Raw genomic sequence first — 56,024 nt, forward strand, 5'->3', positions numbered from 1 at the left:
AATGTCGTTCCGCAGGCCTGGCTCACCCAGACACTCGAGCGCATAGCCAATGGTTGGCCCAGCAGCGATCTCGATGCACTCATGCCGTGGAATTACACGCGCTGAACGGTCTCAGCTTGCCGCTTACTGTTCACAACGAGACGGGCCTGACCTTCGGCCGCTGGCGACAGCAATTGCAGGTGATTGTCGCAATTCGAAGCCTTGCAGCGGGGGCGACGGTGCAGCAGGTTTCGGGGGATCTTGGATATCAATCCGTGTCTGCGTTCATAACCATGTTCAAGAAAGCGCTTGGCACATCGCCTGCCCGATATCTGGGAAATTTCGACCGCTGGACGTCAGAAAATACAGCGACACCTGAGAGGAGATAAAGCATGTTCACCCACGTCATGATCGGCAGCAACGACCTGGAGCGGGCCAGAAAATTCTACGATGCCGTCTTCACCGCTCTGGGCGGCAAGCCCGGCGCGATAGACGCGAGAGGCCGACTGATCTACGCCCATGAGGGTGGGCGGCTCATGATAACGAAACCGATCGACGGCAAGCCGGCGACTGCTGCCAACGGCGGAACGATCGGTATTGCGGCCGCAACCCCCGATCATGTTTTGGCCTGGCATGCCGCCGGCGTCGCGCATGGCGGCGTGGCAATCGAGAGCCCACCGACGGCGCGGCCGAACGGGGCGTTCGTCGCATATCTTCGCGATCCTGATGGAAATAAACTGACCGCGCGGACGCCTCCGACGACATGAGGCAGGCAGCCTCGCGCTCGGTTGGTTTCATGAAATGAAGCAAATCGGCGGTGGGTCCGGATGGGAACTTAATGGGCCATTTGCTCGCGCAGGCGGGGCGTGATCCAGTCCAGAAAGCGTCGCACTTTCATCGATAAGGGGTCGGCCGGCCCATGAATGACATTAACGGGCAGCGGTTCAGGTGCGAACTCGGTCAGAATTTCCTGCAGGGCGCCGGAACGTAGCTGATCGGCAACCTGGTAGGAGAGCACCCGGATGATGCCAATGCCAGACACAGCTGCCTGAATTGCGGCCTCTGTCGTGTTGACCGCAAGCCTGGGGCGGGGTTCGACGTTGAAGGTGGCCCCGTCGCGGCGGTAACGCACTTCGGGCGCAGTCGCGAAGCCCTGGAAACTTATACCGTCGTGCCGGGTGAGGTCGTCCGGGTCAAGCGGAACTCCTCGCCGGGTGATATAGTCCGGGCTGGCGCAGACGACCCGGCGGACTGTACCAACACGTGTTGCGATCAGCGCGCTGTCGGCCAGATGACCGATGCGCAGCGCGACGTCAACGGGTTCGTCCGCCAGACTTATCTGGCGGTCCGTCAGCGTCAGTCGCATGTCGATTTCGGGTTGCTCCTTCAGGAATTCCAGCACTATAGGCAGAACGTGGCGCTCCCCGAAAGCAATCGGCGCGGTCATATGGAGCCCTCCGCGCAGCGCGCCGTAATCGCCGCTGGCCTGCCGCTCTGCCGCGTCCAGTTCCCCCAGGATACGCCGTGACGCGGCGACGTAATTTCGTCCTTCATCCGTCAAGGTCAGGCCGCGGCGGGTACGCAGCACCAGACGTGCGCCAAGGTGTTTTTCGAGGTCGGCGACCTTGCGGCTGACCGTGGCGAGCGGCGCCTGCAATCGCCGTGCACCAGCCGAGAGGCTGCCGGCATCGACCACCGCAAGCAGTACTGACATCGCTTCGAACCGGTCCATTCTATCCTTCCATAAATTGAGAGGTAATCTCCTGAAATCGGAGGATACCGTATCGGTTTTGGATATCCTAGCTTTCATGATGTCGGGGACCTTCCCTCGTTGCCACATTAAGGAGAAAGACATCATGCCCAATCTTTCGCGTCGTGCCTTTGCCAGCGCGCTTCCTTTTGGTCTCCTCGGGGGAGGACTGATCCATAGCGCGCAGGCCGTCGCCGCAACACCGGAACCGGTCGCGACGCTGGCCAGCGTAACGCCGCTGGCGCAAATCCGCATCGGCCGCTTTACGGTGACGGCGCTGACGGATGGTTATGCGGATATGCCCTACAACTTTTTTCCCGGGCGTGACCCGGCCCAGGTAGAACAGGCGGCTGCCGCCCAGTTCATCGCCAGGCCAAGCGGAGTGCGGTTTCTGTTTAATCAGTATCTTGTCGATGATGGCCAACGCCGCATCCTGATTGATGCCGGTGCAGCGGGCTCGATCGGGCAAACCGGCAACCTGCCGCAAGCCCTCGCCAGGCTTGGTCTGCGGCTTGATCAGATTGATGCGGTGATCGTGACCCACATGCACCAGGACCACATGGGCGGGCTGATCGCCGGCGGCAGGAACAACTACCCGAACGCGGAGGTTTATATCGACCGGCGTGACGTCAAGCATTGGACCGACCCGGCCAAGCGTAGCGGCGCGCCTGATTATCTCCAGACCAGCTTTCAGATGGCAGAAGAGGTCGTGCGTCTCTACCCCGGACTCCAGGCGATCGACGGAGAGCGCGAAATTATGCGTGGCGTCTCGATTGTCGACCTGACCGGCCACACACCCGGTCACATCGGCGTTCGGGTGGAAGATGAGGGAAAGAGCCTCGTCATGGTTTCAGACATGATCTTCCCGGTCGTACATCCGGGAGCGACCGACGTGTTCTTTCTGTTCGAACAGGACCGGGCAGCGGCCAAGGCGATGCGCGATCGCTTCTTTCCTCGCGCCGCTTCGGAAGGCACGCTCATAGCCGCGACGCACATGCCGTTCCCGGGATTGGGTCACGTCGTTGTCGATCGGGGACAAATCCGCTGGCAGGTCGCGGACTGGGCTTTGCAAGACTGAGGCCGGTTTCGGCCGTCTGGAAAGGCAGATGGAAAATGAGCAAATATCTCGATATTGCCGCGACTCCTTCCGTCGCGGCCGCACAGGATAAGTATGGAAGTGCGGAGCAATGGGCGCGGATTGCCGCGCGTAGTGGCGCCGATGAAACGACCCGGAGCCAGCGCCTCGGTCCCGCAGAAACAGCCTTCATTCAAGAGCGTGAGGGTTTTTATCTCGCCAGCGTTTCGGAAACGGGCTGGCCTTACGTCCAGTATCGGGGCGGGCCGGCCGGTTTCCTCACCGTTCTCGACCCGACGCTGCTGGGTTTTGCGGATTTTCGCGGTAACCGGCAATACATCACGACAGGCAATGTAACAGCGAGTGACCGCGTCTCACTGTTCCTGATGGACTACGCGCACCGGCAACGCCTGAAAATCTTTGCCCGCATGCGGATCATCGACGCAGGAGATGATCCGTTGCTGGCAGAGAGGCTGACCCTGCCCGACTATCCCGCTCGTGTGGAACGTCTTGTGCTCATCGCCGTGGAGGCATTCGACTGGAACTGCCCCCAGCATATAACGCCGCGCTTTACACTTGCCGAGCTGAAGCGTTGGCGAATGGAGTGAACAGGGTTGCTACCCCGTTTTCAGGGCTTCGGGACTTTATCGAGCCGAAGGGGCGCTGGACATAACCTGCATCGTCCATCCCGCCGTGCGAAGGGGCGATCTGGTCAGGATCGGACTCATTGGGTATCCCGAGTTTATGCTACAGCCTTTGATCCGAACCGGAATTCTGTGCCCTTGCCTGGACATCCAGGGGGCACATTGGTGCCTCGTGCGACATTGAAGATCGGTCATGCGTGTCTCGGCCGGAGGCGTTTTTAAGTGAATGTCTAAATACTGAGATTAATGTTGACGATTGAGACAGTGGTGTGGTCTATTCTTCTTTTCGTCGTTAGGTCAAAAAGGGGAACAAAATGACCATGGACACCGCGTATCGTGAGGAAGTGACCTCATCGAGCCCGAGTGAAGTAGATGGAAAGGCAAAGAAGGCGATGCTGGGCGCCGCCATCGGTTATGCGATGGACGGGTTCGATCTGCTGATCCTCGGTTTTATGTTGAAAGCAATTTCGAGCGACCTCTCCCTGAGCCAGGGGCAGGCGGCATCGCTCGTCACCGCGACGCTTATCGGTGCCGTTATCGGGGGCGTTCTGTTCGGCATGCTGTCCGACAGACTGGGGCGCGTTAAGGTTCTGACCTGGACGATCGTGCTTTTTGCCGTTTTCACCGGACTTTGTGCCCTTGCACAGGGCTATTGGGACCTTCTTTTCTACCGTACGATGGCCGGCCTCGGCCTTGGCGGTGAGTTCGGCATCGGGATGGCTCTGGTGGCCGAGGCCTGGCCAGCAAACAAGCGCGCCAGGGCGTCATCCTATGTTGGCCTGGGGTGGCAACTCGGTGTCCTGGCAGCGGCGATTGTGACACCAATGCTCTTGCCTGTGATCGGGTGGCGAGGAATGTTCGCGATCGGGATTTTCCCGGCTGTCGTCGCCTACTTCATCCGGAACTCCCTGCACGAGCCCGAGGTTTTTGTCGCAAACAAAGCCAGAAAATCTACGAAATCCTCGCTGCGACTCCTGGTGGAAGACTGGGACACTACAAAACTCAGTATCGGGATGGCTATTCTCTGCTCGGTTCAGAATTTCGGCTATTACGGCGTGATGATCTGGCTCCCGAACTACCTTGCTACTCGGTTTGGCTTTGCGCTGACACAATCGGCGATCTGGACGACCGTAACGATTGCGGGGATGGCATTGGGCATTTTCATGTTTGGTCACATTGCAGACCGGATCGGTCGTCGTCCTGCCTTCTTCGGGTACATGTTCATGGCCGCGGTTATGGTCGTGATCTACTCGCAACTGACGGACCCATATGAATTGCTGGTGGCAGGCGCAGTTATGGGATTCTTCGTCAACGGAATGCTTGGCGGTTACGGTGCCCTTATCAGCGAGCTTTTTCCGACCCCGGCCCGCGCTACCGCACAAAACGTCCTCTTTAATGTCGGACGCGGCGTTGGTGGATTTGGCCCCGTCGTGGTTGGCACTATTGCGTCGTTCTACGGGTTTGAACTGGCGATTGCGCTGTTGGCGACGCTATACATTCTCGACATGGTAGCCATGTGGTTCCTGATCCCGGAACGGCGCGGACGTGAGCTTTCCTGACGATTGAGCGGGCAGCAACCCATGTAAATTCGAGGCCCTGCCGCAGAATGCGGCAGGGTGAACGTGACTGACGCCGCCCATGCGGCGTTGTCAGGAAGATATTGATTTTTCGCGGCGTAATTCCCGCCTGCCCATAACTGACAGGCTCCACGGTCGTCGCATCGGATGATCGCTTCACGGTATTTTGCCCGGGGGTCTAGAAGTTTAGATTTGTATAAATACCGTGCAGGCATTGTGGCATGTTGCTCCGATCCTTCTGGTATGCGAACGGTATCGCTCATGTATTAGTCTTTGAAAGTTGGCGGCGGCATCAGGATGACTGACGAAACTGCATATGACGATGTAATTCGGATCGACGAGATTGGTGCGCGATTGCAGGCCTATCGTATCGGTCACGGTCTTTCCCCGGAGGAAATGGCGAAACGTCTTGGCATTTCTCGTGCCGCCCTTTATCGCGCGGAAAAAGGGGAGATTCTCAAGATCGAGCTCCTCATCAGCATTACCAAGGTTCTGGGTGTTTCTATCCAGAGCCTCCTTGGCGTTGACATTGAATACATTGACACCGCTGGCTCCTTCTTTGAACGCATGCGTCAGCTCGAGGAGAAAAGCGAGCAGATCATTGGTTTCTTTGGTCCGATCTCTTATCTCCTGACATCCGAAGTGTACGACGAGATGCTTCAGGAGGTCTTTCTCGATACAGCTCCCATGGATGACGCAACCGAAGATGCGATCCGCCGGTTGATCGATACGTTAAAGGGACGGAAGAAAAACTACCGATTGCGCCGGCCCTTGCTCGTAAGCCTGATTGCCTCTTCAGATCTCGAGCGTTTTCTCCTCCATGGTCTGGTTGGTCGCCAGGATTTGCCGGAAGACGTTCAGAGGCGTCGCCGTGTCATGGCATGCCGGGAAGTACGCCACATAAGCAGCCTGTTTCGAAAGCAACCACTGGGTGTCCAACTGGGTATCCTTCCGCAATCGGTCCCTTCCACAAGCTTCCAGATTTTTCGTCAGGCCGATCACTCGGTGCTGGCCATCAGTCCGTTCCGTTTGGGAGAGCAGCCAAATATTCGCGTCGGCGTCGGTCTGATAACCAGCTCCCAGGATGGAGTACGACTGCATGAGGATATCTCACGTCAGATGTGGGAGCAGGCACTGAAAGCGACCGAAGCTGCGGACTTCATTGATAGTCTGATAGCGAAATACGGTGTGGATGACGACCAGTAGGGTCGAGTAAAACGTTGGGGTTTTCGATGACGTCAGAACCGCGCAGTTTCCTGCGTCTTGCAACACGGGAATTTGTTGAAGAAGATATATAGGAGTGCTTCTCCGACGGCTGATGGTCTGTGGAGCAGGTTCCGCAACTGCTGGGGTGCCCAGTCAAGGGAGAGGCCGTCCACAAATTGAGACGGCCCCCGGGGTCAGTTCAGCACAGCCGCGGCTGCCTGGACGGGATCCTCGGCGTTATAAATCGCGCGCCCGACGATGGAATAGGTGCCTCCGGCTTGCATAACCTCGTTGTGCTTGCCGCCCTGGGCTCCGACGCCGCAGCAAACGATGACCGCGTCAGGACCGATAATGTCTCTGATTTCTGCGATCCTGTTGGGTCTGTTGCCAGGTGCCTGGGTGCCGTAAACCCCCATGTCAGCAGCAAGACGGGCCATGTCGTTGGCAATTGGAGCAGTAAATAGTTTCCCACCCGGATTCGTCAGTTCCAGCTGGACAATGATACCCACCTTATCGCCGGCGGCCTCCATGCATTCCGAAATCCCGTCAGGGCCGACAAAGCCATGCACCATTACGGCTGAACCGCCATTGTCCGCCACGATTTTTACAATCTGCGCACTCGTATGCGGAACGTCAGCGACCTTGAGGTCAGCAAAGACGGGCTTCCCGTAACGGTCCGCCAGTTTGCCGATCGTTGCAGCGCCCTCACGCATTACCAGAGGGTTACAGACCTTGATAACGTCGACATATTCACTGATGACGTCGAGTACGCGGGCATTCTCGTCAAAAGAGGGCAGATCCGCCGCAAATATAAGACCGGTGCGTTTTACGCCAAGAAACTTGCTCATTATTGCAACTCCATTCTCGTGATCAGATCGTGAAAAAAAGCAAGGCCGGATTGCGCGTCGATCAGCCGGGATAGGGAGAATTCGCATTCCGCGTTCAGCGTCAGCAGTTCTCCGTCCGGGCCGTGCGCAACCAGCGCGGCGGGCTGCCTCAGTCGCAAGGTTCGCCAGCGATCTTCAAGCAGGAGGGCGGCGATCTCGTCGAGTGTCGTCGACCTTAGATGGCCTACGAGGTGGATACGGTCGGGCTCCTCCGCGCAGGGGCGTGGCTCTTCGATGACAAGGCGATCGGATCGATATAGCGTCATGGCCGAATCGTCTCCCCTGCGACAAAGTCTGCAAATACCTGGACGGCCTCTACAGCGCTACGGATCTCGTCTTCACGAGTGAACCGGCTGATGCTGAAGCGCAGGGTGCCGATGTTTCCCAATCCTAGTTCTTCGTGAATTGTCGGGGCACAGTGGAGCCCTCCCCTGGCGATTATGTCCTGGCTGCGCAGAAAGGGGATCCAGTCAGCTTCCGGTGAACCCGGCAGCTTGCAGGCGACGACGCCTGAACGCCTCTGATAGGGCCGCCGTCCAAGAGGCTCGATCCCGGGAACCGACAGAAGTCCACTCCACAGCATCTCGGTGAGGTTTTCGATCCGGCGACGAATGTCGTGAGCCCCCTCATTCTGCTCTTCAAGTGCTGCGCCCAGTGCAAGTATCGCCGGTAAATTCGGTGTGCCCACCTCCAAGAAATTCCCGCCAGTATCGCCGAGCGCGAGTTCAGCGGAGTTGCTGCCGGTACCGCCAAGAATAAACGGAACAAGCCTGCGGCGTGCTACAAGCACGGCCGCACCAGGCATTGAATGCAGATGCTTGTGAGCCGGAAATACGATGAAGTCCGCGTCATCCAGATCGTCAATGGGGCAAAAGCCGACCGATTGTGACGCATCCACCAGCACCGCCGCTTTCGGAAATCGCGAACGGATGCGTTTGATGAGCGTCGTCACATCATAGACAGAACCGGTGACATTACTGGTGTGGGTCAGGCAGACCAGTTTTGGCTCGTCAATGACGTCGAGGAAGAAAAAGTCGGGTTCCTCGTGAAGATCATGAATCCGGGCAACCTGCCAACTGAGACCCGGCATTCCGTTGAGTGTCCTCAGAACCGCATTGTGCGACCGGTTGTCGGTGACACAATGGTCTCCCGGACCGACATATCCCCGGATCACAGCATTAAGCGCCAGCGTCGCATCCGAGAGGAAAAAAAGATGCGTATGGTCCACACCTAACAGCGAGGCGATGCGCGCCCGTACCAGCTCGATTTGCGGCTCAGCGCTGTGACGCACGTCCGACGGTATCGATTGCAGTGCCGCGGAATAGGCCTGTACCGCAGAGATGGCTTTTGGATATCCTGTGGTGGCGTTGTTAAGGTAAACTGACATGATACACCGGCTGCGGAAAGGTGAAGGAGGGAACAGCTGACTGTGAAAAACGCTCCTGGAGATCACGCTCACAGTTGCGGCAGTTGACGCACAGCGCCGGATATTCCCTCCATATGTGCGGCATAGGGATGCGATCCAGCGCCCAGGCGGTGACACACACGGATGAATGGAAAAGCGGCACGAGGCCCTGTGCCTTTACGGCGGCGACAAAGGTATTGAAATCGTCGTCCAGCGGGCGCGCGGTGAGACTGGCGTGCACAGGATGAGTATAGGCGGAATCCTGCTGCTGCGTCGTTGTGTAGAGCATCCCGACACAGATCGCATCGGGTCGTTCGGCTTCCAGAATCCGGAGGACATGATCCAGATCCTTCAGCGTGGCAGGCAGGAATGGCTTCAGATACATGCACACGAACACACCGTGTTTGCGCGCCAGGGCGAAATTGCGAATTCGATCGGTGACAGGCGCAGCTCTTGGCTCGATTTTGTCGGCCTTGGCGAGTGACGAGAAAGAGGTGAAGAGCACGACCTGATTAGGGTAGGCATGGGTGCTGATCACCTCCAGCGCGGCCTCCGGAACCATTTCCTTCGTCGGGATCTGTACCGGATTGCCAAGCGAGAGCACAGCGCGCAGTACACAAAGGACCTTCTCTGTCGATCGTTCGTTCTTGAACGGTTCGGAATCCGGGCAGAGCGAGACGATCGTACCATTGCGGCCTGGCCGGAAGTAAGGGGACTGAAGCAAGGCTTCGGCGCTGTCTGAAAGTGCAGCATCTTCGATGAACACCTGGGATCCCGCTGGCGAGATGATGTAGCAATAGGAACAACCGCTACCGCAGCCGCGTGTCGTGATATTGATGAACACCCGGTCGCCCGGCTCATCGCCCTGATTGAGAAAATGGATGTGGTCTGGCAAAGGCATTCGCAACTCCTACGAGGCAGATGACCGACTGGCGGTCTGCAAGCAGTTCATGGATCAGGCGAATAGTGGCAAAGACGCCCTCAGAGCCCGCTCGATACGTGCGGACAGGTCGGACCAGTCAATCTCCGCGTGAGAAAGACAGAAGAAGGATGGGTGCCCCTGAAGGAGCAATATGCCGTGATCGGCAAAGATGCGTGGTATCTTCGCCCGCAGGCCGAGATTGTTTTCTACGCCTTCGCTGAAGCGTAATTCAAAGAGCGATCCCCCGAGTATCAGTTCGATATTGATCTGATCGCCAAGGCCAACGTCTGCCGCAGCGCTGGAGAATACATCGACGAAGCGCTCGGAAATTTCTTTAAACGTCGAATACCCGTGCAGCGTGCTCATGAGTTGATGCGTCGCCGAGGCGGCGAAGACGCCCAGAAGCTCCTTGCAATAGGTACCGCTGATCTTGGCTTCGAGGTAATCGATGGACATGGATGGCGGGCCGACGAGCAAGGAGATCGGTGCACCGTTTCCGATTGCCTTGCCAAGCACGACGTAATCCGCGTCAAGACCCACTGCGGCGAGCGCTCCCATGGGTGAGACCCGTCCTGCGGTTTTTGTTTCGTCCGCCACGACTTGAACGCCACGTTCGCGGCAGAGGGCAATCGCCTCGGAGAGATGTGCCGGCGACATCAATGACAACTGGTAGGCGTCAAATAACAGCGCAGCATAGGTATCGGGCGTATCGTCAAGAATCTGCCGCAGGCTGTCAATCTGCAGGTCAATCCAGTTGACCACGGGTTCGCTCTCGCTCATCCCGCGAGTGAAAGAATTGGGGCGGATTTCACTTCGGTGGGGTGATGAAAGCCGCTCGTGCCATCGTGGACTGTTGCCGATCTGTGCGTCGTGCCAGCCTATATAGCCGCAGCGGATCAGACCTTTACGGCCGGTCTGCTTGCACGCCAGCCTCGCGGCTGCGGTCATGGCGTCAGAGGAGTGCTTGAAATAGCCGACGCTGTGGTTTTGATAGGCGTCAGGCAGAAAGGTTTCAAGAAAATCGACGTGTTGCTCGGCATAACCCGGGAAGTGTATTGCGCCAGCGACCTTCTGCTGGAGAACACTTGTAAAATCAGCTCGCGCATGGCCCAGCACTACCGGCCCAAAACCCAGGATAAAGTCGTAATAATTGCGGCCCTTGGTGTCTGTGACAAGCGCACCACTACCCTCCCTAAAGAGGATCTCCTCCCCGTTTGACAGAAAAAATTGACAAACACCCGATGTTGCAAGCCTTACCATGTCACTCCCTCAATGTGAGTAGATCTCCTGTTGCGTCATCAGGCGAAGCTTGCCTGGTGGACGCGCGGTAAATGTCCAGCGAAAATCTTGCCGAAGGCGCGAGATCCGCGGCGCTGAATGCGCGCGGATCAACCAGATGGAAGCCGCTATTCTTTGTCGGTTCGGTAACTGTCAGGAGCCCGGAGCGCCACCGGCAGATATAGGAGACGACAATCCAGTTCGCGGCAGTTCCCGGCGCTCCTTCCCGTTCATGCTGGAGGCGCACGTGAGAAAATCGATCGATTTCAATTACGGCCGCTGTTCCAACTTCTTCCTCGATTTCCCGATGCAACGCGTCGCGAAATCGCTCTGCGTTGTTGCATTGCCCCCCAATCCCTTCGAGGAGGCCAATATTGTCGCGGCACATCGGTCCCCTCTTGATAAGAACCGCTTGCCCTTCGTCGTTCAGAACAAGTCCTTCAACTGCAAAATTGGTTATACTCATGTCGCGCCGTGAGCAGGCCACAACGAGTTCGGCAATGTCCGCGGGTTCCGGGAAGGATAAAAGTGTGGGCATCAGCGCCCCTGCTCCTGCAGGAAGCGAGCTGAACGGGCGAAGTCGGCGATTGTCTCGCGAAGTCGATCCCGGTCGGGCCCTGCTGAAAGAATTGACCGGGACACCGTAGGAATTACCCGTGATGCACTCGACCCGAACATTTTATGTGCGTCCTGCATCGTTGCTCCCTGGGCACCAATACCCGGGGACAGGAAAAGGGATCGGGGCAGCGCATCCAGAAGTGTCGCAGTTTCGGCTCCGCCCGTGGCGCCGACGACTGCGCCAACTGGCCCGATAGTGGCCTCATTTTCCAGTGCGTCGTTCCAGGCCGTGACCGACGTCGCGACGTCATGAGCAACACTGCGCCCCTGCGTCAAGGCGGCTTGAATGGATGTACCTTCTGGATTGGACGAACGGACCACCACAAACACGGCCGTCTTCGTCGAAGCCGCCTGCCGGTATAGCGGCGATAGCGCCGAGGTTCCCAGATACGGGCTGGCGGTGACCGCGTCGGCACCGAAGGCGCTTTCGGGCCCAAGCCAGGCTCTCGCATAGGCTTCCATGCTCGAACCGATGTCTCCGCGCTTCGCATCAGCGATAACCAGCAGGTCCCGCGACTTCGCGTCGCGTATGAAACGAGAAAGCACTTGCATGCCTTCGGGGCCAAAGGATTCGAAGAACGCGACCTGGGGCTTCACGATACCAGCCAACCCGTCAAGTGCATCAAGAAGGACGCGACAGAGCTGCGCTGCGCCTTTTGCGTCGGGCGTAAGCCCCCAGGATTGAAGGACCGTGGTTGACGGGTCGAAGCCGACGCAGAGTGGCGACACATTTTTGGCGGTCTGCATAAAGCGCGCGGAAAAGCTGGTGGATGACATGAATACCCTTTGTCGTCATTTCGTCTTAATAATGAGATTATTTTCATATCAAACTCAAGCTAAAAATTGTCGTTTTTAATTTCTCGCCCGGTGTTTCCCTAGCGAATTATCCACCTAAGTGAATGTTAAATATATATATTATTGAAACTTTTATTTTTCGATTACCCTTGTTTTTGGTGCTGTTCGCGTGGAATTTAGTATCTTGCGCGTCTCAATAAATGTACTAATGTCATAAAATTCACGATCAGGGTTCGCCGTTGTGCGACGGCGTGGAGGAAACGTGGCTCTTTCGCCATTCCTGTTCCGTGGATTCGGGAGACCTGAGAGCAGCCACTTTGAAGCGGCGTTCAAAAGCAATTGGATCGGTGTTTGAGCAGAGAACAGGAGCGGGAATTGGCCAAAATTGTAATACTCAACCGGGTTGATCCGGAGCGCATCCGGTACGATCAGGTAATCGACCATGATATCCATGAGGTGACCTACATCGGTCAGTTCCTCGACGGGCCGATGCATGCGCGAGCAAAAATCATCGCCGCCAAACTATCCGACCTTCATCCGGATTCTCTGCCGTCGCCGGTTGAGGAGGCATGCGCGAGTTGCGACTGCCTGATTGCCCGGGGCGAGCGCGACCTCATTCTTGCCGCCCAAATCCGTGAACGGTTCAATATTGCCGGTGACACGGTTGCAAAAGTGCTCCCGATCCGCGACAAACTGACAATGCGAATGTCAGTCTGCGGGTCGACCATCAGGCAGCCCGCGTTCTGGTCGCTTGCGAAATACAAGCGCATGAGTGGACAGATACCGCTCGATCAGAAGCTGGTACTCAAACCGCGACTTGACGCAGCCAGCAACGGTATCTGGATCGGCTCACGAAAAGAACTTGATGCCCGCGTTCAGCCCCTTCGTGAGGCGGACTGGCTCGTCGAGGAATATATCCCGGGCGACATCCTTCATCTCGATGGGCTTTTGCAAGGAGGAGAGCTGGATATCCTGCAAACGTCTAAATACGTCAACACGTGTTTTTCCTACGCGGCTGGCTCAGCTCTTGGCTCAACGCAAGTCGAAAATCCTGAATGGGCGAGCACGGCTGTAATAGAGCTGTCCCGTCTGCTCAACTATTCCGACGGAGGATTTCACCTTGAAATGATTGTCGACGGCAATGGTCAGCCACATTTTCTGGAATTCGCAGGGCGCATTGGTGGCGCCTATATCGCCGAAGCCTTCGAGTTGAAGACCGGAGTCAATCTTCACCATGCGGATCTGCGTTGCGCGCTTGGTGAAACTGCAAACATTATTCGCGGCAGGGGCGTCGAAGACATGTTTGGGTGGTTTCTGTTCCCTTATGGCGCAAACCTCCAGTGCGGCTCGGTCAGGCAGACCTTTGGTGACCAATTCGTCCGGTGTCTGATCAATACGCGCCCCTCCAGACCGGATGTTCCTTCCTATAGTGAAGTCCATTCGCCGTTTTGCGGGATCGTGCGCAAGCAGTCGTCCTGCGAGGACGTCATTCATGCAGTTGTCCGTCACGTGACCGCAGTACCCGTGGCCAGCGCATCCTGAACCGGGAGAAATTCATGACGAACGAAAAATCGATGTCCCGTCACACTCAACCCTGGGAAAAGCGGTTTGCGGGCAGAGCCAGGAACATGCATGCGTCGGAGATCCGGGATCTGTTTGCCTTGCTGGGAAAACCTGATGTCATCTCCTTCGCGGGTGGATTTCCCGACGCTGATCTTTTTGCCTCTTCCCGGTTTCTTGACGGCTATCAGAAATACCTTCGGGACTGCCCGGAGGTCTCCCTCCAATATTGCGCAAGTGAAGGTTATCTGCCGCTGCGACGCTGGATCGCCGGCTTCATGCACCGACAGGGCGTCATCTGCAGTTCAGACAACATCCTGATTACATCCGGCGCCCAGCAGGCCATCGAGTTTCTTTCCCGTCTCTTTCTCGAAAAAGGCAGCTCCGTTGCGATCTCAAAGCCGAGCTACCTCGGTGCACTGCAAATCTTCGACGCTTACGAACCCCACTATCGCTTTTTCGAAGCGAAAGGGGAATCTGCAGGGTCCCCTGGCCCATGCGTCTATGACGCCAGCTCCTTGAAGCTCATCTACGCCAATCCTGACTTCTCGAACCCGACCGGTGAAACGATGGAAACATGTGCGCGGCGGCGGCTGCTTGCCCTTGCACGCGATAATGACATTCCGCTGATCGAGGATGCAGCCTACAGCGCATTGCGATACGAAGGAAGCGCGCTTCCTTCAATGATGCAGCTCGATATCGAGGAATGTGGCTCGATCGAAAACTCTCTTGTCGTCTATTGCGGCAGTTTCTCAAAGACAATGACACCCGGCATGCGGATCGGCTGGATCTGTGCTGCGAGCCCCCTCATCCAGAAGCTGGTGTTGTTGAAGCAGTCAAGCGACCTCAACAGTTCGACCATCAACCAGATGGTAATGCACCGCGTTGCCGCTGAAATGTTTGACGAGTGTGTGCTTGCCTCGCGGAATGCCTACCGGCTAAGGCGCGACAATCTGATCAGTGCGCTCGAGCAATACATGCCTGAAAATGTCAACTGGCAGAAACCTGAAGGCGGCATGTTCGTCTGGCTGACGCTTCCGGACGGTCTCGATGCCAATGCTCTGCTTGCAAAGGCGATTACCCTCGAAGGCGTTGCTTTTGTTCCTGGGCGTCCCTTCCATCCCGATGGTTCGGGCCGAAATACGCTTCGCCTTTGCTTCACCTCCTGCCCACGGGAGCGTGCGCGGGAAGGCATCAAAAGACTGGGCCGCCTGATCACCCACGAAATGGCAAGCCCCGATTCAATCATGCCGCCGGAAGTGATACCCGTTTCCGGTCTCTGAGAAGAGCTTTTAAGGCTTGCGGTGCAGGCGAGGCATTCACGGCCTGGCAATTGTCGGGATTTTTGATGATTGAGAGTTGTACTGTCCCGGGTTCAGACGACGACGGGACAGAAACCCGGGCCGGCAAGGAGCGACCGGGATGCGAAGGCCTGGAGGTCACACCTTGTCGGCTTTCTGCCGTTTCTCCAGATGAGGTCGCTGCTCGTCCGATACCGTCGGTTCAGGAGAAACCGGGGCCGGACGCCTCGGTTCTGGCAGGCGAGCGCGGGAATGAAGATGCCGTTTTACGGGAAGCGCTTCAAAGGCGCGGTCCGGCAGCTTCGGCAGGCATCTTTCGTCTTGTCGTCAGGCCGGAAGCGGGTGCCGCCAGCTGCCATACCTGACGAAACACCTCTTCCCTTTCTGCTTGTGCCGCCACGATGTTCAGCTCAGGTGCCAGGCTCCTGAAGTTTTCCATAACCCGGTTGATGGTTTCGATTGAGTTTTCTTCGAGCTTCAGCTTTTCGCCATCTCGGGCCAGCAGCCGTTCCCTTACAATCTCCGCCTTGACGTCGAGATAGATCGCACAATCCGGCCGGGGAATCCCCTGATTGATCGCAAGAATGAACCCGGGGTCGATCCCCCTGCTCCAAAAGAAGGCGACAGAAGAGAATACATAGCGGTCGCTTATGACGGTCTGCCCACGGGCAAGTGCAGGCAATATGACGTTGCTGCAGTGCTGAATCCTGTCGGCTGCCGCAAACAAAGCGAGTGCACGTACGGTTTCGGGCGTGCCGCCATTGTTCAGGAATTGCTGGACCAGTTCGCTCTGGCGATACCAGTCAGACGGCTGGCGTGTCAGGACGACATCATGGCCGAGTTCAACGAACCGCCTTTGCAGGAGTTCGATCTGGGTTGTTTTGCCGGCTCCGTCGAAGCCCTCGACTGTGATTAACCTTCCAGGCCAGCCTGTTTGCGCCCAGGTGAAGGAACGAGTTTCAGTCATGTGGGTCTCTTTCTGTGGTTGCCTGCCCAAGGGCAGCGCCGCCGGGGCGGGTGAAGGTGGTCGTGAGATAAATTGCTGCTGCAATCACGGCGACACCCAGGCCCCAGGAGACATAATGGGTGTGCACGCTTTCCACCCCCGTCAGTGCCGGCATTGAAAACACTATCAGTCCGAAGGCGCTGGTGACCGCTTGGGTATGTGTGCGGACCCTGCCGATCGATTCCATATCAGCCAGCTCGATCATTCGGCCGTCACACAGGATCTTCGAGAACGAGAACGCAAAGCCCATCAGAAGATACAAACCCGCGACCGAAATGGAGTTCAGTGAAAACGATATGGTGGCGGTAAAAAGTCCCAGGGCGACAATGGAAAGATACTCGAAACCGCCCAGACTGGTCCTTTTCAGCGAACGCGCGACACAAGCCGCAGCCGCGATGCCGCCGACCGACCAAAGTGCGTCTATCAGCCCATATAGCTCGCTGCCGCCGTCAAGTTCGTGTTGCACCAGGAGCGGTAGCATTACATTCGACAACTGACCGATAGAGGTGCTCAGTCCGATCAGCAGAGCCAGTCGGCCAAGTTCTGGCTCGCGCACGAAAAACCGATAGCCTTCCCGTATCTGCGCCACATAGCCCTTCCGGGCACTCGCCGGTGGGCGTGCGTCCGGCAGACCGAGCAGGCAGGCTACGACGAGAGCGCAAAGAGCGGAGCCAATGATGAAGCCCGCATGAACCGGCAGCAACATCAGAGCGCCACCCCCAAGGCCTGCTCCCGCAATCATTGATCCCTGCCGCAGGCCGTTGGCGATAGCGTTGGTTCGCTTGATGTCGCCCGTGCCGACGATGGACTTTTGTATAGCGTCGAGCGCTCCGCCCTGAAGGAGCCCCGCTGCGGCAATGCAGGCGGCTATGAGAAGGATCATCGCATAGCGTGGCTCATAACCCAGTAAATGTGCAAACGACGGCGTTGCCATGGCGCACCCGAACAACGTCTGTCCAAATATTGCCAGTCGTTTTCGACTCCGCCGGTCGATCAGGGCCCCCACGCTCGGCGCCAGTACTACGTTCATGAGATGACCAACCAGAAATGCGATGCCCACGAGCGCAACCGACCCCCCGACCTGCGCCGATGACCACCCAAGGGTAACCACCCATAGGCCCCGGGTTATTCCAGCAAGCGTTATCGCTGTAAAATAGCGGGAAATTAGAGACACATGGTTCCTCATATTGTGGAAAAATCTCAAAATTGATATCTTACAGAAATTGTTCGCGCAACATCAATTTTGAGGTGTTGCAATACCAAGGCGAAGGATGCGCCCAATCCGCGTTGGTTTTGGTGATTATTTGAGAAAAATGGCTAAAATTTCTGCTTTGTCCGGCTTCTTGTGATGCGCCCACGTCGCTCGCACCCGAATTTTTGGGTGCTAAGGCTCTATTGACAATGAGAAACGTATAAATAATGATACATTAGTCGTGTTCGTAGACCAAGCAGGTGCCAAATGAATCTTATGCCAGCCTCGCCATCGACATTTTCCTTCCTGGACGGTCACCTGCGCATAGATCGCGATGAAATACTGGATCGCTGTCGGCCAGCTGATGGCGATATCGTCATTTTATCAGGGACCCTTGTGGAGGGTATCGGGAACAAGCACTCTGACATCGACGTCTACGTCATATGCGACGCGCTTCCGCCGGTCCGGCACACGGGCGACCACAGCTTCTTCATTGAACAGAATGGCGGACTGCGCACTTTCGTTGACTATATTCGTGAAGATGGCATGGCTTTTGACGTCGAATATTATACTCGCGCCGAGGTCGAGGCGATGAAGGACGATGTTCTGTCACTGTACCAACTGGCACGTCGTGGAACGAAGACCTTGCGCAAAAAGCTTCCACTTTCGTCGGAAGATGCGCTACACAAGATGCAGGTAGGCGTCACAGTCACGGGCAGCAGCGAATTCGGGCAACTGTTTCCTTCGGACTTTTGGGAGAAACTCTCCTTCGTCCAATACCGTAATCGGACCGGTGGCTACCCCGAATTCAAAGATCTGATGGGGACTTGGGGCTCCGGCGACTTCGATACCAGCCTCCTTGTCTGTACCATGTTTTTGATGGATCAGGCGGCCGGACTTTGCCATCTCGCGGGGAGTACCAACGCCAAGCCCAAATGGGTTATGCAAAACCTGAAGCGCCTGCCGGAACCGTTGCGTCCGTTGGGTCAGGAAGTTATTGCCTGGTACGGTTCCGCCGGCAGCACAATGCCCGACAGAAAGGCAGCGGTGCTGGCAGCCTGTGAACTGATGACCAGAATCTATGAGGCGAATACTGCACTGCTAAACGCCAGCAGCGATATCTTCTACTCAGCTGAGGAAGCCCTGCGCCTGACGCAGGAGGAATTCATGCGAGAACCCTTCCACGATCCTCAGACGATCCTGGAGTTTGAATTCCGCCGGCTGCTTTTCAATGCCGGCACACGTTCGGTGCGGGAATTCCTCGTCCAGGACGTATAACTGGCAACAAGGTCCCATGAACGGCGGCGATCAGAAAAAGGCGTTATAGCAACAAGCCAACACGCGGGTTGCTACATCAGTGTGCGATCAGCATTAAGGTCCAGGAGCCTGTAGAAACGTCGTCGCCATCGGGTTCCAGCGGTGCAGTGGGTTGGCCACATCGCCAGGCTGCTGTTCCAGGCGGCTTCTGTATGACTCCGGGAATGGCGGGATTGATGTGGATGCGAGAGACCCGAGCGGAGGACCGTGTGTGGTGATGCCAGCAGGATCGTCCTATCCGCTTTCAATTGAATGTCCACACGCGCATATACGTCAACAATGGCGTCATTTCGCGGACCCCGGTTACATCCGGGCATTCATTGACAGGCGACGGAAGATGGCGGAACAATCTGTTCCTCAGGATGATTGAAACCTGCCAACCAGGCGGCGTCTGATCAATTCGACTGTCTCATAAAAGGCCCAGCCAATCAGGGACAGAAGGATGACCATACCGATTACAACGGGTGTGTCACTGTTTTCCTGACCGGATGACAGAAGATGGCCGATCCCTTCATTTGCGCCAATCAATTCGCCGATGACAGCTGCCGTCATTGCAAGCGTTGTGGCGACTGCCATGCCTGCGAGGGCCGACGGTAATGCAGTTGGCAATTCAATGTGGCGGAACCGCTGCCACGGACTTAACCTGAGCACCGTTGCGAGGTCGCGAAAGCTGCTTTCGCCGTAGCGCAGGCCGGTCATCATGCCGGACATGACCGGAAAGAACGTGACGATCGCAATCAGAACGATCTTCGGTGCCGGCCCGATGCCCAGCCACAGAAGTAAAAGCGGTGCGATCGCGATTTTTGGCGCTGTCTGCAGGAGCAGAACGAGTGGCGTGGCAAGACGCTCGAGCCGGGGCAGTCGGACAAAGACTGCGCCGGCACAGACGCCGGCAAGCGTGCCGAGCGTGAACCCCGCGATAATTTCAGACAATGTCACCCATATATGCCGCCCGAGGCTGGCGTTTTTGTACAGGAAACCAAATCTGTGGAACACGTCCACAGGCTCGGGCAAAAGAAACGCCGGCACGTCGAAGAGATAGATGATCGCTGTCCAAAGGAAGAAAGTTGCGGTCAGACCCGCCACGCCACGTAGAAGCATTCTTATTGACCGATCGTATAGGGGTCGATGACGAAATTGGCGGCTTTGGGGGGGCTGTCGATCACCTTGTATTGCGCCAGGATGTCGGCATTCTTCTGCCAGCCCGCCATGTCAGCCGCGCCAAGACCCTTTTCTCTCGTAAGGGTGCTCTGCCAGACGGAGGGCACGAAAGTCTGTTCAAACGCTGTGGTCAAAATGGGCTTTTGTTCCCTGGGCCAGGTTGGGGCGTATTTTTCAAGCGCGATATCAATTGCCTCAGACACATGGCCGTCTATTACCCATTGGTACGACTGGGTGATTGCGGTGGTAAAGCGCCTGGCAAGATCGGCGTTTTCCGAAAGTTTCCTGTCGCTCGTAACCACCACGTTGCCGAAGGAGGGCAGGAAGTCGTTGGACAGTATCATGCTGACCTTGGTGCCGTCGGCCTCCAGATTGTATTTGCGCAGTTCAGAAAAGACTATGGCATCGACCTGATCAGCCTGTAGCGACTGGATGATCGCCCCTGTCGCCACGACTTCGACTTCGACGTCGTCAAGTGTCAGACCGGCGCGTTGCAAGCCAACCTGAAGCTGGAGGTAGTTCGGGCTGGCAAGGCTGGTCACGGCAACCCTCTTGCCTTTCAGGTCCCTGTAAGATCTGATACCGCTTTCTTCCTTCGCCAACAGCGCGCCGATACCACGCTGATAAGTGGTGTGGATCACCTTGACCGGCAGACCGTTAGCCGCAGCGGCAACGACCGCATCACCGTTCGGAAAGCCAAAATCGACATTCCCGGCAGCAATGTTGGTGAGAATGTCAGCCGCAGCGGCGTAAATGAATTCCACCTTGATGCCGTTCTTTTCGAAAATTCCGTTCTCGACGCCCGCGTAAAGGGGGGCGTAAAACGGTGCGGCAGCACCGTCGATCTGCAGGATCACCTTGTCGGCAGCGCTCGCCGTCATGGCAACAAGTGGAGAAATAAAAACAGCAATAAGACCGGCCGCGGCCGTGCTGGAAATTTTGAACATCGTTTGACCCTCGGTTGTTTACGGTCTGGAGAAAGCGCGCCCTGCTATGCGCAGAAGATTTCGCTGGGTAGGCTCGTAATCGTCGAGCCATTCATCTGTGGCGCGATTTCCGTGAATTCCGAGGAGGCAACCGGTTTCGAGTCCGATTGCACTTCCGACCGTCAAAAGGATCTCGCTTTCCATTTCGACGCCAATCGCACCCAGATCCTGGAAGTGGCCGACGAAATTTCCACACACGTCCCGACCGTCGTCGACAGGCCGGTAACGGCGGTCCTGGCCCAGATAATAGCTGTCAGTCGACGCAACCGTGCCAGTGCGACAGGTGATGCCAAGTTCGCAGGCAGCATCGACCAGGCCAGTGACGAGACGCGACGACGCCTTGGCCTCGCCGCCCGCCATACGGTACGTGCGCGCGGAGCCTGTATCGCCGATCGCCCGGTCTACGGCAATGAAAGAGCCGGGCACATGTTGCGCCACCAGCGCCGACATGCCTCCGATACGCACGACCTTTCTGGCGCCGAGCATGGCAAGTTCCACCAGTGCGATTTCAGTCGAGGGGCCGCCAATGCCGGTGGAGCATATGGTCAGTCTCCGGCCTTCGTACGTGCCTGTTATGACGGCAAACTCGCGCTTGCGACCGAAATCGGTGACGTCCTCCATCATGTCGGCGAGTAAGCGGACACGGTCCGGATCGCCAGGTGTCAGAACATTCTCTGCAATGTCGCCGGGTCCACAAGGCAGATGCGGTGGCCTGCCGTTGTTCCAGGGAAAGGCGGCGCTTGTCATTTCCTTGTCCCCTTCCACGAGAGAAGCCGGTTTTCCAGCGAGGACAAGACGACATGCATCACAAGACCGAGTGCGACGGTCAGCAGAACGGCAGCAAAGAGCAGCGGCGTCTTGTAGGTAGCGGCGGCATAGGTCATCAGGTATCCAAGTCCGAGCTTTCCCGACATCCACTCGGCCAGCACCGCACCGACCAGCGCCTGTACCGCGCCGATCTTCAGGCCGACGAAAATCTCCGGCAGGGCCGACGGAAATTCGATCTGCACAAACCGCTGGATTTTGCCGAGACCCAGAAGTGTCGCAAGGTCCCTCATTTTTGGATCGAGCGTGCGGAACCCTGACAGAGCGCCAATAAAGACCGGGAAAAACACAAGCGAGAAAATAAGGATGATTTTGGACAGAACCCCAAAGCCGAACCACACGATGAAGAGGGGCGCGAGCGCAATTTTAGGTGCTGTCTGAAGGATAACGAGCGGGCCGTCCAGCCAGACCGCAAGTTTCGGAAAACGTGTCATCGCGTAGGCCAGGGCGATACCGGCGATCAGGCCCAGGAAGAGCCCGAGTACGATGTTCTGGACGGTGAAGCCGAGATGCAGCAAGAGATCACCGTTGATCGCAATGGCGACCAGTGCACCCCAGGTGCGCGCCGGAGAGGGCAGAAGATAGGCAGGCATTGCCATCGGACCAGTAGCAAGCCACCAGAGTGCAAGCAGCGCTGCCAGTGACAGGACATAGTCAATGCAGGCGGTGACGTGCCTGGCCATTAATGCGGCTCTCCGTCACGGGTTTCGCCAGGCGTACGCAAATCGCGGCGGAGCCGGGCGACGAGTGAGTGGTAGGCGGGGTCGAGTTTCGTTTCTTCGCCGCGCGGTCGCGCGAGATCGACCTCATGGATAAATTTCAGCTTGCCCGGGCGCGCGGTCATCACCATTACCCGGTCAGCGAGATAGACGGCTTCTTCGACGCTGTGGGTAACCAGCAGGATTGTTTTTCCGGTCGCCTGCCAGATCCGCAGCAGTTCGTCGTTCAGCGTGTCTCGTGTCAGCAGATCGACCGCGGAGAACGGCTCGTCCATCAACAGGATCGGCGGATCATCCGATAGCGAACGGGCGATTGCCGCGCGCTGACGCATTCCACCCGATAGCTCGCGGGGCAAAGCGCCCTCGAAGCCGGAAAGGCCCACCATTTTGATCAGATCGCGTGCAATCCTGTCCGCCGCAGCGCGCGAAACGCCTGCAGTGTCGAGGGGAAACCGGACGTTTTCGAGGGTCGTTTTCCAGGGAAGAAGAACCGGTTCCTGAAAAACGAAGCCTACCGGGCGCTTATGGCCGGCAGTGTCGAGCCTCATGGTGCCGCCGCTTGGGTGGTCAAGACCGGAAATCAGGCGGAGGAGCGTCGATTTCCCGCAGCCTGAAGGCCCAACGATCGAGATGAATTCGCCTGGCCTGATGTCAATGGTTAGCGGCTCCAGCGCAGTCACCGTCCCGTGGTCAGCGACAAACGTCTTGTGAATGCCTGCGATATCGATCATCGGCCCGGATTGCGTCACCCTGAATCTCCGTATCCCGAAACAAGAAACCGGCGTCGCCCCGACGGCCCTGTCTGTCAGTTTTCCTCGCGCAAATGGAAAGGTTTCACAAAAAGTTTCACAAAGCAAGCGATGTTCTCAAAGATGAGACGTGTATCAATGTCATGATTTTGGCCAAAATGATTTCGGTGCCGACAGGCCAGACAGCACTTCACTCTCGGTGGATTTGCACTGAAGTCGCCTGGAGGCGCACCTTTGTCTGATTATTAATGCGATAAATCTCAATTTTGAGAATTGTATTGACTGTTCGGGCGTTGAGGACATATGTTCTGTTTTTGAACGCAGGAGTGCCCATGACACTTTATCGCCTTATCGCTCGACGCTGATCTGAGTTTCGGTCGCGCGATGCCGTTCCGTCTGCGTACTTTCCTCTCTGTCGATGCTTGCCTCAACAGCGGACTTAGCCGCTGGAGGGCCGCCCGTCTTTTCCCGGATTCACACATGTCAGCCAGTCTTTGTGCCTTTCCAGCTTCTGCTCCCCTTCCACCTCATCGATCCATTCATGAGGTTGAGACGATCATAAAACGACACGAACCGGTAAACGGTCAGTACCGCCTGATTGTCCTCTCGGCCCCCGATTCAGTGCTCGATTGCCGGCCGGGCCAGTTCTTTCACATTCTTTGCCCGCAGACGGATCAATTCCAGCCATTTTTCCGTCGACCGATGAGCATCTACTCTTATGACCTGGAAGAAGGAGAGCTAGCCTTCCTCTACAAGGTGGCTGGTGCAGGTACCCGTGCGCTGTCTGAACTGAAGGCAGGCGACACGCTCGATATCGTCGGCCCGATTGGCCAGGGTTTCGAATTAAAGGCTGAATGGCAACGGCCTCTTCTTCTGGCGCGGGGTGTAGGGCTGGCGACGCTTGCACCGCTTGCCATGGAATGTGCGTACACGGGGCGGCGACTGACCGCTATTTGCAGCGCTCGCTCTCCCGAGCTTCTTATGTCCACAGACCTGTTTCACGCCTATGGCGCGGAAGTCATCACCGTTACCGATCTGGAAAGCAATTCCGGTGTGGAGAGCCTGACACCGCTAATCGACAAGCTGGTCAAAAGCCACCAGGTCGATTCGCTCTTCACCTGCGGGTCGGCCCGCCTGATGCGCATGTTGCAGGACATCGCTACCAGACATGGTATCGGGGGGCAGGTTGCACTGGAGCAGCATATGGCGTGCGGCATTGGCATGTGCCAGGCCTGTGTAAGACCCTTCAAGCGTTCGGCAGAGGCAGTCAATCTCAGGGTCTGCCGTGAAGGCCCTGTCTTTGACCTCGATGAGGTGCTGTGATGACAGATATTTCCACGCGGATCGGAACTCTCTCGCTAAAAAACCCGATCATGCCGGCGTCCGGCACATTTTCCGAAGAATTGGCAGATGTTTTCGACCTGGACTGCATTGGTGCGCATGTGACCAAGACCATCACCCGTGAAAGACGTTCAGGCAACCCTGTGCCACGCGTTTGTGAGATCAGTGGTGCAATGCTGAACTCGATCGGGATACCAAGCAAGGGGGCAGGCTGGTTTGTCAGGAACACAATTCCTTTCTACTCGCAGTATGAGGCGCCTCTTGTCGTCAGCATATCTTCGGGAACGGCAGACGATTTTGCCCGGTTCGCCGAGGAGATCAGCATTCCAGGTGTCGACGCGATCGAGATCAACATTTCCTGTCCCAATATTGAAGATCATGGCAAGGCCTTCGCCATGCGCCCCGGTTCGACCGAAAACGTGATTCGGAAAATTCGTGACGCAACCGATCTGCCGCTCTGGGCAAAGCTGTCGCCTAATACAGGTGAAGTGGTGGAAGTGGCTCAGGCAGCCGAAGCGGCAGGTGCCGATGCACTCGTCGCGGCCAATACCATGCTCGCGATGGCCATTGACAGCCGCACCGGCGAGATCCGGCTTGGCAATGTTATGGGCGGCCTGTCCGGCCCGGCCATAAAACCAATCACGCTGCGCATGACATATCAATGCGCTAACGCGGTTTCCATCCCTGTAATCGGTTGCGGGGGTATCTCTACGGTTGACGACGTCATCGAATACCTGATGGCCGGCGCACGTGCCGTTCAGGTGGGCACCGCCACTTTTATCAGCCCCAATACCATGCCGCGTCTTGTTCGCGAGCTCGAAGCTGCGCTCATTGCCCGCGGCCTCGCCAGTGTGGATGCATTGATCGGCACTGCAAAACTTGCCAGAGAAACGATCGCTCTTGCGGAGTATATCTGATGCCTGCAACCCTTGCGAACATGGGCGAAATCAACGACCTGTCCGGCACGGCTGTCCATCTGTTCAGGCAGGTCGCCATGCAATCAGCCGATCTCGAAGGCGTCAGTCGACCCGCGTTCTCCGATATCGAAACCGGTACGCTGCAGTTCCTGATGGATTTTGCCCGTGCTGAAGGGCTGGCCGCTGTGTGGGATGAGGGCCGCAACGTCGTATTCTCGCTACCCGAACATCAGACGGCCGATCGCTTTGTGTTGTGTGGTTCACATGTCGACAGCGTTCCTCGCGGAGGGAATTTCGACGGACTGGCCGGGGTTCTGTCAGGTATCATGTGCCTGGTTCGCGCCAAGCGGGAGGGCAACAGTTTCTCCCAGCCGGTAAAGGTCATTGCCATGCGCGGCGAGGAAAGCGCATGGTTTGGTCCCTGCTACGTGGGGTCCAAAGCCCTTCTTGGCGTTCTTTCACCGGAGGAACTTGCCGCAAGACATCGAGGTGACGGACGCACGCTGTCCAACCATATGGAAGCCCTGGGTATCGACATGGAGCCGATTTGCGCCGGCAGACCGATTATCGACGCGAAACGTGTGAGCGCCTATCTCGAGGTCCACATCGAGCAGGGGCCTGTTTTGGTCGAACGCAATCTGCCGACAGGGATCGTGTCGGGTATACGCGGCAATTTTCGTTACAGAAAAATCGCTTGTTACGGCGAGGCAGGTCATTCCGGGGCGGTTCCCCTCGCCTACAGACACGATCCGGTGCTCGCCATGGCGGAACTTCTCAACGTTCTTGATGCCGCATGGCATGAATTTGTTGCCGCCGGCCGTGATCTCGTCATAACCAGTGGTATGGTTTCAACAGATCAACAGAAACATGCACTGACCCGGATCCCCGATTTTATAGAGTTCAGTCTGGATATTCGCAGCCAGGATAGCGAGATGCTTGACAGTATGCATTCGTTTGTTCTTGCCCAGATCGCTCGTATCGAGCGCGAGCGCGCGGTTCGTTTCGATACCGGTGAAGCTTTATGGACGAGTCCGGCGGTCTGCGATGAGAAACTCATCGCTCACCTGGGGGAGGCCACCAGGGCGACAGGTTCACCCGTTTGCCTGCTTGCATCAGGTGGCGGCCATGATGCGGCGGTGTTCTCGGAAGCGGGAATTCCATCCGGTATGATCTTTATCCGCAATCGCAACGGATCACATAATCCGCAAGAAGCGATGGCAATCGAGGATTTCGACGTCGCGACGGACATTCTCTATCAGCTTCTGATCAACCCGATTGCATTACCTTCGAGGGAGCTCTCCCCTCGGGAAAGAGAAAAGGCGAAGAATCCCATGTTTAAAATGATTACCGATATCATCCGGGAAAAAGGCAACGGCTCTCGGGCTTATCACAGCGCCGCAACCGTGGCCCGGAAGGCCGCGCTGGCGGATCCCGAGCGGGCTGCTGGTTATTTCATTCTTGCGGTGGCGGCCCAGGAGTTCGCCGATCTGCATTATGGCGAGGCCACGCAGGCGGATGTTTTTGACCGCGAACTGGACCGCTTCCAAGACGCCGTAGACACGCTTGATCAAGCATTTGGGGGCTCGGACGCAGACCAGAAGCTGAAGGCTATATCAATGATGGCAATACATTTTATTGCGGGAGAGCAAGGCCAACAGCTTTGAAAATGCCATCTCGCCTGTTGCGCTTTTGGGTGATCGGGGATTGCTCCAGGAGCTCATCGCCGCCTTTTCGTCCGGTATCTGGCGCGCTCGAATTCCCTGGATGTCTTGAGCAGGATGACAGGATGTTTGATCAAATGAAACCTATCCATAAAACGGCAAAATGAAATCCGGCCGCAGAGGATAGTGCTGCCGGCCGCCATAACCTACCTCTTCTGGCATCAGCACGATGAGAGGGGAGCAGCAATCTGCTCTCGCCTTGATGACATCGCGCAGGCCGAGAGACAGGGTTGGAGATAGCCGTGATGAATGATGACAAACCGATAATCGTAATTGTCGGAGCGACGAGCAAGCAGGGCCGGAGCGTTGCGGCGACCCTGCTTCGAAGCAAGCGCTTCCGGGTTCGTGCATTGACCCGGAATGATGGATCTCCTGCAGCCGTTGCGCTCAGGGATATGGGGGCGGAGGTCATCGGGGTTCCTGCCGGCCGGACGAAAGAGCTTGTCGTCGCTTTCGAAGGCGCGGCCGGCGCTTTCCTGATGACGCCTCCCATCACACCACCCGACACAAGCGAAGCACCGCTCGGCCGGCAGCTCGCAGACGCTGCGGTGGCGGCAGGCGTGCAGCATATCGTGTTCAGCACGCTCGAGAACGTCGACAGGATTTCAGGCGGTGCGAAATATGCGCCGCATTTCACGGACAAGGCCGAGGTTGCCGATTACATTCGCGGGCTACCTATTTCCCGTTCCTTCGTCATGCTCGCCTTCTTCTATACGAACCTCCTGGAATATTACGTTCCTCGTTATGAGGGCGATACGCTTCTCCTGCCCATCTACCTTCCGGAAGATTTCCGCGCACCTTTCGTCGACCCGTTGACGGCGACGGGTCCTGTTGTGCTGGAGATTTTCTCCAACCCCGTGCTCTATGACGGCAAGACACTCCCGATCGTCGGTGACCTGATCTCCCCGCGGGAGATCGTGGACACCTTCCAGCGGGTGACGGGGATCAGGGCCGAGTATCGCAATGCCTTCACACGCGATGGCCTGTTGCAAAATTTTCCGGATTTTGCCGACAACGAACTCCTGGTGGACGAGCTCCTGGGTATGGTCGAATACGCTGTCGAATACGGATATTATGCAAAGGAACGCGATCTCGATTGGAGCCGCAAGTTGAATCCGGAGACATTGAACTGGGAACAATTCCTGCGGACGACGGGATGGCGGGGAGACCGGCAATCTTTCGGTATCTAGGTTTGGTTGTACCGTGGCCGGTATGGCCTAATTCCCGGAAGCTTCCGGATCTCTTCAACGAGAAAGTCCGTCAGCAGTCGCACGCGGGCAATGCCGGCCCTTTCGGGAACAACGAGAAGACTGACAGGGACAGGGTCGAGATCGTAGGCGTCGAGCACGGTTTCGAGCTTGCCGGCATCCAATAGATCCTGGACGAGCCAGAGGTGCGCCGGACCAAGGCCTCGGCCGGCAGCGAGAGCAGCTCGGGCGGCGAGCCCATGGTCGACAACCAGGGTGCCACTCGCCGCCACCATCATGCGTACTCCATCCGAAGCAGTCAGAAAAAGCTGGTTGCTTCCCGCGACGTTGGACATCATCACGTAGTTGTGCTGTGAGAATTCGGCGGGACGTGCAGGGCGTCCGTGGCGAGTGAAGTAATCAGGTGAGCCCACAAGTCTTCGGTGACTTGCGCCGATCGGGAAAAGCTTCATTGCCCCATCAATGATCGGCCCCAGCCGAAGCGCGATGTCGACACCCTTGCGGGCAAGATCAATTCGTTCATCCGTGAGATTGAGTTCTATGCGGATGTCAGGATGCTTGTCCTGGAACTCGAAGACCATCTGCGTGACATGCATGACGCCTAGTGCTGCGGTGCAGGAGAGGCGAACAGCGCCGGCGGGGACCCGACGAGCGTCTCTCGCTTCGTCCGTCGCCTGCTCTACCAGCCGTAAAATCTGGACGCAGTTCGTATAATAGCGGCTGCCCTCCTCGGTCAGAGTGACCCGACGCGTGGTTCGTCCAAGAAGAGGAACGCCAACAGCCTCTTCGAGCTCGTTGATATGCCGGGTTACCGTCGACTGCCCGATATCAAGATCCCTGGCCGTGGCCGACAGGCTGCCGCGCTCGGCCACACGGACAAAGGTCCGCATTCGCTCCAGGGAAAGGCCTCTGTCATCCATTTTTCGGCAAAATCCAGTTCTTGGCCTTTGTATTCCGCCAATCACTTTTTGGCTATAGGCCGCGTTTGACAAGCGCCGCCAGTCTGCGCCTTGCAAACCACGAAGACGGATGAGCTTCCAACTGTGCTGATCAACAGCAGTCGTCTGGCCATGAGGATCTCGTCAAATGCGCCGCCGGCGTCCTCGTGGCCTTGAGGGATTTTCCCGATTTCGGCGAAACCGGCATTTTTGTAAAACCGAATCGCTTGCTTACGGTCGGCACGCACCCCGAGCTCGATTTGTGCAATTCTTTTGCTCTGCGCATGGTGTATGACCGCATCCAGTAATTCGCCGGCAAGACCGGAACCGCGAAAGCTCTTGTTCACGTAGGCCATCATGAGCGTCGCCCGATGCATCATTTTCGGCGGCTCAAGTCGTTTCAGGGCCATCAGCGCGACTGGCTGGTCCTGCACAAAGGCGACGAAAATAGGAATGTTCATCCGGGCCTCCCATTCCGCGTCCGGGAGTTTCAGCCAGTCTCCGTAAATACTTGCAAAAGCCTGCGGCTCGCATCGCAGCGCCTCAAGACGAATCTGGCGAAACGCGTCCATTTCCGCCACTGAAACCTCTCGGATTTGCCATTTCGCTTGTGTCATGGTGGTGCCTCGGTTTGTGCCTCTGCTAGGCCCATTGCCATTCCGTCGACGCGGCGGTGATTTTTCCGCTTGTGATATGTCCGCACATCGCCGGCCAGATCGGATCGGTTGTGAAGAAAGAAAGATCGCCTGCCGATGTTTCGAGCGATTGTTCACCGTATGCCGCCGCAACGGCGAGGCCATGTCCTGTCTTCTCTGTTTCCAGCAATGGAAAGGCATTTGCAGGACGCAAAACGCGATGACCCCACATGCCGGCACGCCTGTCATTGCGTATAGCGGCCAGAAGGGCGCGATCATGCTCGACGTCAAGAGCGGTCGCGACGAGATAACGCATGAGCGGATGATACACGGTCTGCCGGCTGCCTCCGAGCAGCCGCACACCCGGAAGGATTGATGTCACGAGCGCCATCATGAGCAAGTTCGGGATCAGCCGGTGTTGGCGCAGCGAAAGAGCAAGATTCTGAGGAGTGAACGGGATACTGATGCCGGAAGTGATTGAACCTGTAAGCACACCCTTGTCCAGCCGAAGGGGAACGATCCGTCCGTCCGCAAGACCCCAGAAAAAGTCAGTCGTTCGCCTTACCCAAGCGGCCCAGAGACCACCGTTCAGATCATCTATTGCGCAAAGGATTTTCTCCGCGACCAGATTATCGCCCGTGAAGCGTCTGGAGAGCCACGAATCCGGATCTTCGAAATGATCGGCAACGAGTTCTCCAATGTCGGTGTCATTGAACTGGAGCAGTTGTAGCGAAAGCGGGAAGAACTGCTTCCAGAGTGTCTGGTTGGCAGCGACGATCGCATCGCTTGCCGTCGGAAACACCGTTTCAGGCAAGTGGGTTTTGAGCCATTGAGCGGTGGGACTTACAGCAGACGGAATGTCGGCGTCGAGCTTGAATTCGTAAGGCCCGTTGCGACCACAAAGACTGGTCGAGCCCATGCGCCTTCTCGACAGACCGAAGACGTTGACGAGATGACCGCCGTCGTCAAACCAGCCGGGCCCCTTGCCAGGCCTTTCGATAAACTTCACGGTCGAACAGCCGAAGTACATGTGCCACCGGCGTCTATGGGAACTTAACCCAAGCGCGCTGAACAGGTGTGTGTAAAAAGCCTCCGGGTCAACCATCAGAAAACAGTGTGGTCCACTTTGCATGACCGGCAACTCGGATATCTGTCTGGCAGCATCAAGCGCCTGGTCCTCGCTTGCTCCCGATCGCAGGGCCACGTTGCTGACGAGCGTCTGCAACCGGCCCATCGCGTCGTTGCGGACGGAGCAGTTTCCTCAATCAACACGATCGTAGACCGCATGGGCGTAGTCGGAGAGTGGACGCGGCCAGAACGTTCCGAGTTCCGGAAACAAATGCGTCAGGGCTTGTCTGATCTGCCCGGGAGAAACACGAGATTTTCCGGGTTCTTCATGGTTATCAGCCATAAGTTCATCCCCCGCAGGACCGTGGCGGCCTCGTCTCGATAGGTGGTGTCGCTTGAGAGGGGCGCCACTGCCAATTGTCGGAAAGTGGTTCTCTGTCATCGTCAACTATGATCTGTGGCAAAGTCTCATGACAGAAGTCGTTAGGTATGGCTGGTTTCACCAGAGATGAGACGAAATCGATCATTGAGTGCCGGCAATTCGATGAAATGATCGTATAGAAATTGCCGCTGTTCCAGGTCACCACGCTATAGCGAAAACACTGCTGAAGGGCTGCCCTGGTCGTTGCCATATCTACCTGGAAATCGACCATGGTATTGAGGACCTCACGTCTTTTCCCCGCGATCTGGGCAGGTGAAAAAAAACGCGATTTGAACATCTCGTCCTTCTGGCGCTCACGCTCTGCGTAGACCAACGGATCTGGATGAAGAAGTTTCTGGACCTGTACCAGCACGCCGGTCGACCTTACCGAGCGAGCGACAAATCCCGTCTGCCTGTCACGGTCGGTCCCATACATCTGGAACGTGGTATCTTCCAGGAGCACGTCGAACCCGTGGCGAAAGGGCTCAAGATCCTGATCGGTTGAGTAACGCTCCTCGTTAAGCTCGAAGAATGCGCCGTCGAAGAAGTTCGCGTGCTCGCTGCCGCGCTTCTCGTAGAAGCATACGCGGTTTGCGACCGTTGGACTGCAACTGAGAGTCTTGATGCGTCCGTCGCCGAGTTTCGCCAGGGAACGCGAAAGACTGCCCGCGCCAGCGCCCAGGGTGTACAAGGTGGCCGCCCGGTTTTCTCGTGCCCAGGCCCTCAGGCAAAACCGGAACGCCGCAGCCGCGAGACGGCACTCCTCCTCCAGCCGGAAAGGAATGCTCGCAAAGTAATGCTGCTCGAACTTTCCCCAAAGCCGCCGGTGGGTGTCTGCATAGATGAGGCAATCGAGATCAAATTGCAGGAGATCGTATTCAGCGGCGGGCGCACCATAAACAGGCGCACCCTCCAGACCGCTCGCCGTCCTTTCGAAGAAGTCGGGAAATTCGTTCAGTCGAGGGGCCCGTCGCCCCCCGTCGCTTACCCTGTCATCCATCGCTGCCTGTCCTCCCTGTTGCCAAATGACATGCGCTACCGCTTGGCCGGACGCGGCAACTGGTGTCGCCGCGGTCAAGACCCACAGTCGTTGTTCAGCGAAAATGCCGTGGAGAATGACGAACGAACAATCTGCCAGTTTCACCAGATTGACGAACTGCCGGAGCACACGATTGGTCGTCCCGACGCGTCGTTGAAGACCGCATCACGCGTCTGCCTCATTGGCGAAGTCACAGGCAGTGTGAAAAAAACGGACAGCTATGTTCAAACCTCGATCAGCTCAAGGATGCTTGCTCGAGCAATCGCCTGATAAATTGGGGTTGCGTCCAGCTTTCGTTTCGCCGAAGCAAGGTAGAGCCGACCCGCGCTCTCGGACAGGTGCAGACGGTGGGCGATTCTCTTTGGTACGACACCTCCCGCAAGGAGCTGGAGACATTCCCGTTCCCGTCGGGAGAGAGCCCGGAAGTAATGGCTACGCGTCCCGGTGACCGCCATAAATCTCTCGTGCATGTAGTGTGACAGAAGCATCAGATCGTGTTTGGTCGACCTCCGAAGTTCTATCCAGTTCTCCACAGAGAGGTTTGATGTCACTGAGAAAAGGCTACGCTCTCCTGAGGGACCTCGTATCGGCATTGTGACACCGTTACGGCCGATCCCCACCTCGAGAGCCTCGTGGAACAGCTCATGTGCTCCGTCGGAAAATTCTGCGAGCGACGCCCAGTCGACCGGCTGAAATCCGGTTCTGTAAATCGCGACAACGGGGTCGATCCTGAAGTAGTTTCTCTCGAGATAACGCGACGTCCACTCACCCGGATATGTCGTGCAGAATGCCCATTGAGCTCGTTCCCCGGCTGAAATTCCAACGGACAGGAATGTCATATGAGCAAATCCGTACAGGTCCCGGATTGTTCTGATTGCGCTTTCAATATCGCGCCTGCTATCGGCCCCAAGCAGCGTGGCAATGGATAACGAGAGCTTGGACATCTGAGTTTCAGCCATTGCCGATGATTTCCGGGTGGCGCGAGTTGCCGTTGGATCGCGGCGCGCCCTCCGCTTCGATGAAAAAGGCAGTAAATGCCGAAACGTGCCGGTCGTGCAATTTGCGGAATTCGACAACGTGCGTACCGGAGAGCCTTGCTGCCGCCAGGGGCAATGTTATCGATCGGGCTTTTGATCGAACGGAGTCACTCCGAACTTGCCGGACTTCGAAAGGATTGCAGACATCATTCTGTCTGCGAAAGACCTGTCAGGTCAAATCCTGGCAGAAGCCGGAGTCGTTTCGTCAATGCTCTGAACGGAGGTCGGGAAGCGAAGGGTACCTGTCCTGGACGGAGTTACGAGTGAAAGCGATCATCCCTTGCGTGTCGCGCGCAACAAGTCACCCGGCTCGATACCGAGCGCATCCGAAATCTTGCCCAGAACCGTAACACTTGCGGATTTGTCAGCCCGTTCTATCGCACCGACATAACGGGCGCTTATCCCGGAAAGGTCCGCGAGTTCTTCCTGCGTCATTTGCCGATCATGGCGAATCCTACGCAGATTGATCGCCATGGTCTCCTTGAGGTCCATGACATTAGCGGAACCTTAATCGGAACTATGGTTCTAGGAACGATAGTTCCGATTCGACGTCCTGCATGATATCTGTTGCATTACCGGTTTTGGAATCTGTGTTCAGGCGGCGCTTCGACGGGGTGAATACGCGCCGAATAGATGAATTTACCAGTCTGATTTGTCACATGTCTCTGTTATATACGCTGCGGGAGAACGGGAGGGACGGTGAAATGTGTGAAAAAAGCGCGCTGAGCTACCAGTCGATGGACCGGTCCCAACTGGAACAACTGGCGATATCGGCAATCAGGGAGCATCGGGCGTTGCTCGCAGCTGATCAGATTATGTACGAAGAATGGACACGCGCGAGCGAGGATCCGTCAGTGCCAGCCTGCGTTACGCAGTCCTTGCAAGACGAATATCTGTCCCGGCAGCGAAAATCCGAGGCACAACAGGAGAAACTCTCGGATATAATCGACACGTTGGGTTTCGTCCCGACAGTGGCTGAGGAAGATTGATCGGCAGGTTTCAGATCAGCCCGCGATCTTTGGCATTTCCGATTAGTTGAGTCACCGTTCTGGCGTTGAGCTTTTCGCGTGCTGTGTCCAGATAGTGCTGAACTGTCCGGGCATTTATCCCCGTCAACATAGCCGTTTCGGGCGTGTTTCTTCCCTTCATGGCCCACACCACGCACATGTGCTCCCGCGGTGACAGCATTCGCCGTGGCGCGACAATAGTTTTGCCCGCTACGATCTTCAGACTGTAGTGAACAGCCAGAACAGCCCGAATTGCGCTTTGGGAGTCGAACAACTCCGTCGAATCCGCTCTTCTTCTTGACGATGCCAGGGTCAGCATCATCATCGAGCCGAAACTTCCCTCGACAGGAATGGTTACGCCGCAACGGATTTTATGATCGATCGCCTCATCACGAAACCGTCGCAGCGGGGATGAGCCACTCGCTGGCCAGTCTTCGGCACTCCATATAAAGGGTTCCCGGCGTCGTTTCGCCTCAGTGACGACGGGGTCTATACGGGCGTAGCCGCCGGCGAGATAAGTGTCTTGCCAGACCTCCGGATAGGAGTTGAACGTTCTGACCTCCAGACCTTCCGTCTGCAGATAAGCGAAGCGGTCGAAGCCGAGGGATTTCGCAAACATTTTGACCGCGTTTTTGACCATGTGTTCGTCAGGCGCGGCTTCCAGCATGTCAATAAGTGGGCGGAGACTTTCGTTCACGAGCTACTCCTGTCTTCTTACCCCACAGGCGGCGAAACTGTGGCGCGGGATGAGAGTTGAATTGGCCTGCTATGCGCGCAGTGTTCAGACCACTTGGGGCGGGGACGTACGAACACGATCGTGCGCAGTGTATTGGTCGACTATCACCGCTCTTTGCCGAGATGGATCTGCGTATGCGCCGACTTGGTGCTCGAAATAGTACTTCAGGCCTGATTGAATGTTACACGTCTGCTCAACCTCGAGAAAGCGGCTATTGTTCATGGCCCGTTTATCTTTGCCGATATGCCGACGGAAACACGATATCTTGATCAACCAGCACATTGAACGTGTAGCCTGGCCGAATCCGGATCGTCGGTTGGACGTCGAGGTTTCTGGAGATGCTCTGCTCGGCAACGCGCCCAAAGCTCTCGGCGAAGTTTCGCCGCGCTGCATCGGACGCAGTGTCCTGCGTGGCAAGCGTCGAGCTCTGAGGGAGAGACAAGTCGATGCCCGCGCCGATGAGCGCGACAAGGGCGGCCGAGCCGAATGTCCGCAACAGGTGACGGTCGACCTTGTCGTTGAAGCCGCCGTATCCTTCCGCATCAGTTCCAGCCATGCCGCCGATCTGCAAGGTCGATCCGTCAGGAAAGACAAGATCTGTCCATATAACCAAAAGTCGATCCTGACCGAACGATAGCTTTGAATCGTAGCGACCAAACAGTTTGGCGCCCTGGGGGATCAGGAGGCGATATCCAGTGGCGCTGTCATAGACATTTCGACTAACCTGCGCCGATATTCGCCCGGGAAGATCGGAATTTAGGCCGGTTATGAGTGTGGCAGGAATGACGGAGCCGCGCTTCAATTCGTAGGGCGACATTTGCGGTATGACCCGGTTTGGCAAATATCCCGGATCCTTGATGTCCTGATTGAAAAACCCCTCTTTCTTCGTTTGGCCATTCGGGTCGCCATTCTGCCCAAGCAGCCCCGACCCCATCGCCGCGGCGTAGAGGTCGGACCCGCTGGTTGCCGTTGTGCTGGCCGGGCCTTCCCTGTCGGAAGTTCTGGTGTTTGGCGATGTTGTGGCGACATCCACTTTCAGAGGGGAATCCAGGGCCGTCGCCCGTGCCTGCACGCGTGCCATCCGCTGCCGTTGTGCTTCGCGGATATATTGCTCTTCCTGTTCTCTTTTCAGGCGTGCCCTCCATTCTTCCTCCGGCTCGAGCCGGGAGCGTGCTTCCTCGCGCACTTCTCTGCGTTCGATGACGGGATTTCGCCTTTCCTCCTTTTGGGGGGCGGCGGGCGTCGGTTGAAAAACTTCCTGATTTTCCGGCTCTCCGATAATGCCGTCGGTTACGCCACGTTTAAGCTGATCACCGAAATTCGTCGCCGGCGGGCTTGATGCGCTGCCTGGATCATTGTCCCGGCTGAACGAAAGTCCGCGCCAGGAGAGGCCGACGACGACGACGCCCAGGAACAGGATGACGATCATGATGGAGACTACAATCGGCATGCGATTGAGCCGACGCATCCCCTGTTGGCCATCCGAACCCGCGGAAGTTCCAAGTTGCAGTGACTGAACCATTGCTACACCTTTTCAGTTTCGCTGCATGACGGACAATGGGCTGGAAGCCGTTGCGCCTGCGCCGGTGACATTATAGGCGCGGCCGAGTGCGATAGAGGGTGTTGCGAGATAGGCAAGGAGTTGGCCGTCGAAGCTATGCAGCGAATAGGAAATCTCGACAGGCTTCTGATTTTTTGCCTCCTTCTCATCCGTGATGACGGTATAGCCCCAGCCTTTAAACGCCGCCTCGAGCGCGCTCGCATACTCTGTCGCATCCTTCTGCATCTTGATCGACCTTGTTCCGGCCGGACCGATCTGCTCTGCAAGGCGGCTTGTCATGTCACCGGCAATCGTGGATGCGGCGGGCCCTGCCACGCTGGTGGCCATGGAGGTCGTAGACAGTGCGCCATCCGTGCTTTGGCAACCGGAAAGCATGGCGATCGGGATGAAGGTGAAAAGCATCCGCATGGTTCACGCTTTCCGCCGGATGGTAATCTTTTGCTGGCGCCAGCCAACGCCTGACACAAGGGTCGCTTTGTCGACCGCATAGTCGACGATCATCATGTCATTCTTCATCCGATAGTTGACGATACGGTTCTGGCCTCCGCTCACGACGAAGAGAACTGGCGCATCCTGTCCGGATATCGCCTTCGGGAACTGAATGTAGGTCTTCATTCCATCGGAATAGACACGCTTCGGCTTCCAGGACGCGCTTCCGCTCACAGAGTAGGAGAAGTTCAGCCTGTCGGCTGCCGTTCCCGCGACACCTCCCGCCTCAAGCCTCGCGTTGATATCGGCAAGCTTCGTCGATGTCTCTTCCGGATACTCGAAACCGATACGGGCCATGTACTGGCTTGGGTGAGACTTCAGCTGGATATGGTAGGTTCGCCGCGAAGTCGTCACGATCATCGAGGTGACGAGGCCGGGTTCTGATGGTTTGACAATAAGGTGGATAGCCTGTCCGCCGGCGGCGCCAGATGTCGCCGGCTCCACCTTCCACCGGACTGTGTCGCCTACAAGCACATCTCTGACGACCTCGCCACCCTGCAGTTCGATATCGCAGACCTGAAGGGGTGAGCACACCACGGAAGGCTGCGTCTCACCGAACAGAAAGATGACTTTGCCGTCCGGCCCTGTCGTAACCAGCCCAGCGGCGCCTCGCCATTTTTGCGAGATGCCGGTCCCCTTGAGTTCCTTCGAGGTCATGCTCTGTGCAATCGCGCTGTGCGTGAGGACGATTCCAGCCACGCAGCCGGCGGCCGCGATCAACCCGGTTCTGTGCATCTTGTTTTCCCCTGCTCTCAAAGCTGTGCGGTCCAGTCGAAATCCTGGATATAGAGACCGATCGGATTGAAGCGAATGATCGCCTCGTCCTGTGGAGCCGTCAGCGCGACCGTTGCGATGCCGCGGAACCGGCGTGTGCCGGTTTCCTTGCCCTTGCGATCGCGCTCATATTCTGTCCAGTCGATCTGATAGGTCTGGTTGGAGAGCGCCACGATGTTGTTGACCTCGATGGCGACCGTCGACATCTTCGCCCGCTCGAAGGGTGAGTTTCCCCTGAACCAGGCATTGATCTTCTGCGTTGATGGATCCGGAGCGCGCAGCAGTGCGTAGGTCCGATCGATATACTGCTTTTGAACGACCGCATCGGGCGTGATCGATCGGAAGCTTGCCACGAAGCTGCCAAGCGTTGCCCGGACCACCCTCGCGTCCGCATACTCGATCTGTTGCGGAAAACCTGCGGTAACCGAGGTTCCCAGCTTGTCCACCTCGACAATGTAGGGAACGAGTTTCACCTGCGTACTCAGATACATGGCATAACTGAAACTGATCATCGCAATGGTCAGGCTGATGATGCCGACAATCCGCCATGCCCGTGCGGCCTGGACATAGGATCCATATCTCTCCGTCCATTCCTGTCGCGCGGCAAGATATGGATTTTCACCGGCACGATTCACGGCCATTCGGATTTCCTTCTCGATTTATGATTGGTCTTTGCGTTCCGAAGGTGTCGGCTTGCCGCCTTGGCCGCCGTCGAGCTTTGCGTTGGCGAGACCAAGAAGAGACCCTGCATAGGCGCCTGGGGATCCGATCGCCTTTTCCTTCGCGGCAGATCCCGCCGCCCTTGCGCCTGATCCGATTGCCGTTCCAATACCGCGCAGCGCGGCGCCCCCTGTCGATGATCCTGCCGAGCGTGCTGACTGTGCCGCAGCACCCCCTGCCCTGGCGGCGCCAGCAGCAAGCATGGCTGCCCCGGCTGTAAACGATGCAGCCTGCCCGCCATGGCGAATAGTCTCCATTCCACCGGTGACCGATGCCCCCTGAACAACGCCCTGGATGATGCCTGGAACATACATAGCGATGATGAAGACGACGACGGCTATCCCTGCGACTGCAAGGGCAGTCTGGAATTGATCGCCGACATCGGGGCGGTTCGACAGACCGATAAGTACTTCCGAGCCTATGCGGGAAATCATCACCAGGGCCATGAGCTTCATGCCAACCGAAAAGGCATAGACCAGGTATCGAACCGCAAAGTCCTTGGTGAAGGACGATCCGCCAAGTCCCAGCATAATCATTCCAGCAAGCAGGCCTAGGTACATCTCGACCATGACGGAGACAAAAATTGCCGCGACCAGTGAGAATGCGATAACTGTGACAACCATCGCGAAAGCTGCTGATATTGCCAGCGCGTTGTCTTCGAACAGGCCAAACTGGACCTTCTCCGACATTTTCGTTGCGACGGTGAGACCGGCATTGAAGATGTCTGCGGGTGAAGCGGTTCCGCTGCCAGCGCCGATCTGGAACAAACTGTCTACGACCGCCTTCGCGAAGGTCGGCCCCTCAGCCAGGACGAAGGCAAAGAAACCCACGAAGATGATACGCCGGACGAGTTCGGCGAACCAGCTGTCGAGAGATGCCGCCTGCAGGGCAAGCCACACTGCGGCGATTGCGATTTCAATGGTCGCGAGAATCCAGAATAGGGATCTCGCTGCATTCATCACGGTGCTTTCCCACCCTTTTGCGGCCGCGGTCATTTCTGCCTGCAATGCAGAGAGGACGGAGCCGTCCTGCGCGAGGGTGGGTCCAATCGACATCACGAAAATTCCCGCGGTAATTGCCAGAAGCCTTGTTCTATTAAGATCCGGTGTCATCGGCTCACCACTCGATCTTCATTTTTTCGCCACCGGATGTTGGGGGCGCGGTTGATCTGAAAAACTCCTCCCGCCGCTTCTGCGCCAGGTCCTTGTCGGTTTGTTCCGACTGAAGCCAGGTGCCCATCATCGTCATTTGTTGCGAAACCAGGCCGCGGAGCTTTTGTATCTGGGCAATTTGCTGGGCAGCTATCTGGTGGCCGACCTGAAGCGCCTTCATCTGCCCGTCTGCCGTTTCCGACATCCCGCGCAGTGAGTTCATCGTGCCTTCTTCGCTGTCAAACTGATCCGCCGTCAGGCTCGCGGCTTTCAGCGTGCTGGCGATCGTGTCGCGGTTCGTATCCGACCAACTCTGATAGCTTGAGGAGAAGCTTTTCGCATTTGGCAAGTTCGCCTCAAGGTCAGCATAGCTTTTGAACCGTTGCTGGAGAACGTCGTCAGCATTACCCATCGAGAAAGAAATGCTTTGGCCCTGATCGACGACATCCCGGAGGCGGTTGAGGTCATTTTTGACCTGCCCCCATATGTGATCGGGAAGCCGGGCCGTGTTCTGGATCATGTTTTCGTAGATCCTCAGCTGGTTCTGGATCTGCTCCGCCAACTGACTTATCTGGGTGATCTGATTGTCGACCTGAATACCGGAACTCTTCAGGAGGTCGATAAGCTGCGCATTGTTTGCGAGCTGGGTCCATTCCGTGGCGGCTCCCGTCGCCGAGCCAGCCCGGGCAGTGGGTGTTGCTCCGAAAACCAGGGCGCCGGTCACCAGGCTGGCGAACAGTCTACATGAAGCCGGATAGCGATACGGCATCGTGGACTCCTCTCATTTCAAGCCATTTGATCGGCCAGCTTTCACTATGCGCTGCCTTCAGTGTGCGAATGCGCTTCAGGTCCTCTTTTCCGGAGACGCCCACGAAGCTGAGCGCGACGGGTCCGAGCGACATGTCGAATAACCGTCGGCCATCGGGCGTCGCGACGTAATAGTCGCGTTTCGGGATGGCGCTCGACACGATCTCGATCTGGCGTTCGTTGAAGCCGATCCGCTCGTAGAACTCCCGAGCGCCCGGCTCGCGAGCAGCGCCATTCGGCAAGCAGATTTTTGTCGGGCAGGATTCCTTAAGCACGTCGATGATGCCGGAACGCTCCGCGTCGGATATTGACTGGGTCGCCAGCACGACGGCGCAATTGGCCTTGCGCAGGACCTTGAGCCATTCACGAATCTTGGCTCGGAAAACCGGATGACCCAGCATCAGCCAGGCCTCATCCAGAAGGATAAGGCTGGGTGAACCATCCAGCCGCTTCTCGATCCGGCGAAACAGATAGGTCAGGACCGGCACGAGATTTCGTTCTCCAAGATTCATCAGATGCTCGATCTCGAAGCACTGGAATGTTCCGAGGGTCAGGCCGTCCGCTTCAGCGTCGAGCAGATGACCCATAGGCCCATCGACGGTGTAGTGGTGGAGCGCCTCCTTGATCTCACGCATCTGGACGCCGCTGACGAAGTCCGAGAGTGATCGGCCAGGTGCTGTCGCCATCAAGCCAACTTGCCGTGAGATTGCGTTGCGGTGGTCGGGCGTGATCGTCACACCCTGCAGCGCGACAAGCATTTCGATCCACTCGCTTGCCCATGCGCGATCTCCTTCGGTTGAAAGATCAAACAGCGGACAAAACGATAACGCCCTCCCCTCCTCCCCTTGATCGCCACCGATCTCGTAGTGGTCGCCGCCAGCGGCCAGTGTCAGGGGCAGAAGAGAGTTGCCTTTGTCGAATGCAAAGATCTGGGCGAACTCGTAGCGCCTGAACTGTGCCGCGATCAGCGCCAGAAGCGTGGATTTACCTGAACCGGTCGGTCCGAAAATCAGCGTATGCCCAACGTCTTCGACATGAAGGTTCAAACGGAAGGGACTGGAGCCGCTGGCGACCTGCATCAGGGGCGGAGAATTTGCGGGATAGAACGGGCAAGGGGCGACCGGATTGCCCGACCAGACCGAGTTGAGCGGGATGAGATCGGCCAGATTGTTCGTGTTGATCAACGGTTCGCGGATATTGGCGTACCAATTGCCTGGAAGAGTTCCGAGAAACGCGTCCGTGGCGTTCAATGTCTCGATCCTGGCGCCAAAACCCTCCGCCTGAATGAGCCTGCGGATTGTCTCGGCCTTTTCCCGTAATGCCTCGCGATCCTCATCAAAGAGGATAATGGCCGGTGTGTAGTAGCCATAGGCAACCATTTGCGACGACGCCTGTGCGATTGCATCTTCAGTTTCCGCGACCATGGTCATGGCGTCCTGGTCGATGGATCGGCTCTGCGTCTGGAACAACTGGTCAAAGAACGGCCGCACCTTCTGCTGCCACTTCTTGCGGGTTCGCTCCAGCTTCTGTCGTGCCTCCTCGGCATCCATGAAGATGAAGCGGGAAGACCATCGGTAGGTCAATGGCATCAGGTCGAGGTTGTTCAAAATACCCGGCCAGCTCTCGGCAGGCAGACCATCGATCGCCACGACACCGAGGAACCGGCTTTCGATTTTCGGTGTCAGCCCGTGTTCGAGTTCAGCCGTGGCGATCCAGTCCAGATACATCGGCACGGCGGGAAGCCGGATCGGATGGTTTTCGCCAGTGATGCAGAAACGAACAAATTGCAGAAGCTCGTCATAACGAGCCGTGCGTTCCCCGCCCCGTTCGGCGACTTCACGTGTTTCCATCCGCAAGATCGAGATGGTGTTTGCGAGATATTGCTCGATCTCCCGGACTGAATTCTTGAACAGCAAAAGCACGGTTTCCGCATAAGACTTCTTCCGGCTTTCCTCGTCGGAATAAATATACCTGCTGAGCGCCGTCTTCCTGGCTTCGGGAGGCCGGTACGTCATGACAAGTGCATGCTTGCTCTCAAAATGCCCTTGTTCGCGTTCGAAGTGCGCGCGTCTCTCGGCATCTATCGCTCGTGTGACCGGATCAGGGAAAGAGCAACGATCCTCGGACGGATATTCGATCACCGGAATCCTGATTGCCTCGACCTGGATCATCCAGCCGCTGCCAAGCCGCGACAGGATCGCGTTGATCTGTCGCGAGAGTTCGTTGCGCTCGACATCGGTCGCGCTTTCGGAGTCCGGGCCGGCAAAATACCACCCCGCCATCAGGCTTCCGTCCTTGAGCAGAAGGACGCCGTTGTCCACCAGGCCAGCATAGGGAACGAGGTCCGCGAAGGATGGACCGGTGTTTCGGAAACGTTTGAGTGCTGCCATCGCCGCCGCCTCAATACTTTCGCCACGGTGACGTGGTCGGCCTGTAATAGGGCCTGTAGGAAAGGTGGCGCACATAGACCTGGCGCATAAGCGGATCGGCCTTTGCCATCATGCGCAGGACGCCGATCACAACAATCCAGATGGCAGCACCAAAGAGGGCCGAATAGATCGTCAGAACGACGAATATCAGTATAGTTGCCGCGAGCCCGGTGATGAGAACCAGTTCCCGGTCAGCCCCCATGAGAAGGTTCGGGCGTGATAGCGCCCGGTGGATCCGGTTGCGGTGCAGCCCTGACATATTGTCAACCATTTCCTCTCTCCCCCGGCTTCAGGTACTTAAGAGTGGAAATCAGTTCTTGCGGCTCTCCGATCGATGCACCCGTTGCACCGAAGAGACCGACGATCGTCGTGGCGCCAAGCAGAATGCCGGCGACCAGCACGACATACACAAGGCGACGCGCAAAATCGTTGAGTTCGCCGCCGAAGATCAGCATGCCGCCGGCGATTGCGACCGCAGCAAGGGCAATGTAGCCGGCAACGGGGCCGGTGATCGATTCCTGTATCTGCTCGAGCGGTCCTTCCCATGGCAGGCTGCCACCGGAACTGGCAAATGCTGGTGTGACCAGGGTAAGGAGGATCGGGGCGGTGATGAGGGTGTTTTTACGCCACATTGCGTGCCTCCTGTTCTTCGGTGGGTTGATCAGACTGGATTTCGTAGTCGCCGTTGGCAAAACGCTCGACATTGATCACGTCTCGAACCCGGCGACCACGTGACGTTCGCTCGATCGACACGATGAGATCGACAGCGTCACCAATCACGTCATGCATCGGCTGTTGACTGACTTCTGCGGTTAATTGCTCAAAACGTCTCAGGGCAGAGGTTGCGGTATTGGCGTGAACTGTCGCTACACCGCCAGGATGGCCCGTGTTCCATGCCTTAAGCAGAGTTAAAGCGGCTCCGTCACGGACCTCCCCGACGATGATACGATCCGGCCGCAGCCGCATCGTGCTTTTTAACAAGCGGCCCATATCGACCGTGTCACTTGTGTGGAGGAAAACAACGTTGTTGCCGAGACACTGGATTTCGGCGGTATCTTCAAGGATAACCAGTCGATCATCCGGGGCGCTGTTGACGATTTCACCGATGACCGCGTTGGCAAGCGTCGTCTTTCCCGAGCCCGTTCCGCCGGATATGACGATGTTCAGGCGTGAGCTGATCGCGCTCCGGATCTTGCCGACCTGAGCCGCGTTCATGACGCCAGTACGCACGTATTCTTCGAGTGGTATGAGGCGTGATGCCCGGCGGCGGATCGAAAAGGCCGGTCTTGATACGACAGGAGGAAGCAGGCCCTCAAATCGATGGCCGCCAATCGGTAACTCTCCGGAAATGATTGGTTGGTCTGTATCGACTTCCGACCGAAGCGCGTGAGCGATAGTGCCGATCACCATTTCAGCCGCAGCCGCTGACATTTCCCCGACCGCCGTGATGCCTTGACCGACATTTTCAATGAAGAGCCTGCCGTCTGGATTGAGCATAATTTCGGCGACTGCGCTGTCATCAAGTGCGGAGCAAAGCCGATCGCCGAGCGCCTCCTGGAGTTTTCTGACGAGCCTTGAGTGGGAAGGGAGCTGGGTCACAGTCTGCTCCTTAGGCAGGTTGGCAATGGGTGCAGGCAATCATCGACTGATAGTTTTTGGGCCGAAGCCTCGCGAAGATGGCAGGGTCTGCTGAAAGGGTGCCCGCTACTGCGGTCGTGCTCCCGCCTCCACGGAGGTATCGACGCAGAAACGCGAACTCTCGATCATTGCGTCGTGGGAGCGGAGCTCTCCCTCTGGAAGAAGCGATGAGAAGACGTTGGCAATCATTGTAGGGCCGGCTGCCGGAAGCAGGCGCGCGCAACCGATCACACGGTCGTTGTCTGTGACGGCAAGAATGTATGTCGGCCGGAGGTCGTCGAAATGATCTCTTTCATGCCCGCCACGGACGTCGACTTCCCATCCCAGGCGCCCTGAAAAGACTTCCGCTCTGAGCTTGTGCTGCTTCGATAGCAGCTTTCTTTCGGCCTTATTCCGAGGTGTCGCAACCGCCGTAATATACATGAAATTCCCCGTTCTTGATGTTAGCGGGAAATCAGCACATCTCAGAACCGGGCGGCAGTTGATGAATCCTACAAATTCGCATTTTGATGAGTCGCGCGTTTTCAAACTCTCTATGTCGCGCTGAGCGTGCTTCCTAAAAGCTTTGCCCTGTGCGATTGACCCTAGAACAAAGTGGGGTCACGGCGCTGGGGAAATATCATTAGGTATTTGAAAAATAAAACTAAATATCAAGTTCCGTTCAATCGCGCCGTTCCGTGGAGATTGGTCTGTTAAGACTTTGTTAACCCTAAACGGCTGGACGTAAGGCGAGAATCGTGTTGTATCTTTGGCGGGCAATGGTCGGCAAACCGAAGGCTGCCCGCCAAGGGGGCGATATGGCGATAGCGAAAACCGTAGAAGCAACGATCGGTCAGAAGGAGGACGCGGGTGGAAAGATCATGCGTCACGCAGGCCTTCTGTCACAGCAATTGCAGCAGCTTCGCACCCGCATGTATCCTCCGAAGTCGGAGAAGAGCTTGAGGCCCTTCCTTACGAACGAAGTCTCCAAGCTGACATCCATACCCGATTCCACCCTGAAGCTCATGTCGAGCGAAGGACGCGGTCCGATTCCAGGTCGGCTGGAGAATAATCATCGCGTCTATACGCTTGCCCAGATAAACGAGTTGCGCGAATTCTTTGCCAGCCAGAAGCCTTCAGAGGCGCTGAGATTTTTGCCGCGCAGACGCGAGGGTGAACATCTTCAGGTCGTCGCGATCGCCAACTTCAAGGGCGGCAGCGCGAAGACCACGACCTGCGTTCATCTTGCACATTATCTCGCATTACAGGGGTATCGCGTTCTTGCACTTGACCTTGACCCGCAGGCATCGCTTTCTGCTCTCTTCGGTGCGCAGCCCGAATTCGATGTCGGCGCCAACGAGACTATCTACGCGGCTCTTCGTTATGACGACGCCGAGCGTCGCCCGATCCGCGATATCATTCGCAAGACGTACTTCGATGGTATCGACCTGATTCCCGGCAATCTCGAAGTCATGGAGTACGAGCACGAGACACCGCGTGTGCTGGCCCAAAAATCAGGCTCCGGGGCAATCTTCTTTGAGCGACTGAAGCTCGCACTTGCGGAGGTCGATCAGGATTACGATGTCGTTATCCTCGATACACCTCCGTCACTGGGGTTTCTGACGCTCAGTGCAATTTATGCTGCGACCAGCATGATTATCACGGTACATCCGGCGATGCTTGACGTGGCTTCCATGAGCCAGTTCCTGTTGATGATGGGCGATTTGATCAGCGTGCTGAACGAGAATGGAGCACAGCTCGATCAGGATTTCATCCGGTATCTTGTCACCCGCCACGATCCGAACGATGCGCCGCAGTCGCAGGTGGTGGCTATGATGCGCCATCTGTTCGGAACTGATGTGCTTTTACCCACGCTGATTGAAAGCACGGCGGTTGAGGCAGCGGGACTTGCCAAACGGTCCATTTACGAACTTGAGATGGGCCAGATCGGCCGTGATACGCACAAACGCGCACGCGAGGCGGTGGACGCCGTCAACGAGGCGATATTGAAACTTATCAACATCAGTTGGGGACGCACATGACCAGCAAGTCGTCGCGTAAATCCATCGTTGCAAATTTCGGACTGCTGTCGGCGGAGCTCGAAAACCGGCTGTCGACGGACAGTTCTGCCGCCCCGCAACAATCATCATCACCCGCACGTGTTGGCGCTGGCGTCATCGGTGCGGCACATCGGGCAATCGATGACATCAAATCGGAACGCGACCGGCTGAAGGCGCTCGTTGAATCGGGTGGTGGTGCGATCCGGGAACTCGATCCGTTAATGGTCGATCCCTCTCCCTTTCCTGATCGTCTTCCGGACGACGATGCATCGGACTTCGAGACTTTCAGGAACTCCATTCGGTCCGAAGGTCAGAAAGTTCCCATTCAGGTCCGCAAGTCACCATCCTCACCGGATCGCTATCAGGTGATCTACGGCCATCGCCGACTACAGGCAGCCAAAGATCTCGGAATTCCGGTCAGGGCGATCGAAGTCGAGATTTCCGATATCGAGCTTGTCATCGCGCAGGGTATCGAAAATGCCGATCGTCAGGATCTGAGCTGGGTCGAGCGTGCCCTGTTCGCCCGTCGTATGGATGACGCCGACGTGAAGCCTCGCGATATCAAGGCGGCATTGTCGATCGATGATCCGGAGCTTGCGCGAATGCGGGCGGTTTATCGCTCCGTTCCCCTCGATATCATCGAGGCGATCGGTCGGGCTGCCAAGGTCGGCCGTCCGAGATGGGTAGAATTCGCGAAGGTGTTTCCTGAACGGGCTGATCTGCATGAAGAACTGCGTAGAGTGCTGTCAGCCGCCGCAGAGAAGCGGCTGGGGTCAGACCAGAAGTTTCTGGCTGCCTTCAATGCCCTGAAACCTGCAGCAGAGCCCCGGAAGGACGGCAAGAAAATTGCCGGTGCCGCGGGCGAGCCGCTTGGCAGTTTCATGCGGACGCCCAAGGACATTCGCATTTCGGCGGAGACGCCGGCCGGAGCAGAATTCCTCGATTTTATCGAGGCCGAACTGCCCACGCTGGTGGAGCGGTTCGCACGCGAGGGATCCAGGACTTAAATCGAAGCTGACTAGCAGGCTTCGAAATAATTTTTACGGAAGGAAAGTGCGCAAAAGAAAAAGGCCCCCGAAACGTTGCCGTCATGGAAGCCCTTCTCGTTGTGTGAGAACTTGAGAATCGCATTTCCATGAATCCTAGTCAAGAGTCTTTGGCATCGTTTTGGTGAGCGTGGATCTTTTGCCTTTTTGAAAGGTGAGGACATGGAAGGTGGACAAGTGACGACGCCCTTTGGGCGGCGGCCGGTGACCCTTGCGCTTGTGAAGCGGCAGATTGCCACGACCAAGATCGAGGAAGGCAAGTCGGCAGACAAATGGAAAGTCTTTCGCGATGCATCGGAGGCAAGAGAAATGCTCGGTCTGCAGGATCGTAGCCTTGCGGTGCTCGACGCTCTCCTCAGCTTCTATCCCGAGAATGAACTGCGCCAGGACGCGCAACTCATCGTCTTTCCGTCGAACATTCAGCTGTCAATTCGCGCGCATGGCATCGCAGGTGCCACTTTGCGTCGGCATCTTGCTCTTCTCGTTGAGGCCGGCTTAATCATCCGAAAGGATAGTGCGAACGGCAAGCGCTACGCTCGAAAGGATGACGAGGGATCAATCGAACACGCCTTCGGATTCGACATATCGCCGCTTCTTATGCGTGCCGAGGAACTCGCATGTCTGGCCCAGCAGGTTGCCGCTGATCGAATTGCCTTCAGAAGAGCAAAGGAAAGCCTGACGATCTACCGGCGCGATATCCGAAAGCTGATCACCGCTGGCGTTGAAGAGGGAGCCTCAGGCGATTGGGGCGGGCTTGAAGAGCGCTATCTTATGCTCGTCGGGCAAATTCCGCGCAATCCAACACTGAATGAACTTGGCGATCTGGGTGCCGAGATGGACAGTTTGCGAGAGGATATCCTCAAACTCCTGAATTCTGACGATTTTTCTTCAAAAATGATCACCAATGATGCTCAAATTGAGCGTCACATACAGAATTCAAATACCAATCCCCCTAATGAACTTGAACCTAGCTCTCGAAAAGAGCAGGGAGCGAAGCCGAGCGAGAACAAGCAGACGGGACATGTGCCGATCAAGGCTTTTCCTATTGGCCTTGTGTTGCGAGCCTGCCCGGAGATTTCGAACTATGGGCCTGAGGGCCAAATCGGGAGTTGGCGCGAACTCATGACCGCCGCCGTGGTTGTCAGGTCAATGCTTGGGGTTAGTCCCTCGGCATATCAGGAGGCCTGTGAGATAATGGGCCCAGAGAATGCTGCGGTAACCATCGCCTGCATTCTGGAACGTGGTGGCCACATCAATTCACCGGGCGGATATCTCAGGGATTTGACGAACAAGGCAAAGCGCGGTGAATTTTCACTTGGTCCGGTACTTATGGCGCTGTTGCGAGCTGGCGGTCACCAGGTGAAAGCCACGGGATGATGGTTGGCTTGGAGAGGTGATATCGTTATGACGGCCGCAGCCTGGGACTTCGGAGCCGTAGTCAAGGTGGTGAGGCGTTTAACTGCTCACGTCAGGAAGACGGCCATGCCTGTTATCACCACCCGCCCTGCCCTTCATTGACCCGTCCCGTTCACTCCACCGAACTGGTGAATGGGACAAGATCAATCCACGTCCGGTCGATAATTGGTGCGTGCCGCAAAATAAGCCTGCCATTAGTTCGGCAGGCTCGTCCTCCGGAAATCTTCCTAAAATGGTTTTACCCCGCGAAACGCTCAGGACGGAAGGTCGCCAACATCGGATGTTCCGCTCCCGTTGCGATCTCATACGCCAGCAACTCACCAGTGATAAGACCAAGCGTTGCGCCGCTGTGGCTGAAGGCCACGTAATAGCCGGGAATGTCCTTGATGGCTCCAATCACAGGTTCGCCGTCGCCCGGGATCGGTTTCCCGCCAACACCTATCGAAGCGACTTCGAGTTGCGGATTGCCTTCCAACACCTTGGCAGCCTCCACCAGAAGCTCGGCAACAATGCTGTCATCAATCTCGTAGGTGCCGTCTGCGCGTACTGTCACCCCCTCCTCTGCCGCCCAGTCCGCATCCAGCGAGAAGGTGCCGCCAGGCGCGGGGCGAACAGCGACACGCGGTGTATTGAGGACAGCGCGCAGGGGATGGGCGAGCGGCTTGGTCTGCACGAGAAGGGCGATCGGGGTCCCGTCCCCGATGGTCTGCCCGCTTTCCGCAGCCATTTTTGGCACGGCCGGCCCGGTGGCGAGCACGACAGCATCTGCCTGATGGAGGTAACCTTTTGCGGTTTCGGCGCCAACGGCACGACCACCCTCGATCACGACCCGTGCAGCCCCCTGGTCCGTCACCAGAACACCCCCGAGCCCGGAAAACTCCTTGAGAAGCACACCGATCAGTGTCGGCAGGTCGACCCAGCCCTCCCCGGCATTGAAAATAGCACCCTGCGGGGTGATTGCGCCCGCATCGAGACCGGGCGCGACACGGGCGACTTCGGCTGAGGAAAGTCGCTGCGCGTCATAGGCGAGCGAAACCTCGTGGCGATAGGCCGCGTCGATCTCGTTGCGCTCGTCATCCGCATCCCAGGTCAGTCCGCCATCGAAGCGCAGCCATTCCGCATCAGGGTTCTGCGCCGCGAGTGTGCGATAACGGTCGATGCCGGCCATACGCAGCCGATGATAGGGTTCAGAGCGCATGCGCGCCGAGTTCAGCCAGGAGAGCGAGCGGCCGGAGGCACCGTTGGCCGGCGGGCCGTCATTGAGGATCGTGACCTGGATGCCGCGCCGCGCAAGCTGCACGCCGGTGGAAACGCCGAAGATACCGGCACCGATGATGACGGCCGAAGAGATGGTGTTGTCGGTCATGGGGTTGGCTTTCAATCAATTGTCATACGGATGGGGTGAAGCGATCAGGGCTCTTCCCAGTGGCCGCTGGTCGTGGAGCGGAAAAGTGCGTCGATCGCCTTCATGTTCGCGATCGCGTCGCCAAGCCCCGTCTCGAGTGGCTTGCCGGGGAGAACGGCCTCGGCAAATGCATCGACCTGTTCGCGATACTGATCGACCGGCCCGATCGTAATTTCCTCGCGCCCGCCGCCGGCCAGATCGCGGCCATCGTCGAAGATAAGGACAGTCGGCTCATCGGCCGGCGCATTGAAGGGAATGGGGATTTCCAGACGCCCGCGCGTTCCAAGCACTGTGACCTTCTGCGTGAGAGACAGTTGCGTGGAACAGGTAAAGGCAAGCTGCCTTCCCTCTGGAAACGCCAGCAGCCCGCTCGTCAGCCGGTCCGTGCCGAAGACGGGATCGCGCTCCATGAGCGCGATCGCCCGCACCGGTTCCGCGTCGAACAGGAAGCGCGCCGTGTTGATGGCATAACAACCAACGTCGAACAGACCGCCGCCGCCAATATCCACCTGATTGCGCACATTTCCGGGGTCGTCGAGATAATAGGAAAAGATCGTCTGGATGGCTCTGACCTCGCCGAGGCGCCCCTCGGCGATCATCGCGCGCGTCTTCTTCCATTGCGGATGGTGGCGCACCATGAAGGCTTCTGCGACCGGCAGGCCCGCTGCCTTTTGTGCGACCGCCAGTTCCATCGCCTGCGCGGCATCAAGCGCGATTGGCTTCTCGCAGAGCACGGGTTTGCCCTGCGCCAGCGCCTTGATCGTCAGGGGAACATGCAGGTGATTGGGCAACGGGTTGTAGATTGCGTCTATTTCCGGATCGGCGAGCAGATCCTCGTAGCTGCCATAGGATTTGGCGATGCCGAAGCGGGCCGCCATTTCCTTCGCCTTGGCGGCATCGCGCGAGGCGATCGCCGCAACGTGTCCCAGGCGGCTGGACTGGATGGCGGGAATGACCGCCTTGGCGGCGATGCCCGCGCAACCGAGCACGCCCCATCGTATCGTTCTTGTCATCTTTTCTCCTCCCGACGCTCAGAGCACTTCCGCAAGGAAGCGCTGAAGACGCGGGCTCTGCGGATTGTCGAATATCGCCTCCGGCGTGCCGGCTTCCACCACGCGCCCCTCGTCCATGAAGACAACCTGATCGGCGACCCGGCGGGCGAAGCCCATTTCATGCGTGACGACGACCATGGTCATGCCGCGCGTGCCGAGTTCTGCCATCAAGTTGAGCACGCCCTTGACCAGCTCCGGATCAAGCGCACTCGTCACCTCATCGAAGAGGATGACTTCCGGTTCCATCGCGAGCGCACGGGCAATGGCGACGCGCTGCTGCTGCCCGCCGGAAAGACCGCCGGGACGGTGATGCTGGCGGCTCGCAAGACCAACATCGGCAAGCCTTGCCTTGGCAATGCGCTCGGCCTCGGCTGCCGGCAGCCCCTTGATCTTCGTCAGTGACAGCATGACGTTTTCCAGCGCCGTGTGATCCGGAAAGAGGTTGAAATGCTGGAAGACCATGCCGACGCGGCGTCGCAGCGTTTCCGGCTTCATGGCGAGAATGCTTTCACCATCGATGAGAATATCGCCGCTCTTCGGCTCGACCAGACGGTTGAGCCCACGCAACAGGGTCGATTTGCCGGAACCTGACGGGCCGATGATGCAGGTGACGCTGCCCGGTTTTACCGAAAGGTCGACACCCTTCAGCACGTCGAGATCACCATAGGCCATGCCGAGACGGCGCACATCGAGGCTGCCGCCCTTGAAAGAGACACCGGTGGCGCGGGCTGCACTGTCGAGTTCACTAACCTCCTCCAACCCACTGGTGATGGTCGAAGGGCGCTGCTTGCCAATCCGCAGGCGATTGTCGATCGCATTGACGACATGGGTGAGCGGTACGGTGACGATGAGATAAAATACGCCTGCCAGCAGCAGCGGTGAAAGATTGCCTGTCACCACCGCCTGGTCCTGCCCTACGCGAAAGATTTCACGCTCGGAGGCCAGAAGCCCAAGGAAATAGACAAGGCTCGAATCCTTGACGTTGCCGATGAACTGGTTGACGAGGGCCGGCAGCACGCGGCGCACGCCCTGCGGCACGACGATAAGGCGCATGCCCTGGCCGTAGCTCATCGATAGTGCCCGGCAGGCCTCCATCTGGCCACGGTCGACGCTCTGGATACCAGAGCGGAAAATTTCGCCAATATAGGCGCCGGCAATCAGGCTGAGTGCCATAATGCCGAGTGGATAAGGCGACGGGCCAAAGAGTTCGCGGCCGATGCGGGCAAAGCCCTGACCGATCAGGAGGATTGTAACGATGGCCGGCAGGCCACGGAAAATATCGGTATAAAGGCGGGCGGGGATGCGCAGCCAGGGCGAGCGGGAAATGCCCATGATGGCGAGCATCATGCCGATGGCGACGCCAAGCACCGTCGAGGTCGCAGCCAGGATCAGCGTATTCTTCAGGCCAACCGTGATCATGGTCGGCAGCACTTCGGCCATGGCGTTCCAGTCGAGGAAGCTGCGGCGCAGGTTTTCAAGCCAGTTCATCAGGATATCCCTTGAAAGAAAGGCCGGTCCGACCGGTCAAGGCCGGACCGGAAGGCGGCATCACTGCTTGGGAAGATATGCCTGCGGCATCGGCGTGCCGGGGAACCATTTTTCGTGCAGCTTTTTCCAGGTGCCGTCCTGCATGGCCTCTTTCAGGCCCTTGTTGAGCGCCTCGCGCAACGCATCGTTACCCTTGCGGATGACGAAGCCGGCCGGTGCATCGAAGCTCGGAATGTTGACCGCCACCTTCAGCGCCGGGTAACGGGCGGAATAGTCCTTTGCCGCCTCGAAATCGAGGAAATGGGCATCGACCGTGCCGTTGTTGAGGGCGGAAACGGCAGAGTTGTTGTCCGGGAACTTCACGAGATCGGTGCCGGCAAAGTTCTTTTCGGCATAGATTTCCTGCAGCGTGCCCTGCACGACACCGAGACGCTTGCCCTTGAGGCCCGCTGCATCGGTGATGCCGGCCTCCGAAGTAAGGACGCTCAGGAAACCTGCGAGATAACCATCGGAGAAATCAACGGTCTCCTTGCGCTTGGCCGTCGTGCCGATTGCGGCGGCTGCAACATCGAAGCGGCCGTTGGCGACCGAGGGCATCAGGGCCGAGAATTCCTGGCCGGTGAAGACCACCTGCTCCTTCTTGAAGCCAAGGCGTCCAGCGACATTGAGGAGAAGCTCGATGTCGAAGCCGGTAAAGTTACCGTCGGCGGTGGTGAAGGCATAGGGCTTGGCATCGCCCATCGTGCCGACACTGATGGTGGCGGGATCGATGAGGCCAAGCGGATTGTCGGCAAGCGCCGGCGTCGCCGCGCCTGCAAGGACACCGAGCGTGACCGCGATGGCGGTGGCACGGATTTTGGCAAAGGGGGAAGTGAAGGCTTCGGTAAATCGCATTGGTTTCGTCTCCTCTGGTGTCGTTGTCTGCGATGTATTCAAGGCGCACGGGTCCCATCCGGACGGCGGCATAACCTCACCCGCCCGGCCCATGCAGTTCGCATGTCGGAAGTCTTTTAAATATTTGAGACCGGTCTCAATAAGAAAGAGACCGGTCTCTTTGATTATTGGCAATTGTTATCTTCGCATTTGCCAGTCGTCAAGTTCTCTTGTAAGGCTACCGTTTATGGACAAGAGCCTATCTAAAACTCCTTCCGTCACCGTGGCTGACGTCGCGCGCAGGGCCGGCGTCTCGAAGGCAACGGCTGCGCGCGTACTTGGCGGCTACGGAACTGTCAGCGACCGGGTGCGCGAGGCCGTCACCGCCGCCGCTGATTACCTCGACTATCGCCCCAACGAGCTTGCCCGCAGCATGACCACGGGCCGTTCCGGCACGATCGGCGTTGTAGTGGGGGATATCGAGAACCCCTTCTTCAGCCTCGCCGTACGCGGCATCACGGATATCGCGCGGCAGGCAGGCTTTACCGTCATTCTCATCAATTCGGGCGAGGACGCGACAGCGGAGAAGGCCGCGATCCGTACATTGCTTGCCAAACGCGTCGATGGCCTGATTGTCTCCCCCGCCAAGGAGAATGATGTCGATCACCTCAGGGAAGCCATCCGGTCCGGCTTGCCACTCGCGTTACTCGACCGTTGCGGCGAGGCGTTGGACGTAGACACTGTCATCGCCGACGACCAGAATGCGGCGGAGACTATTACCCGCCAGTTGATCACACTTGGCCACCGCCGCATCGCCTATCTTACCGCCTGCGACACACCGGATCATCGCTTCCATACGCCGCGGGACATCAGCACCGGTTCCGTGCGGCGCCGCATCGAAGGGTATCTTGGTGTCTGCCGTGAGGCTGGCCTTATCGGTATGGAGGACTGGGTGAAGGTTGGGGCCGTTACGCCGGAACGCACGCACCGGATCGTTATCGAAATGCTCCAGTCGGGAGACCGTCCGACGGCGATCATTGCATCGGACAGTATAATCGGTCTTGAAGTGTTCAGGGCACATCGTGAATTGGGATTAAATATTCCGGGTGATCTATCTCTGGTGTCGTTCCACGACGCGGACTGGACGTCTGTAACCACCCCCCCGGTTACTGTCGTGCGGCAACCCGTCTACGAACTGGGAGCGACGGCGGCCAAGCTCCTAGTTGAGCGATTAAATGGCGAAGATCGGGCCGCCCGCAAGGTGGTTCTAAAAACCGAGGTCGTTGAACGCGCTTCCACGCAAGCCATTTGACATTAACCGTCGCCCCTGTCCCGTGGATTTCCACGTTGCTTCCGTTTCTGGCATGGCCGCGCCGTACTCAATCATCGCAGGACGAACGTGCGGCCTTTTTGGGGCGATACTGTCGAAGACGCACCAGCCACCAGGGGCAGCCGGTTTGGAAACGGATTCGATCTCCTCGTCACCGCAGACGAAATAGTAATCTTTTGATGCACCGTGCAGACAAATGTATCCTGGCGGCGTGTTGAAAGCTTCTGTAGGCCTCACGAGAGAGGCATACCGTTGCACGCCCCTCCCCTTCTCCGGTATTGACCACGCGGTGGTATCACTGATGGGTAAGTCACTTCCACCTATCTTGCAGTTGCGCGTTGTTAAAGAACTGGCGTTTCGGACGTTCCCGGCGCATTTCCCGTTTACGGCGAATAAAATGACACCGGGCGAGTTTGAAGAGTTCCACGGTCGCGGCGAACCTCGTCATCCCGCAACGGTTTTTATGACAATACCGGGGGGCTGGCGCTTATGCCGTAATGGGGTTGCGTATAGGTGGGTCATTGCAGCGGATACGTTTCGCGAGCAGCTCACACCTTCTCGCAAGTGGATGTGCCGCCTTGGTTTACCGCGGCTGATACCGCCGTTCTGGTTCGCGCTCGACCGGAGAGATTCGCCTTGGTGGAGCGCCAAAATTGAGCCCGTTGTTCGTCCACATTGTAGACATGCCGGCACTTGGGAAGTGGCTCCTTTGGCAGCGTACTATCATGCCGGTCAGTGGCCCCTCCCTGCCCGCCTTCCCTCCCCTGTCCCTGCGAAAGTATGTCG

General features: G+C 57.4%; 56 protein-coding genes and 1 pseudogene. 19 read left to right on the plus strand and 38 right to left on the minus strand.

All coding sequences use genetic code 11. The features are described 5' to 3' along the window. From ASB65_RS27150 to ASB65_RS07755, 3 genes and pseudogenes are all read left to right on the plus strand, one after another. The coding region (locus tag ASB65_RS27150; RefSeq protein WP_155643904.1) for a transposase domain-containing protein at window positions 1–105 on the plus strand (105 nt) is incomplete at its 5' end. A gap of 23 nt (window positions 106–128) precedes the next feature. After that, window positions 129–368, plus strand: a pseudogene (locus ASB65_RS28110) (helix-turn-helix domain-containing protein); the annotation flags it as partial. Between the two features lie 3 nt (window positions 369–371). Further along, window positions 372–746, plus strand: a complete 375-nt coding sequence (locus ASB65_RS07755) for a VOC family protein (RefSeq protein WP_060723534.1) — start codon at window positions 372–374, stop codon at window positions 744–746. Between the two features lie 68 nt (window positions 747–814). On the opposite strand, the gene ASB65_RS07760 is transcribed toward ASB65_RS07755, so the two are convergent. After that, a complete protein-coding gene (locus ASB65_RS07760; RefSeq protein WP_060723535.1) occupies window positions 815–1,711 on the minus strand; it encodes a LysR family transcriptional regulator in 897 nt (298 codons plus the stop codon). A gap of 124 nt (window positions 1,712–1,835) precedes the next feature. Between ASB65_RS07760 and ASB65_RS07765 the strand changes: the two genes are divergently transcribed. The 4 genes from ASB65_RS07765 to ASB65_RS07780 all read left to right on the plus strand — a co-directional run bounded on the left by ASB65_RS07765 (window position 1,836) and on the right by ASB65_RS07780 (window position 6,231). After that, window positions 1,836–2,807 (plus strand): MBL fold metallo-hydrolase, encoded by a 972-nt coding sequence (locus ASB65_RS07765; RefSeq protein WP_060723536.1) that lies wholly within the window; start codon window positions 1,836–1,838, stop codon window positions 2,805–2,807. Window positions 2,808–2,842: 35 nt separating this feature from the next. Continuing rightward, window positions 2,843–3,412: a pyridoxamine 5'-phosphate oxidase family protein gene (locus tag ASB65_RS07770; RefSeq protein ID WP_060723537.1), complete on the plus strand. Its 570-nt coding sequence runs from the start codon at window positions 2,843–2,845 to the stop codon at window positions 3,410–3,412. A gap of 350 nt (window positions 3,413–3,762) precedes the next feature. Next, window positions 3,763–5,007: an MFS transporter gene (locus ASB65_RS07775; protein ID WP_139786544.1), complete on the plus strand. Its 1,245-nt coding sequence runs from the start codon at window positions 3,763–3,765 to the stop codon at window positions 5,005–5,007. Window positions 5,008–5,322: 315 nt separating this feature from the next. After that, window positions 5,323–6,231, plus strand: coding sequence for a helix-turn-helix domain-containing protein (locus ASB65_RS07780; RefSeq protein ID WP_060723538.1), 909 nt, complete (start codon window positions 5,323–5,325; stop codon window positions 6,229–6,231). Between the two features lie 194 nt (window positions 6,232–6,425). Here ASB65_RS07780 and pyrF (ASB65_RS07785) read toward each other — a convergent pair whose 3' ends face one another. The 7 genes from pyrF (ASB65_RS07785) to pyrF (ASB65_RS07820) are packed head-to-tail and all read right to left on the minus strand — an operon-like array spanning window position 6,426 to window position 12,118. After that, window positions 6,426–7,079, minus strand: a complete 654-nt coding sequence (gene pyrF, locus ASB65_RS07785; RefSeq protein ID WP_060723539.1) for an orotidine-5'-phosphate decarboxylase — start codon at window positions 7,077–7,079, stop codon at window positions 6,426–6,428. Beyond that, window positions 7,079–7,384, minus strand: a complete 306-nt coding sequence (locus ASB65_RS28490; protein ID WP_060723540.1) for a hypothetical protein — start codon at window positions 7,382–7,384, stop codon at window positions 7,079–7,081. The genes pyrF (ASB65_RS07785) and ASB65_RS28490 overlap by 1 nt, the downstream gene beginning before the upstream one ends. Next, window positions 7,381–8,505, minus strand: a complete 1,125-nt coding sequence (locus tag ASB65_RS07795; protein ID WP_060723541.1) for an aminotransferase class V-fold PLP-dependent enzyme — start codon at window positions 8,503–8,505, stop codon at window positions 7,381–7,383. The genes ASB65_RS28490 and ASB65_RS07795 overlap by 4 nt, the downstream gene beginning before the upstream one ends. Beyond that, window positions 8,489–9,424: a radical SAM protein gene (locus ASB65_RS07800; protein WP_060723542.1), complete on the minus strand. Its 936-nt coding sequence runs from the start codon at window positions 9,422–9,424 to the stop codon at window positions 8,489–8,491. Before ASB65_RS07800 ends, ASB65_RS07795 begins: the two co-directional genes overlap by 17 nt. A gap of 54 nt (window positions 9,425–9,478) precedes the next feature. Continuing rightward, entirely contained in the window at window positions 9,479–10,705 is a 1,227-nt protein-coding gene (locus ASB65_RS27155; RefSeq protein WP_080868774.1) for an aminotransferase class III-fold pyridoxal phosphate-dependent enzyme, read from the minus strand. A gap of 1 nt (window position 10,706) precedes the next feature. After that, window positions 10,707–11,261: an NUDIX hydrolase gene (locus ASB65_RS07815; RefSeq protein WP_060723545.1), complete on the minus strand. Its 555-nt coding sequence runs from the start codon at window positions 11,259–11,261 to the stop codon at window positions 10,707–10,709. Beyond that, entirely contained in the window at window positions 11,261–12,118 is an 858-nt protein-coding gene (gene pyrF, locus ASB65_RS07820) for an orotidine-5'-phosphate decarboxylase (RefSeq protein ID WP_060723546.1), read from the minus strand. Before pyrF (ASB65_RS07820) ends, ASB65_RS07815 begins: the two co-directional genes overlap by 1 nt. A gap of 393 nt (window positions 12,119–12,511) precedes the next feature. Between pyrF (ASB65_RS07820) and ASB65_RS07825 the strand changes: the two genes are divergently transcribed. Beyond that, the gene (locus ASB65_RS07825) at window positions 12,512–13,678 is read left to right on the plus strand and encodes an ATP-grasp domain-containing protein (RefSeq protein WP_065694995.1); all 1,167 of its coding nucleotides are present in this window, start codon (window positions 12,512–12,514) and stop codon (window positions 13,676–13,678) included. A gap of 14 nt (window positions 13,679–13,692) precedes the next feature. Further along, window positions 13,693–14,979 (plus strand): PLP-dependent aminotransferase family protein, encoded by a 1,287-nt coding sequence (locus ASB65_RS07830; protein WP_060723548.1) that lies wholly within the window; start codon window positions 13,693–13,695, stop codon window positions 14,977–14,979. A gap of 298 nt (window positions 14,980–15,277) precedes the next feature. Here the strand turns inward: ASB65_RS07830 and tmk are convergent, their stop codons facing one another. Both tmk and ASB65_RS07840 read right to left on the minus strand, forming a co-directional pair. Further along, window positions 15,278–15,964 (minus strand): dTMP kinase, encoded by a 687-nt coding sequence (gene tmk, locus ASB65_RS07835; protein WP_060723549.1) that lies wholly within the window; start codon window positions 15,962–15,964, stop codon window positions 15,278–15,280. Then, window positions 15,957–17,189, minus strand: a complete 1,233-nt coding sequence (locus ASB65_RS07840) for an MFS transporter (RefSeq protein ID WP_060723550.1) — start codon at window positions 17,187–17,189, stop codon at window positions 15,957–15,959. The genes tmk and ASB65_RS07840 overlap by 8 nt, the downstream gene beginning before the upstream one ends. Window positions 17,190–17,462: 273 nt before the next feature. On the opposite strand from ASB65_RS07840, the gene ASB65_RS07845 reads away from it, so the two are divergent. After that, window positions 17,463–18,473, plus strand: a complete 1,011-nt coding sequence (locus tag ASB65_RS07845) for a hypothetical protein (protein WP_060723551.1) — start codon at window positions 17,463–17,465, stop codon at window positions 18,471–18,473. Between the two features lie 396 nt (window positions 18,474–18,869). Here ASB65_RS07845 and ASB65_RS07850 read toward each other — a convergent pair whose 3' ends face one another. From ASB65_RS07850 to ASB65_RS07870, 5 genes are read right to left on the minus strand one after another with little or no spacing between them, the layout of a single operon-like run. Next, a complete protein-coding gene (locus ASB65_RS07850) occupies window positions 18,870–19,613 on the minus strand; it encodes an ABC transporter permease (protein ID WP_060723552.1) in 744 nt (247 codons plus the stop codon). A gap of 2 nt (window positions 19,614–19,615) precedes the next feature. Next, complete coding sequence (locus ASB65_RS07855) at window positions 19,616–20,620, minus strand: ABC transporter substrate-binding protein (protein ID WP_060723553.1); 1,005 nt, start codon at window positions 20,618–20,620, stop codon at window positions 19,616–19,618. Between the two features lie 18 nt (window positions 20,621–20,638). Next, window positions 20,639–21,406 carry a nucleoside phosphorylase gene (locus tag ASB65_RS07860; RefSeq protein WP_060723554.1) on the minus strand — a complete coding sequence of 256 codons (768 nt, stop codon included), beginning with the start codon at window positions 21,404–21,406 and terminating at the stop codon, window positions 20,639–20,641. After that, the gene (locus ASB65_RS07865; protein WP_060723555.1) at window positions 21,403–22,167 is read right to left on the minus strand and encodes an ABC transporter permease; all 765 of its coding nucleotides are present in this window, start codon (window positions 22,165–22,167) and stop codon (window positions 21,403–21,405) included. Before ASB65_RS07865 ends, ASB65_RS07860 begins: the two co-directional genes overlap by 4 nt. Further along, complete coding sequence (locus ASB65_RS07870; protein WP_198927600.1) at window positions 22,167–22,952, minus strand: ABC transporter ATP-binding protein; 786 nt, start codon at window positions 22,950–22,952, stop codon at window positions 22,167–22,169. The genes ASB65_RS07865 and ASB65_RS07870 overlap by 1 nt, the downstream gene beginning before the upstream one ends. A 480-nt stretch (window positions 22,953–23,432) precedes the next feature. On the opposite strand from ASB65_RS07870, the gene ASB65_RS07875 reads away from it, so the two are divergent. The 4 genes from ASB65_RS07875 (at window position 23,433) to ASB65_RS07890 (ending at window position 28,121) form a co-directional block, all read left to right on the plus strand. Then, entirely contained in the window at window positions 23,433–24,275 is an 843-nt protein-coding gene (locus ASB65_RS07875; protein ID WP_065694994.1) for a dihydroorotate dehydrogenase electron transfer subunit, read from the plus strand. Continuing rightward, a complete protein-coding gene (locus tag ASB65_RS07880) occupies window positions 24,275–25,210 on the plus strand; it encodes a dihydroorotate dehydrogenase (RefSeq protein ID WP_060723557.1) in 936 nt (311 codons plus the stop codon). The genes ASB65_RS07875 and ASB65_RS07880 overlap by 1 nt, the downstream gene beginning before the upstream one ends. Further along, window positions 25,210–26,874 carry a Zn-dependent hydrolase gene (locus tag ASB65_RS07885; RefSeq protein WP_060723558.1) on the plus strand — a complete coding sequence of 555 codons (1,665 nt, stop codon included), beginning with the start codon at window positions 25,210–25,212 and terminating at the stop codon, window positions 26,872–26,874. Before ASB65_RS07880 ends, ASB65_RS07885 begins: the two co-directional genes overlap by 1 nt. A 302-nt stretch (window positions 26,875–27,176) precedes the next feature. Beyond that, window positions 27,177–28,121, plus strand: a complete 945-nt coding sequence (locus ASB65_RS07890; RefSeq protein WP_060723559.1) for an NmrA/HSCARG family protein — start codon at window positions 27,177–27,179, stop codon at window positions 28,119–28,121. Here the strand turns inward: ASB65_RS07890 and ASB65_RS07895 are convergent. The 7 genes from ASB65_RS07895 to ASB65_RS07920 all read right to left on the minus strand — a co-directional run bounded on the left by ASB65_RS07895 (window position 28,118) and on the right by ASB65_RS07920 (window position 33,769). Beyond that, window positions 28,118–29,059, minus strand: a complete 942-nt coding sequence (locus ASB65_RS07895; RefSeq protein ID WP_060723560.1) for a LysR family transcriptional regulator — start codon at window positions 29,057–29,059, stop codon at window positions 28,118–28,120. The two genes, ASB65_RS07890 and ASB65_RS07895, sit on opposite strands and share 4 nt — an antisense overlap. Before the next feature lie 41 nt (window positions 29,060–29,100). Beyond that, window positions 29,101–29,694, minus strand: coding sequence for a GNAT family N-acetyltransferase (locus tag ASB65_RS07900; protein WP_065694993.1), 594 nt, complete (start codon window positions 29,692–29,694; stop codon window positions 29,101–29,103). Window positions 29,695–29,719: 25 nt separating this feature from the next. Further along, entirely contained in the window at window positions 29,720–30,937 is a 1,218-nt protein-coding gene (locus ASB65_RS07905) for a hypothetical protein (RefSeq protein WP_236734535.1), read from the minus strand. Window positions 30,938–30,973: 36 nt separating this feature from the next. Then, entirely contained in the window at window positions 30,974–31,123 is a 150-nt protein-coding gene (locus ASB65_RS28115) for a hypothetical protein (RefSeq protein WP_153463958.1), read from the minus strand. Between the two features lie 4 nt (window positions 31,124–31,127). Continuing rightward, entirely contained in the window at window positions 31,128–32,201 is a 1,074-nt protein-coding gene (locus tag ASB65_RS07910) for a hypothetical protein (protein WP_060723645.1), read from the minus strand. Window positions 32,202–32,464: 263 nt separating this feature from the next. Continuing rightward, window positions 32,465–33,199 (minus strand): helix-turn-helix transcriptional regulator, encoded by a 735-nt coding sequence (locus ASB65_RS07915; RefSeq protein ID WP_060723561.1) that lies wholly within the window; start codon window positions 33,197–33,199, stop codon window positions 32,465–32,467. 351 nt (window positions 33,200–33,550) lie between these two features. Beyond that, complete coding sequence (locus ASB65_RS07920; RefSeq protein ID WP_060723562.1) at window positions 33,551–33,769, minus strand: helix-turn-helix domain-containing protein; 219 nt, start codon at window positions 33,767–33,769, stop codon at window positions 33,551–33,553. A 212-nt stretch (window positions 33,770–33,981) separates the two neighbouring features. Here ASB65_RS07920 and ASB65_RS07925 point away from each other — a divergent pair, with 212 nt between their 5' ends. After that, window positions 33,982–34,266 (plus strand): transcriptional repressor TraM, encoded by a 285-nt coding sequence (locus ASB65_RS07925; RefSeq protein WP_060723563.1) that lies wholly within the window; start codon window positions 33,982–33,984, stop codon window positions 34,264–34,266. A 10-nt stretch (window positions 34,267–34,276) separates the two neighbouring features. Here the strand turns inward: ASB65_RS07925 and ASB65_RS07930 are convergent, their stop codons facing one another. From ASB65_RS07930 to ASB65_RS07985, 12 genes are all read right to left on the minus strand, one after another. Continuing rightward, the gene (locus ASB65_RS07930; protein ID WP_060723564.1) at window positions 34,277–34,981 is read right to left on the minus strand and encodes an autoinducer binding domain-containing protein; all 705 of its coding nucleotides are present in this window, start codon (window positions 34,979–34,981) and stop codon (window positions 34,277–34,279) included. A 268-nt stretch (window positions 34,982–35,249) separates the two neighbouring features. Beyond that, the gene (trbI, locus tag ASB65_RS07935) at window positions 35,250–36,542 is read right to left on the minus strand and encodes an IncP-type conjugal transfer protein TrbI (protein ID WP_060723565.1); all 1,293 of its coding nucleotides are present in this window, start codon (window positions 36,540–36,542) and stop codon (window positions 35,250–35,252) included. 12 nt (window positions 36,543–36,554) lie between these two features. Then, a complete protein-coding gene (gene trbH / locus ASB65_RS07940; RefSeq protein WP_060723566.1) occupies window positions 36,555–36,989 on the minus strand; it encodes a conjugal transfer protein TrbH in 435 nt (144 codons plus the stop codon). Window positions 36,990–36,992: 3 nt separating this feature from the next. Continuing rightward, window positions 36,993–37,805: a P-type conjugative transfer protein TrbG gene (gene trbG, locus ASB65_RS07945; protein WP_060723567.1), complete on the minus strand. Its 813-nt coding sequence runs from the start codon at window positions 37,803–37,805 to the stop codon at window positions 36,993–36,995. Between the two features lie 17 nt (window positions 37,806–37,822). Next, on the minus strand, window positions 37,823–38,485 hold the full coding sequence (locus ASB65_RS07950; RefSeq protein ID WP_060723568.1) for a conjugal transfer protein TrbF: 663 nt from the start codon (window positions 38,483–38,485) through the stop codon (window positions 37,823–37,825). Window positions 38,486–38,503: 18 nt separating this feature from the next. Next, on the minus strand, window positions 38,504–39,676 hold the full coding sequence (gene trbL / locus ASB65_RS07955) for a P-type conjugative transfer protein TrbL (RefSeq protein ID WP_060723569.1): 1,173 nt from the start codon (window positions 39,674–39,676) through the stop codon (window positions 38,504–38,506). Window positions 39,677–39,680: 4 nt separating this feature from the next. Beyond that, complete coding sequence (trbJ, locus tag ASB65_RS07960; protein ID WP_060723570.1) at window positions 39,681–40,484, minus strand: P-type conjugative transfer protein TrbJ; 804 nt, start codon at window positions 40,482–40,484, stop codon at window positions 39,681–39,683. Further along, a complete protein-coding gene (locus ASB65_RS07965) occupies window positions 40,456–42,912 on the minus strand; it encodes a conjugal transfer protein TrbE (protein ID WP_060723571.1) in 2,457 nt (818 codons plus the stop codon). The genes trbJ and ASB65_RS07965 overlap by 29 nt, the downstream gene beginning before the upstream one ends. A 10-nt stretch (window positions 42,913–42,922) precedes the next feature. Then, the gene (locus ASB65_RS07970; protein WP_060723572.1) at window positions 42,923–43,222 is read right to left on the minus strand and encodes a conjugal transfer protein TrbD; all 300 of its coding nucleotides are present in this window, start codon (window positions 43,220–43,222) and stop codon (window positions 42,923–42,925) included. Next, window positions 43,215–43,583 carry a TrbC/VirB2 family protein gene (locus ASB65_RS07975; protein WP_060723573.1) on the minus strand — a complete coding sequence of 123 codons (369 nt, stop codon included), beginning with the start codon at window positions 43,581–43,583 and terminating at the stop codon, window positions 43,215–43,217. The genes ASB65_RS07970 and ASB65_RS07975 overlap by 8 nt, the downstream gene beginning before the upstream one ends. After that, window positions 43,573–44,550, minus strand: coding sequence for a P-type conjugative transfer ATPase TrbB (gene trbB, locus ASB65_RS07980; RefSeq protein WP_060723574.1), 978 nt, complete (start codon window positions 44,548–44,550; stop codon window positions 43,573–43,575). Before trbB ends, ASB65_RS07975 begins: the two co-directional genes overlap by 11 nt. 105 nt (window positions 44,551–44,655) lie before the next feature. Then, window positions 44,656–45,012 carry an acyl-homoserine-lactone synthase gene (locus ASB65_RS07985; protein WP_060723575.1) on the minus strand — a complete coding sequence of 119 codons (357 nt, stop codon included), beginning with the start codon at window positions 45,010–45,012 and terminating at the stop codon, window positions 44,656–44,658. Between the two features lie 374 nt (window positions 45,013–45,386). Here ASB65_RS07985 and repA point away from each other — a divergent pair, with 374 nt between their 5' ends. The 3 genes from repA to repC all read left to right on the plus strand — a co-directional run bounded on the left by repA (window position 45,387) and on the right by repC (window position 49,051). Continuing rightward, on the plus strand, window positions 45,387–46,610 hold the full coding sequence (gene repA / locus ASB65_RS07990; protein ID WP_060723646.1) for a plasmid partitioning protein RepA: 1,224 nt from the start codon (window positions 45,387–45,389) through the stop codon (window positions 46,608–46,610). Next, window positions 46,607–47,635, plus strand: a complete 1,029-nt coding sequence (gene repB / locus ASB65_RS07995; protein ID WP_060723576.1) for a plasmid partitioning protein RepB — start codon at window positions 46,607–46,609, stop codon at window positions 47,633–47,635. Before repA ends, repB begins: the two co-directional genes overlap by 4 nt. 201 nt (window positions 47,636–47,836) lie before the next feature. Beyond that, window positions 47,837–49,051, plus strand: coding sequence for a plasmid replication protein RepC (gene repC / locus ASB65_RS08000; RefSeq protein ID WP_060723577.1), 1,215 nt, complete (start codon window positions 47,837–47,839; stop codon window positions 49,049–49,051). A 277-nt stretch (window positions 49,052–49,328) separates the two neighbouring features. Here repC and ASB65_RS08005 read toward each other — a convergent pair whose 3' ends face one another. The 4 genes from ASB65_RS08005 to ASB65_RS08020 are packed head-to-tail and all read right to left on the minus strand — an operon-like array spanning window position 49,329 to window position 53,929. After that, window positions 49,329–50,456: an NAD(P)/FAD-dependent oxidoreductase gene (locus tag ASB65_RS08005; protein ID WP_060723578.1), complete on the minus strand. Its 1,128-nt coding sequence runs from the start codon at window positions 50,454–50,456 to the stop codon at window positions 49,329–49,331. A 44-nt stretch (window positions 50,457–50,500) separates the two neighbouring features. Then, the gene (locus tag ASB65_RS08010; protein ID WP_060723579.1) at window positions 50,501–51,508 is read right to left on the minus strand and encodes a Gfo/Idh/MocA family protein; all 1,008 of its coding nucleotides are present in this window, start codon (window positions 51,506–51,508) and stop codon (window positions 50,501–50,503) included. Between the two features lie 18 nt (window positions 51,509–51,526). Beyond that, window positions 51,527–53,035, minus strand: a complete 1,509-nt coding sequence (locus ASB65_RS29075) for an amino acid ABC transporter permease/ATP-binding protein (protein ID WP_060723580.1) — start codon at window positions 53,033–53,035, stop codon at window positions 51,527–51,529. A gap of 60 nt (window positions 53,036–53,095) precedes the next feature. After that, window positions 53,096–53,929 carry an ABC transporter substrate-binding protein gene (locus ASB65_RS08020; protein WP_060723581.1) on the minus strand — a complete coding sequence of 278 codons (834 nt, stop codon included), beginning with the start codon at window positions 53,927–53,929 and terminating at the stop codon, window positions 53,096–53,098. Between the two features lie 226 nt (window positions 53,930–54,155). Between ASB65_RS08020 and ASB65_RS08025 the strand changes: the two genes are divergently transcribed. Beyond that, window positions 54,156–55,220 (plus strand): LacI family DNA-binding transcriptional regulator, encoded by a 1,065-nt coding sequence (locus ASB65_RS08025; protein WP_060723582.1) that lies wholly within the window; start codon window positions 54,156–54,158, stop codon window positions 55,218–55,220. Window positions 55,221–56,024 lie beyond the last annotated feature (804 nt).

This window comes from Agrobacterium tumefaciens str. B6, from assembly GCF_001541315.1.
Taxonomy (GTDB): Bacteria; Pseudomonadota; Alphaproteobacteria; order Rhizobiales; family Rhizobiaceae; genus Agrobacterium; species Agrobacterium radiobacter.

Excerpts from the sequence above, each read along its gene's own strand:
- trbG (WP_060723567.1), bottom strand. The coding sequence starts at position 37,805 with ATGCACAGAACCGGGTTGATCGCGGCCGCCGGCTGCGTGGCTGGAATC.
- ASB65_RS07885 (WP_060723558.1), top strand. The coding sequence starts at position 25,210 with ATGCCTGCAACCCTTGCGAACATGGGCGAAATCAACGACCTGTCCGGC.
- ASB65_RS07760 (WP_060723535.1), bottom strand. The coding sequence starts at position 1,711 with ATGGACCGGTTCGAAGCGATGTCAGTACTGCTTGCGGTGGTCGATGCC.
- pyrF (WP_060723539.1), bottom strand. The coding sequence starts at position 7,079 with ATGAGCAAGTTTCTTGGCGTAAAACGCACCGGTCTTATATTTGCGGCG.
- trbI (WP_060723565.1), bottom strand. The coding sequence starts at position 36,542 with ATGGTTCAGTCACTGCAACTTGGAACTTCCGCGGGTTCGGATGGCCAA.
- trbH (WP_060723566.1), bottom strand. The coding sequence starts at position 36,989 with ATGCGGATGCTTTTCACCTTCATCCCGATCGCCATGCTTTCCGGTTGC.
- ASB65_RS07985 (WP_060723575.1), bottom strand. The coding sequence starts at position 45,012 with ATGTATATTACGGCGGTTGCGACACCTCGGAATAAGGCCGAAAGAAAG.
- ASB65_RS07970 (WP_060723572.1), bottom strand. The coding sequence starts at position 43,222 with ATGGTTGACAATATGTCAGGGCTGCACCGCAACCGGATCCACCGGGCG.
- ASB65_RS29075 (WP_060723580.1), bottom strand. The coding sequence starts at position 53,035 with ATGAACTGGCTTGAAAACCTGCGCCGCAGCTTCCTCGACTGGAACGCC.
- ASB65_RS07780 (WP_060723538.1), top strand. The coding sequence starts at position 5,323 with ATGACTGACGAAACTGCATATGACGATGTAATTCGGATCGACGAGATT.
- ASB65_RS07795 (WP_060723541.1), bottom strand. The coding sequence starts at position 8,505 with ATGTCAGTTTACCTTAACAACGCCACCACAGGATATCCAAAAGCCATC.
- ASB65_RS07925 (WP_060723563.1), top strand. The coding sequence starts at position 33,982 with ATGTGTGAAAAAAGCGCGCTGAGCTACCAGTCGATGGACCGGTCCCAA.
- ASB65_RS07770 (WP_060723537.1), top strand. The coding sequence starts at position 2,843 with ATGAGCAAATATCTCGATATTGCCGCGACTCCTTCCGTCGCGGCCGCA.
- ASB65_RS08005 (WP_060723578.1), bottom strand. The coding sequence starts at position 50,456 with ATGACCGACAACACCATCTCTTCGGCCGTCATCATCGGTGCCGGTATC.
- pyrF (WP_060723546.1), bottom strand. The coding sequence starts at position 12,118 with ATGTCATCCACCAGCTTTTCCGCGCGCTTTATGCAGACCGCCAAAAAT.
- ASB65_RS27155 (WP_080868774.1), bottom strand. The coding sequence starts at position 10,705 with ATGGTAAGGCTTGCAACATCGGGTGTTTGTCAATTTTTTCTGTCAAAC.
- ASB65_RS07875 (WP_065694994.1), top strand. The coding sequence starts at position 23,433 with ATGTCAGCCAGTCTTTGTGCCTTTCCAGCTTCTGCTCCCCTTCCACCT.
- ASB65_RS07845 (WP_060723551.1), top strand. The coding sequence starts at position 17,463 with ATGAATCTTATGCCAGCCTCGCCATCGACATTTTCCTTCCTGGACGGT.
- ASB65_RS08025 (WP_060723582.1), top strand. The coding sequence starts at position 54,156 with ATGGACAAGAGCCTATCTAAAACTCCTTCCGTCACCGTGGCTGACGTC.
- ASB65_RS07865 (WP_060723555.1), bottom strand. The coding sequence starts at position 22,167 with ATGGCCAGGCACGTCACCGCCTGCATTGACTATGTCCTGTCACTGGCA.
- ASB65_RS08010 (WP_060723579.1), bottom strand. The coding sequence starts at position 51,508 with ATGACAAGAACGATACGATGGGGCGTGCTCGGTTGCGCGGGCATCGCC.
- ASB65_RS07950 (WP_060723568.1), bottom strand. The coding sequence starts at position 38,485 with ATGGCCGTGAATCGTGCCGGTGAAAATCCATATCTTGCCGCGCGACAG.
- repA (WP_060723646.1), top strand. The coding sequence starts at position 45,387 with ATGGCGATAGCGAAAACCGTAGAAGCAACGATCGGTCAGAAGGAGGAC.
- repC (WP_060723577.1), top strand. The coding sequence starts at position 47,837 with ATGGAAGGTGGACAAGTGACGACGCCCTTTGGGCGGCGGCCGGTGACC.
- ASB65_RS07860 (WP_060723554.1), bottom strand. The coding sequence starts at position 21,406 with ATGACAAGCGCCGCCTTTCCCTGGAACAACGGCAGGCCACCGCATCTG.
- ASB65_RS07800 (WP_060723542.1), bottom strand. The coding sequence starts at position 9,424 with ATGCCTTTGCCAGACCACATCCATTTTCTCAATCAGGGCGATGAGCCG.
- ASB65_RS07775 (WP_139786544.1), top strand. The coding sequence starts at position 3,763 with ATGACCATGGACACCGCGTATCGTGAGGAAGTGACCTCATCGAGCCCG.
- ASB65_RS07975 (WP_060723573.1), bottom strand. The coding sequence starts at position 43,583 with ATGTGGCGTAAAAACACCCTCATCACCGCCCCGATCCTCCTTACCCTG.
- ASB65_RS07830 (WP_060723548.1), top strand. The coding sequence starts at position 13,693 with ATGACGAACGAAAAATCGATGTCCCGTCACACTCAACCCTGGGAAAAG.
- ASB65_RS07890 (WP_060723559.1), top strand. The coding sequence starts at position 27,177 with ATGAATGATGACAAACCGATAATCGTAATTGTCGGAGCGACGAGCAAG.
- trbJ (WP_060723570.1), bottom strand. The coding sequence starts at position 40,484 with ATGCCGTATCGCTATCCGGCTTCATGTAGACTGTTCGCCAGCCTGGTG.
- ASB65_RS07840 (WP_060723550.1), bottom strand. The coding sequence starts at position 17,189 with ATGAGGAACCATGTGTCTCTAATTTCCCGCTATTTTACAGCGATAACG.
- ASB65_RS07755 (WP_060723534.1), top strand. The coding sequence starts at position 372 with ATGTTCACCCACGTCATGATCGGCAGCAACGACCTGGAGCGGGCCAGA.
- ASB65_RS07850 (WP_060723552.1), bottom strand. The coding sequence starts at position 19,613 with ATGCTTCTACGTGGCGTGGCGGGTCTGACCGCAACTTTCTTCCTTTGG.
- ASB65_RS07815 (WP_060723545.1), bottom strand. The coding sequence starts at position 11,261 with ATGCCCACACTTTTATCCTTCCCGGAACCCGCGGACATTGCCGAACTC.
- ASB65_RS28490 (WP_060723540.1), bottom strand. The coding sequence starts at position 7,384 with ATGACGCTATATCGATCCGATCGCCTTGTCATCGAAGAGCCACGCCCC.
- ASB65_RS07910 (WP_060723645.1), bottom strand. The coding sequence starts at position 32,201 with ATGGATGACAGGGTAAGCGACGGGGGGCGACGGGCCCCTCGACTGAAC.
- trbL (WP_060723569.1), bottom strand. The coding sequence starts at position 39,676 with ATGACACCGGATCTTAATAGAACAAGGCTTCTGGCAATTACCGCGGGA.
- ASB65_RS07880 (WP_060723557.1), top strand. The coding sequence starts at position 24,275 with ATGACAGATATTTCCACGCGGATCGGAACTCTCTCGCTAAAAAACCCG.
- ASB65_RS07765 (WP_060723536.1), top strand. The coding sequence starts at position 1,836 with ATGCCCAATCTTTCGCGTCGTGCCTTTGCCAGCGCGCTTCCTTTTGGT.
- ASB65_RS07915 (WP_060723561.1), bottom strand. The coding sequence starts at position 33,199 with ATGGCTGAAACTCAGATGTCCAAGCTCTCGTTATCCATTGCCACGCTG.
- ASB65_RS07900 (WP_065694993.1), bottom strand. The coding sequence starts at position 29,694 with ATGACACAAGCGAAATGGCAAATCCGAGAGGTTTCAGTGGCGGAAATG.
- ASB65_RS07920 (WP_060723562.1), bottom strand. The coding sequence starts at position 33,769 with ATGGACCTCAAGGAGACCATGGCGATCAATCTGCGTAGGATTCGCCAT.
- ASB65_RS28115 (WP_153463958.1), bottom strand. The coding sequence starts at position 31,123 with ATGGCTGATAACCATGAAGAACCCGGAAAATCTCGTGTTTCTCCCGGG.
- repB (WP_060723576.1), top strand. The coding sequence starts at position 46,607 with ATGACCAGCAAGTCGTCGCGTAAATCCATCGTTGCAAATTTCGGACTG.
- ASB65_RS08020 (WP_060723581.1), bottom strand. The coding sequence starts at position 53,929 with ATGCGATTTACCGAAGCCTTCACTTCCCCCTTTGCCAAAATCCGTGCC.
- ASB65_RS07855 (WP_060723553.1), bottom strand. The coding sequence starts at position 20,620 with ATGTTCAAAATTTCCAGCACGGCCGCGGCCGGTCTTATTGCTGTTTTT.
- tmk (WP_060723549.1), bottom strand. The coding sequence starts at position 15,964 with ATGACTGAAACTCGTTCCTTCACCTGGGCGCAAACAGGCTGGCCTGGA.
- ASB65_RS07895 (WP_060723560.1), bottom strand. The coding sequence starts at position 29,059 with ATGGATGACAGAGGCCTTTCCCTGGAGCGAATGCGGACCTTTGTCCGT.
- ASB65_RS07965 (WP_060723571.1), bottom strand. The coding sequence starts at position 42,912 with ATGGCAGCACTCAAACGTTTCCGAAACACCGGTCCATCCTTCGCGGAC.